The sequence below is a fragment of the bacterium genome, from assembly GCA_035559435.1.
Taxonomy (GTDB): domain Bacteria; phylum Zixibacteria; class MSB-5A5; order WJJR01; family WJJR01; genus JACQFV01.
In genome coordinates this window covers 1-57,671 of the sequence record DATMBC010000029.1, presented here as the reverse complement: position 1 = coordinate 57,671, position 57,671 = coordinate 1, and the positions used below count along the sequence as shown (strand labels likewise).

The following is a 57,671-nucleotide window of genomic DNA, read 5'->3' as shown; positions in this document are numbered from 1 at the left end:
CGATCAAACTCCTCGATGCCGTCGAGGAGGTCGCGCCCGGTCTGAAACGCTTCATTTATATATCCTCGCAGGCGGCCGGCGGTCCCAGCCCATCCGACCGGGCCAGGACCGAGGAGGATCCGCCCGCTCCCCATACGCCGTATGGTGAAAGCAAACTCGCCGGCGAAAACGCCGTCATGGCCCGCGCCGACCATCTGCCGGTCACCGCCATCCGCCCACCGTCGGTCTATGGCCCCGAAGACACCGCCATTCTCGCCATTTTCCAAACGGTCGGCTGGCACATCAAGCCGGTCTTCGGTCCGCAGCCGCAACGAATCGCGATTGTGCATGTACAAGACCTCGTGCACGGCGCCCTGCTGGCGCTTGACAACGACCGGGCCAATGGGCAGGTGTTTTACATTGCAGAAGATCGTTCGTATGAACTGGCCGAACTGATGGAACTGATCCGTCAGGCGCTCGGCACCTGGGCCATCCCCATCAAGATTCCCAAGCCCATTCTGATGACCATCGCCGGCGCCGCCGACTACATTGGCAAGGCGTTCGGGTTTGTGCCGCGGCTCAACCGCGCCAAGGCGCGCGATTTTCTCATCCGCAATTGGACCTGTTCGACCGAAAAAGCCCGGCGCCTGCTCGGCTATCATTCGCAAATCCCCTTCGCCGACGGCGCGAAGCAGACCGCGCAATGGTACCGGGAGAGAGGATGGCTGTGAGCGGAATCTGGATTGTCATTCCATCCTGGTTGTATGCGGTCGCCGTCTCGCTGCTGGGACGCCTGGGGCAGGGGCGATGGCTGTCTCACCGCACCGTCGATGAGGCGCCGCACCCGCACTGGTGGCCCGGCGACTGGGGCAATCTGCTGATCACCAATCTGGTCTTTTTGTCCATCATCCCGATTTCACTGCTTTCGGTCATCGATGTGATCCTGCCCTTCACCGGCGCGCGGGCCGGGCTGGCGCTGGGGCTCCTCGCGTTTGTCTTCGGCGCGACACCCCTGCGGCTGCTCGATGCGTCCGAGCAGGGCTGGGATCGCACGTTGTGGAGCCTGCTCATCGACCTGTTACGCATCGGCGGCGCGATGACAATTGTCGGCGCCCTGGTATCCCGCGTATGACAGCGCCCAAAGTCGCCGATCCCCTGCGCGCGCTGCGGCGCGAGTTTCCAATCGCGCGCGGCACCACCTTCCTCAACCATGCGTCGTTCGGCCCGGTGCCGGTCCGTGGCCGCCGGCTGGTCGACGCATTGCTGAAAAAGCAGAGCATCATCCGCGAAGATCCCGATGTGGACGGGGAGACGTTCTCGCTGCTGGAAAAGTCGCGACGGCTTTTTGCGCGGCTGGCCGGCGCGCCGGCCAGTCGCGTCGCGTTTTGCCCCAATGCCTCCTATGGCCTCAATGCCATCCTCGGCGGGCTTTTGCTGAAGCCGGGTGAGCGGGTGCTGGTGCCTGTCAACGAGTTCCCCGCCGCCGTCTACGCTGTGCGCACGCTGGCTGAACGCGGCGGTTTGACGGTCGTGCCGATCCTCTGTCCCGATGGCGCGCCCGATCTCTCGGTGCTGGAAGCCGAATTGAAACGCGGCGCCGCCGTCCTGGTCACGTCCTGGGTGCAGTACTTCAACGGCTACCGCAACGACCTCGCACAGCTTGCCCGTCTCTGCCACGCGCATGGCTGCTTCTTGCTGGTGGATGTGACGCAGGGGGCCGGAGTGACGCCGCTGCGCATGACCGCCGATGGCGTCGATGCCATCGCCTGCGGAACGCAAAAATGGCTCCTGGGACAGACCGGCGGAGGGTTCTTTGCGATAGCCTCCGCGCCGATCCGTTCCGTGCGTCCGCCCTATGGCGGCTGGCTCGGTTACGATTGGGGATACACCTGGGGCGATCTGCAACGCTGGGACCGTCCCGCCTTCAACGATGGACGCTTCTGGGAAGTCGGGACCTATCCATTCTATTCCGTGCGTCTGGCCTACGCCGGGCTGTCGATCCTGGCCGAATGCGGCGTCGGACGGATCCACCGGCACATTCAGTCGCTGCACCGCCGGCTGGGCGAGCGGCTCGTGGGGACGCCCTGGCGGCCGCTGGTCTTTCCCCGCGCCGCGAACCGCTCGGCGATTGTATCAATTGCAGGTCCTCAGACGAAGGACTTGCATCGCCGTCTAACGGCGCAGCGTATTTATGTGTCGCTGCGCGAGGGGAACATTCGTGTGTCGCCGCACTTTTACAACACTGCCGCCGATGTGGACCGACTGGCCACGGCCATGATCCGTTTCGCGGCACACCGCGGGCGCAAGCAGTCGTGATGAGGGTACGCTGCCACATTGCCACGATGGCGCTGAGTGCCGCCGCGCTGCTTGTCGGGAGCGCGATCGCGCTGGCAGATCCCAATCCCCGCTACAAGCCGGGAGATTGGCGGGCGTTCACGTCGCTGCGCTTTGTGACTTCGGCCGCCGAGGCGCCGGACTATGTCTACTTCGGCACCCGCGGCGGCGTGGCCCGTTTCGATCGCTACGCCCGGCGCTGGGCCACACCGCTTACCACCGCCGAAGGGCTGCCCTCCAACGACATCCAGCGGCTCGCCTACAACCCCGACACCGATGAACTCTTCGCGCAGACCCCGGCGGGTTACTCCGTCTTCCGCCGCGTGTGGGACGAATGGCGCTACTCGCCCTCCTTCCCCGATTCGCTGGTGCGCCCCTGGGCCGAGCCGCGCATCGAGGGATGGTATCTGCCCCGGGGTTATGATGTGCTGACCGAGGGGTACTTCACCGACCCGCATCTGCGTTCCTACCGTATCGCCGGCGCCATCGAGGACTCCTACGGCAACGTGTGGATCGGCACCTGGGGGGACTTCGTCTGGCGCCAGCCCTACGCCGGCTTCGATCTCGAGCCGCAGGAGTGGGGACTTTTCCACGACAACGTCGCGGCGATCTTCCTCGACAGCGGCAAGGTCTTCTTTGGCGGGCCGACCTACTACACCACCGAGGGCGCGCTCAGCATTTACGACACCGTCAACTCCACCTGGCAATACATCGAAGCGCGCTATGTCGATGGGTTCGCCACCGATGCCATCTATCAGTTCGCCGGGACACCCGACGGAAAGACGCTCTGGATGGCCACCGATCTGGGCGTGGTACGCTACGACCGCGCCAGCGGACGCTTCCGCACTTATGGCCGCTCGCGCGGTCTGACCGATGACCGGGTCAACACGATCTGCCTCGACGGCGACTTCCTCTGGGTCGGCACGGAAAGCGGCGTCGATGCGATCTATCTACCCAACGATTCCGCGTTCTCGGCAACTTCTTCCGAGGTCGGCAACGCCCGCGTCCGCGCCATCGCCGCCGCCCGCGATGTGGTGTGGCTCGGCACCGACCGCGGACTTTTTCGTCTGGTCAAGCCCGCGGCAGAGTGGACGCGGTATGACCGGGCCGATGGCGCATTTGCGCGCAGTGTGCGCTCGCTGGTGGTCCATGACGGCCATCTCTATGTCGGGATGGAACGCGGCATCGGTGTTATTGATTTGAATCTCCGCGATCCGGCCCGGGTTTACGAATCGGTCGATGGCCTTCCCGATGACAATGTCTTCTCGTTGGCAGTGACCGACAGCATCCTCTGGGCCGCCACCCGCAGCGGTCTGGTCCGCTTTGTCCCCGCCACGCGGGAACGGCGGGTGTTTACCGTCGACGATGGCATGCTCTCCAACCTGGTGCAGGTCATCCAGGTCGATGGCGACTATCTCTGGCTGGGCACCGAGAAGGGCGCCAACCGCTTCCGCTGGCGCAACCCCGAGCGCATCGATTGAGCGCTGTTTTATCCGGCTGAAACTTTCAGGGCGCTTGCGGGTTTCATGCCGTATATTCGCCCCTTGACGCGAAACGACAGGAGGAAGTGGAAATGTTCAAACGCATGTCGATTGTTGCCGCGCTGACTGTCATGGCCTTGGCCGGATGGCTGCTGGGCCGGCAGACCGCGGTCAGCCAGACCACCGCCGGTCAGGCAAACGCCCTGCCCACCTACGATCTCGGCCTCATTGATGCCTACAGCGCGGTTGGGGATTCAGGTTACCAGTATCTCGACGATGGCAATCTCGAGATGGCCGTCGCCGCCTTCGAACGTCAGGCCCAATTGATCCCGGAAGGGAAGTGGGGCTACTACAATCTGGCCTGCGCCTATGGCCGCAACAAGCAGATCGATGCGGCTTTCCAGTGGCTGGCCAAGGCGGTCGAGAACGGCTGGGACGACCCGGATCACCTGAGCAACGACGGCGATCTGGAAGCCCTGCGCGCCGATGTCCGGTTTGCGCCGCTGGTCGAAAAGGCCGCGGCCAACCTGGACGCGGTGGCTCCGTTGTTTGCCAACGGTCTGCCCAAGTACGATACACCGCCCGCGTCGATTCCCGACAAGGATTCGCTCGAACGCTGGGTGGTGGCGCAGGAGGCGATCTGGCGCAAGCATCGCGCGGTGCGCTTTGCCTGGCAAAGCGATCTGGCCCGCATGGAATTTGAAGCCCGCCGGATCGCCGCGCAGGCCGCACTGGAGAAGGACAATCCCGAATTCGATGCCGGGCTGGAACGGGTCCGAGCTATCACGCGCATTCGCGCCATCTATGGCCCTTGGGGAGCGGTCGCCAAGGCGGCGATCAAGGAAATTGAAAACTATCTGGCTTCCGGTCCCTCGGCCGATGGCCGCAACGAGGCCAACTACCGGGCCGGTGTCGCCGCAACCTGCGAACTTTTGCCCAAGGGCCCGGCCGATCCGAACTGGGTGACCAGCACCGGCTCCGCCCGCGCCTACTTTGCCAAAGTCGAGCCGGGCACCAAGTACGCCGGCGCCGCCGAGGCCTGGCAACTGGCTTTCGCGCTTGAGGAAGCCGGCGACAACCGCGGATCGCTGAAGGGGAAGATCAAGGCGTTCACAGACCGCTACCGCGACGATGAGCCCGCCATGGACATCGCCGGCGCCTTCTTCCGCGAGGATGTCGTCGCCGCGCTCTGGCCGATTCCGACCGAAGGCGTCGATGTCGATGGCAAGCCGGTTTCTCTGGCCGACTACAAGGGCAAGGTTGTCCTCCTCGACTTCTGGGCGACCTGGTGTGGGCCCTGCCGCGCCGAACTGCCGCACATCCTGGCCGCCTACGAGAAGTACAAGGCGCAGGGGTTTGATATCCTCTCCGTCTCGCTGGACTACGCCGACAGGACCACGGTGGATGCCTACAAGAAGTGGATCGCCGAGAAAGGAATGAACTGGCGCCACATCTACGATCAGCAGGACTGGAACGGTCCGCTGGTGAAGGCCTATCTGGTCGATGGCTCCGGCATTCCCAGCCCGTTCTTGATCGGCCGCGATGGATCGTTGGCCGCTTCCGGCGATCAATGCCGCGGCGAAGAGCTGGCCAAGTCGATCGAGGCGGCGCTGAAGAAGGGCGCGTAGCGCGAATTCACGACAACTGAACGACGGCCCTGTCACGATGTGGCAGGGCCGTTTCTTGTTGGTGGGGCCAATTCGCTGGAGTTTGCGACGGACTGACGCATTGATGGACTGTCGTCGGCGGAGTCCGTCATCCCAAGACCCGGCGCTCTTGGCCGGGTCTTGGGATCCTTGTTGCTCTTTCAGTGGAACAGGTTTTCTACCTGTTCCACGCAGGCTGAGAACCCGTACCACCGAGGGTGGCATCAGCACGACACAGCAAAGGGCTGAAAGCCCGTGCCCCGTCGCGATTGCGGCTTACGTCACATTCCACCATGCGCGCGGCTGACTTTGGAGCATGATGGCAGATTGATGGGTTTAATGATTTCTTGGGGGCAGAAGTTATCAGACCCGAGCGAGTCCTGTTGCGCAACGCGTTTCTTGGCTGTCTTGCACGGGTGAGACCAATGCGATACTCCTACGATCTGCCGGCGCGTCCTGACAGCGCCAATCCAACCCCGCCGAGGATTAGCGCCGCGGCGATTATCAGACGTATCGTCAAGGGCTCCTCCAGCAGCACGACTCCGCCCCAGGCCGCCAGCGCCGGCACCGCCAGTTGCGCGGCAGCCGCGCTGCCGGTCGTGATGTGCCGCAGCGCCAGGTACCACACCGCATACCCCAGCCCGGATGCAATCGCCCCGGACGTTGCCGCCAACACGATTCCTTCGGTGCTTGTCTGCTGTCCGGACCATGTCAGTGCGCTGACCAGGAGCGCCAGCGGGAGCGCGCGGATAAAATTGGAAGCGGTCGCGCCCAATGGATCCGGCGCGTCACGTCCTGCCAGCGAGTACCATCCCCAAGCCGCGCCGGCCGCCGCCATCAGCATGGCGCTCGTCAGAGGCGGCGCCGCGACGCCAGGCAAGAGCAGATAGACGAGTCCGCCGATGGCAATCGCCAGTCCCGCCCACTGCCGCCCGACGAGACGCTCCCCCGTCGCGATCGCCCATCCCAGCATGGCGGCCTGCACCGCCGCAAACAGAATGAGCGCCCCGGTCGCAGCGCTCAGCCGTAAGTAGGCAAAGGAGAAGGGCGCCGCATACGCCGCCAACGCGACAGCCGGCCCCCATCCGCCGGCGCGTAGCCACGCCCAATTGCCCCGGAAACCGGCCAGCAGACCCAAAGTCAGCGCCCCGGCGAGCAGGCGGATGGAAGTAAAGCTGGCCGGATCGATCGTGTTTCCGCCCAGCGCCAGACGGCATAGCAGGGAATTGGCGGCAAACGCCGCCAGGGCGGCCACGAGAAGTGCCAGAGGTTTGAATCGCACGCGGGCAGGGAGAGCGGCATCGCCGGTTAGGGATGCCGCCCTCCCGGTCGATAATGATAGATAAGGATCGGGAGCCGCCAAGTCCGATTTCTGGATTGACAACCAGGATGGTCCCCGTTTCTTGAGGACAGGCTGTCTGGCACGGTTTCTTGACCTACAACTGAAGCGAGACGACGATGCGAAGCCGACTGCTTTATGCCGTGGCTGTTCTGACGCTGTGGGCCGTCACGCCCGTCCGGGCCGCCGACACACTCTCCACGCCGACCGTCTTCTACCAGGATGTTGCCTGGGCGCCCGATGGCAACGCGGTCGCCTTCACGGCGATGATCAATCAGAAGCCCTCCGAAGTTTACACGATGGTGCTGCGGGGCAAGCTGGTGACGCGCTTGACCAAAAACGACGCCGTTGATGCCGGGGTTTGCTGGTCGAAGGACGGGGCGAAGTTGTTTTTCACCTCCAACCGCGACGGCAACGATGAGATCTATGTCATGAACGCCGACGGCGGCGGAATGCGCCGGCTGACCAACCATCCCGGACGCGACGCCGCCCCCTGCCTCTCGCCCGACGGCAATGACATCGTCTTTGTCTCCGACCGCGACGGCAACCCGGACCTCTACATCATGAGTCTCAATGGCGCGACCGTCGAGCGGCTGACCAACACACCCGGCGCAGAACACAATCCGCGCTGGTCGCCCGATGGCCGGAAGGTGGCCTGCTATCTGTCGGCCGAAGGCGCCAAGGATCAGGTGGTCGTCATCGATGCCAACACCGGCGACTCGCGCATCCTCGGCGACGCCGCCTCCGGCAATTCCAACCCGAACTGGTCGATCGATGGCGCCTCTGTGATCTACTGCAGCGCGCCCGCCGAAGGCGAGCGCTGGATATTCGCCGCCGCGGCCGACGGCTCCAAAAACGACAAGCTTCTGCCATTGCCGGCCTTCTACGCCGCCTATTCCCCTGATGGCAAACGCATCGCCTACATCGGGGGCTCCTGGCCCTCCAGCAACCTCTATGTCATCGATTACTCCGATGGCACCATGCGTTGTCTGACCTGCGACATCACGTTGGACCCCGAATTGGTGGCCGAGACCAAGCCCGCCAAGTCCAAGAAGAAGTGAGATTCCCGCCGGCCAGCGGCATTCGGGTCAAACAGTTGCGGTTTTCCGCCGATAAGTACTATAGGACAGGGAAACTCGTGAAGTGGAGGCGGCTCGCCTGAAGATCAACTCCACATTCCTCGTGTCATCGAATTGTGACACAACGGGTTTGCTCTTGTCAGGGTTGCGGGGTTGGATATATTGCCTGTGGGGCCTTGGAAGCGCCCCTGATGTCGATAACCGCGTGTGATCGACTCACATCGGAAATGGAATCGATCCACCGGGAGGATGTAACCGCGTGAAACTCGAACTTCGTCTGGGTCTGCGTCAGGTCATGGCGCCGCAGCTGATTCAGTCCTTGAAGATGCTGCAGATGCCGGTCCTCAAACTGGAGCAGACACTTCGTCAGGAACTGGCCACCAATCCGCTGTTGGAAGAGGTCGAAGCGCTCGAAACCGAACAGGAAGAGATCAAGGAAGAGCAACTGATCGCCGAGCCGGCGCAGACCGAAGTCAAGCCAACGGAAGCGGGGCCCGAAGCCGACTTCGACTGGTCCACTTACCTCGACGAAGGGTCTGAATTCGTCCCGCGCCGCGTCTCCGAGCAATCCGAGGAGATGCTCGAGCACACGCCGGTGGCCGAGATCACGCTCTACGACCATTTGATCGAGCAACTGCAATTGGCCAAGACCTCCGACGAGGACCTCGAGATCGGCGAGTACATCATCGGCAATCTCGACGATGACGGGCTCTTGCACATGACCGTCGAGGAACTGGCCGCCGACCTGAAGGTCGAGCCGGCCAAAGTGGAGAAGGTGCTGCGGCTGGTCCAGACCTTTGATCCGCCCGGCGTGGGTGCCCGCGACCTGCGCGAAGCGTTGCTGCTGCAGCTGGCGCAAAAGAACTTGTCCGACTCGCTGGCGGCGCGCATCGTCGCCGAGCACTTCCACGAACTGGATCGCAAGACCCACATGCAGCTGGCGCAGTCGCTCGGCGTCTCGGTCGAGAAGGTCCAGCAGGCGATGGAGGAGCTGCGGCATCTCTCGCCGCGCCCGGCCCAAGGCCGTTTCACCGTCGCCGCCCGGCCCGTCGTGCCCGACCTCATCGTCGAGCGCATCGAGGAGCAGTATGTGGTCTATCACAACGACCGCAACGTGCCCCGCCTGCGCATCAACGGCGCCTACCGCGATCTGCTCAAGCGCGGCCAGAATGTCCCCACAGAGACCAAGCAGTACGTGCGCGAGAAGCTCGAACAGGCCCGCTGGCTGCTCAACGCCATCAACCAGCGGCGCTCGACCATGGTGCGCGTGATGGAGGCGATCGTCGAAGAGCAGCGCGAATTCTTCGAGAAGGGCCCGTCGTTTCTCAAGCCCCTCATCATGGAGGACATCGCCCGCAAAGTCGGCGTGAATGTGGCCACCATCTCCCGCGTCGCCAACGACAAGTATGTCCAGACCCCGCAGGGGGTCTACGAGATCAAGTACTTCTTCAATTCCGGCGTTGAGAAGTCCGACGGCGAATCGGTCACCAAGACCTCGGTCAAGCAACGGATCGCCGCGATTGTGGCCGCCGAGGACCCCTCCAATCCGCTGTCCGATCAGGAGATTTACCAGAGACTCCAGTCCGAGGGGGTCAAGATGGCCCGGCGCACCGTGACCAAGTACCGCGAGGAGCTGCACATCCCTGCGGCGCGGTTCCGCCGCAAGGTCTTCGACCGTCCGGCCAAGCCGGCGGAGGACGTTTCCGCGCCGCCCTCGGTCTCCGCCGCCAAGTCCGCGGCCTCAACCCTGTGGGAGTAAGGTTGCCTTGACGCCGATCCGCTCCTGCTCAACCGTGATTGCGTGCTTTCCGGGACAGGTGTATCATTGGCCTGTCCCGTTTTCATGGGCTGGACGGAACCGATTTCGGACAACCGACGACATTTTCCAACCACATCATCGGGAGCGCGATGGATCGCCACTTAGGACTTGAGATGGTCCGTGTCACCGAGGCGGCGGCGTTGGCCTCGGCGCAATGGCTGGGAAAGGGAGACAAGAACGCCGCTGACCAGGCCGCGGTCAAAGCGATGCGGTCGGTGTTCAACGAGATCGACTTCGATGGCACCGTGGTGATCGGGGAAGGGGAGCGCGACGAGGCGCCGATGCTCTACATCGGCGAGCGTGTCGGCACCGGCAAGGGGCCGCAGGTGGATATCGCCCTCGACCCGCTGGAGTGCACCAATTCGGTGGCCTATGCCCGTCCCAATGCGCTGGCCGTGGTTGCCATGGCCGCCAAGGGGCACTTCCTGCACGCGCCCGATACCTACATGGAGAAGATCGCCGTCGGCGAGGAGGCCCGCGAGGCCATCGATCTGCGCAAGTCGACCGCCGAGAACCTGCACGATGTCGCCGACGCCCTGGGCATGCCCGTGGAGAACCTGACGGTGGTCATCCTCGACCGCGACCGGCACGCCGATCTGATCACCGACGTGCGCAAGACCGGCTGCCGCATCCAGCTCATTCCCGATGGCGACGTGTCCGCCGCCATCGCCACGGCGTTGCCCGACACCGGCGTCAACGTGCTCATGGGCACCGGCGGCGCGCCGGAGGGCGTTCTGGCCGCCGCGGCGCTGCGTTGCGTTGGCGGCGCCCTACAGGGGCGGCTGCGGCCCCGCAATCAGACCGAAATCGAGCGCGCCCGCGCCATGGGCGTCACCGACATCAATCGCATCTACACCGAAAGCGAGCTGGCGCGCGGCGACAACATCATGTTCGCCGCCACCGGCGTCACCAATGGCGATATGCTGCGCGGCGTTCAGTTCACCGCGCAGGGCGCCACCACGCATTCCATCGTGATGCGCTCGCTGACCCGCAGCATACGCATCATTGAAACCCGGCACTCCGCGCTGCGCGGCACCGCGTTCGCGCACTACCACTACAAGGAGGCGTAGCGGCGCGCATGCGCCGCCCTTGGATTGATCTGGCGTTGTCTGGCACGGCCCACACGAATCCCGCGTGCTGTTTTACAGCATGCGGCGGGAAAGGAGACGGAGATGTCCGTACGAGTGACCGCGCGTCATTTTGAGCTCACCAGCGAAGTCAAAGACCACGTTGAGCACCGCTCCCGTCAATTCGAACGTTTCTTTTCCAATATCGTCGATCTGCACTGGATTCTCGAAGTTGATAAGCACCGTCATCTGGCCGAGACCTCGGCGCAGGTGCACGGCACCCTGCTGACCGGCAGCGCCGAGGCCGGCGACATGCGCACCGCCATCGATGAGGCCGCCGGCAAGATGGAAGCCCAACTCAAAAAGTATAAGGACCGGCTCAAGGAGAAAGATCCGAAGGCGATCATCGAGGCCAAGACGGCCTCCCTGCGCAACGGCGAAACCCTGGCCCAGTGACGCGCATCGGGAATGAGGGGGCGGCATGGACGCGGTGACCATTGAACGTCTGCTCGAGGACCGGCGGGAGCAATTCGACCTGACCGTGCTCGCCGGACGCTTGGGACTCAAAAAGCAGATCATCAACGCCGAGATTCACCGGCCCGGCCTGGCCCTGACCGGCTACGTCGACCGCTTCCCGCGCACCCGCACGCAGGTGCTCGGGGAGACCGAGATCACCTTCCTGGAATCTCTGTCCCCCGAGCGCCGGCGCGACATTCTCGACATGCTCTATCAGACCGGCGTGCCGCTGGTGATCGTCACCAAGAACCAGGCGGTGCCGCCCGAGATGATCGAACTGGCGGACAAATACCAGATCCCGCTTTTGGGCACCCGGCTGTCCACCACCGACTTCATCAACCGGCTCTCGGTGTACCTCGATGTCCGTTTCGCCCCCACCACCCAGATCCATGGCACCTTTGTCGACGTGTACGGCATCGGACTGCTCTACACTGGACGGTCGGGGATCGGCAAATCGGAAATCGCGCTCGACCTGATCGAACGCGGCCACCGTCTGGTCGCCGACGATGTCGTGCGCATCACTCGCCGCGCGCCGCAGGTGATTATTGGCACGGCCGGCGAGCACTTGGGCCACCACATGGAGATCCGCGGCGTCGGCATCATCAATGTCGAGAAGCTCTTCGGCATCCGTGCCGTCCGGCTCCAGAAGCGCATCGAAGTCGAGGTCCGTCTGGAACTGTGGCGGGAGGATGTCGAGTACGAACGTCTCGGCCTCGAGGACAAATACACCACGATCCTCGGCGCCGAGATCCCGCTGGTCACCCTGCCGCTGTCGCCGGGCAAGAACATCACGGTGATCTCCGAGGTCATCGCGATGAACCACATGCTGAAGGTCTATGGCGTCCACACTCCGCGCGAATTCTCGCGCGCCCTCACCGAGGAGATGATGCGCCGGCACGCCACCGCGCAGTACCTCGAGTCCGACACCGAGTGACGCGGGGCTGGAACGCGGGGCGAATTTTCCGATACAAGTAAGAAATGGCCGGGGAGCGTGTCCGGCTTCGTCAACCGGGCCGGCCGCGGGAGGGGAAGGGCGTTTGGACGGGTCATCCAAAGCCGAATTGAAAGTGGGCGCGACGGTTCTCATCGCGCTATTGATCCTCATTTCCGGTCTGCTCTGGCTGAAGGGCTTTCGCCTCGAACGCAGCCGCTACGTTCAGTACGTCTGGTTTCCCAACATCGGCACGCTCTCGACCGGTGATCCGGTCTCGATCTCCGGCGTGAACAAGGGCAAGGTCGCCTCGATCGATCTGGACGAGGGCGGGGTCAAAGTCGGGATGTACTTTGCCAACGACGTCCAACTGCGCGCCGACGCTGAATTCACCATCAAGAATGTCGGCCTGATGGGCGAACGGTTTGTCGACGTGCGCACCGGGACAGCGGCCGAGCCGCTGCCGCGCGACTCGGTTGCGCGCGGCGAGTACGACACCGGCATTCCGGAGGTCATGGGCCTGATGGGCCGCATGACCGAGGATGTCCGCGATCTGGTGGTCGCCGTGCGCGCCACCATCGGCTCCGACACGACCCTGCAGCGCATTGCCGCCATCACCGCCGGGCTGGAGCGCGTGGCGCGTCAGACATCGGACCTGATCGATCGCAATCAAACCGGCATCGACCGCGCCGTGGCCGACTTCGGCGAGGCGGCGCGACGGTTGCGGCTCACGATGGAAACCAACGAGCACGCGATCAACCGCTCCGTCGCTCGTCTCGACACCACCACGGCCCATCTCGCGCTCTTTGCCGATCGCCTCGATTCGCTGGCCGGCGCGGCCCATCAATTGGTCGCCGACCTGCAGAACGGCGAAGGCACGCTGCCGCGCCTTTTGCACGACGACCAACTGCTGCGGCGCTGGGAAGCCACCGCCGCGGACATCGACGCGCTGGTGCGCGATATCCGCGAGCATCCGCGCAAGTATCTCAAAGTCGACGTCCGGCTCTTCTGAGCACACTCGCCGCTTTTTCGCCCGGCACGGAGAAAAAGGCCAACATCGGCCCCGGCCAGCCGTTAGATTGTGACCGGCCCGGCGGATGATTCTGGCCGCCGCTCCGACCCACGTATGCTGCAGCGTCTGCGTCTCATCTTCCCATACGTCAAGCGGTACCGTCGCTACTTCTGGTGGGGGCTGGTGGCGATCATTGTCACCAACGCGCTGGAGTTGCTCTCGCCGTTGGTGCTGCGGCGCGCGATCAACCGCATCGAGCATGGCGGTGACGCCTCCCTCCTGATCTGGGATGCGGCGTTGATCGTGCTCTTGATGCTGGTTTCCGGCCTTTTCCGCTTCATGGTGCGTCGGACGGTGATCTGGGCGTCGCGCAAGATCGAGTATGATCTGCGCGGCGATCTCTTCGAGCATATTCTCAAGCTTGACGGCACCTTCTTTGACCGCACACCCACCGGCGATATCATCACCCGCGCCTCTTCGGACATCGAGCAGGTCCGCATGATGATCGGCCCCGGCATCATGCAGGGGGTCAACACGCTGGTGGTGGCGCTGGTGGCGATGCCGTTGATGTTCCATCTTGACTGGCAACTGGCGCTTTGGGTGCTCACGCCGCTGCCGATCCTGGCGGTCGTCACCAACCTGCTGGGCGGCGTCGCGCACAAACGCTTGATGGCGATTCAGGAGATGTTCTCGGCGCTGTCGGCGTCGGTGCAGGAGTCCTTCGCCGGGATCCGTGTTCTGCGCGCCTTCTCCCGCGAGGAGGACCGCAGCCGCCGCTTTGTCCGCGACAGCAAGGAATTGTTCCGGTTGAACATGCGTTTGGTCGCCATGTATGGCGCGTACATGCCGCTCATGACCCTGCTGTCCAGCGCCGCCATCGTGCTGGTTCTGATCGTCGGCGGACGCGGGGTGATCGACGGGCGCATCGACCTCGGCACGCTCGTTGCCTTCTCCGTCTATCTGGGCATGCTCATCTGGCCGATGATCGCGCTGGGATGGGTGGTGTCGCTCTATCAGCGCGGAGTGGTTTCTCTGCAACGCCTCGGCGCGATTCTGCAGACCAAGTCCGCTATCATCGAGCCGGCGGTGCCCGCGGTGTCACGAATCGAACGCGGGCCGTTGGAATTCCGCCATCTCTCGTTCGCCTATGGCGCCGCCCCGGCCGCCGACGGCGCCCCCGAGGCCCGCGGCCGTGAGTGGGCGCTTTATGACATCTCCTTTGTCATCCATCCCGGCGAGACGGTGGCCATCGCCGGCCCGACCGGGTCGGGCAAATCGACGATCGCCCACCTGCTCTGGCGACGGTATCCGGTGCCCGATCACACGCTGTTTCTGGCGGGCGTCGATGCCAACGCCGTGCCGCGCGCGTTGTGGCGGTCGCGCATCGCCGTGGTGCCGCAGGAGGCATTTCTGTTCTCCGAAACACTGCGGGCCAATATCAACCTGACCGGACGCGTGGCCGGCGACGATGACACCCGGCGGCTGGCCGAGAGCGCCGCCTTCGCCAAGGATGTCGCCGAGTTCCCGCAGGGGTATGAGACCGTCGTCGGCGAGCGCGGCATTACGCTCTCCGGCGGGCAGAAGCAACGGGTCACGCTGGCCCGCGCGTTGGCCGCCGACGCCGATGTGCTGGTGCTCGACGATGCCTTCAGCGCCGTTGACGCCCAGACCGAACGCGAAATTACCGACCGCCTGGCCGCGCAGTTCGGCACGCGCATCATCATCCTGATCACGCATCGCATCGCCACGCTGGCGCGGGTCGACCGCATCCTCTTTCTCGAAGAGGGACGACTGGTCGATGCCGGATCACACGATGAATTGGTCGCCCGCGGCGGCGCCTACGCCCGCTGGGTGGCGCGCGAGGCGATCATCGAAGAACTGGAGCGCATGTAGACCCATGTCCGAGCCGTTCTTTGAAGATGAGGCCCTCGGCAAGGCCTACGATCACCGCCTGATGCGGCGGTTGGTCGGCTATCTGCGTCCCTATCGCTGGGCGGTCTTTGCCTCGCTGTTGCTTCTCATCGCCGCCTCGGGCCTGGCCATCGCCGGACCGTGGGTGATCGCGCGCATCATCGACGGCCCCATCGCCGAAAAGGACATGGCCGGGCTGTTGAACTGGGCGTTGGTCTATCTGGGCATCCTCGCCGCGCAGTTTGTGATTCAATTCCTGCACATGATCACCACGCAGTGGATCGGGCAGCGGGCGATGCTCGATATGCGGACGCAGTTGTTCGATCACCTGCTCACGCTCGACATGAAGTTCTTCGATCGCAATCCGGTCGGGCGGCTGTTGACCCGCGTGACCGGCGATGTCAATCAACTCAATGAACTGTTCGCTTCCGGCGTGGTGACGATCTTCGGCGACGTCCTGACGCTGATCGCCATCGTGGCGGCCATGGTCTATCTCAATCCGAAGATGGCGCTGGTTACCTTCGCGGTGTTGCCGCTTTTGGCGCTGGCCACCTGGATCTTCAAAATCCGCGTCCGCGAGGACTACCGCGAGGTGCGCCGGCTGGTGGCCAAGGTCAATTCCTTCTGGCAGGAGCATGTCACGGGCGTGGCGGTGGTGCAGGGGTTCAATCGCGAAGCCGAGACCCTCGCGCAGCACCAGCAGCGTAACGCCGAACTGCGCGACGCGCACTTCCGTTCGGTCCTGCATTACGCCGTTTTCTATCCGGTGGTCGAGCTGATCGGCGCGATTTCGCTGGCGCTGATCATCTGGTATGGCGGCGGGCAGGTGGTCGCCGGGGCGATGACCTTCGGCGCCCTGGCCGCGTTCATCCAATACGCCGAGCGATTCTACGCGCCGATTCGCGACCTGTCCGAAAAGTACAATGTGCTGCAGGGCGCGATGGCTTCCTCCGAGCGCATCTTCAAACTGCTCGACACGCGGCCCGCCGTCGTCGCCGATCCGGCGCTAGCCACGCCGTCTACGCCCCCGGTGCCCGGCCATGTGCGCTTTGAAAACGTCTGGTTTGCCTATCAGGGCGAAGACTGGGTGCTGGAAGACATCAGTTTCGACGTGCATCCAGGCGAGACCGTCGCGATTGTCGGCGCCACCGGTTCCGGCAAGACCTCGATCGCCAACCTGATCACCCGGCTCTATGAATTCCAGAAGGGACGCATCAGCGTGGATGGCATCGACATCCGCGCCTGGGACCCGCGACGACTCCGCCGCCGCGTCGGCATGATCTCGCAGGATGTCTTCCTCTTTTCCGGCCAGGTCCTCGACAATCTCCGTCTCGACGATGACTCCCTGACACCGGAAGCACTGGCCCGTGCGGCCGAGCGCGTCGGGCTGGCGCGTCTGAGCGAGGGCAACGGCGATGCTCTGACGCGCCGCCTCGGCGAGCGCGGCTCGGGACTGTCGGTGGGGGAGAAGCAACTGGTCGCCTTCGCGCGCGCCGTGGCCTTCGATCCCGGCATCCTCATCCTGGACGAGGCGACCTCGTCGGTTGATCATCGCACCGAGTTGCAGATTCAGGCGGCCCTCGCCGAAGTGTTCGCGGGCCGCACCAACATCGTCATCGCCCACCGCCTCTCGACCATCCGTTCCGCTGATCGCATCCTCGTCCTGCACAAGGGACGGGTTCGCGAGATGGGACGGCACAGCGAACTGATGGCCCAGGACGGCATCTATGCGCGGCTCTACCGTCTGCAGGAAGAATCCGACCGTGACACCGCCGATGCCGAGCGGCTGACCGCCTGAATCCAGGGAGCATCCCATGACACCGCGCGCCGAACACGCCGCCCCGACCGACCCGCTCGGGCGTGAGTATCTGGAATCGGCCATTCCCATCGCCCGTGCCGCCGGCGACCTGCTGGCCGCTCACCTCGGCGGCACACACACCGTTGAGCTGAAAGGCGCCATTAATCTCGTCACCGAGATGGACCGCCGCGCCGAGGAGCTGATCGTCGCGTCACTGCAGAAGACCTTTCCCGACTTTGCGATCATCGCTGAGGAGGGCTCCGAGCGGCGGGCCGAAAGCGGGTACGCCTGGTATGTGGACCCGCTGGATGGCACGACCAACTACGCGCATGGTTTGCCGATCTTCTGCGTGTCGATGGGGCTGTGGCGTGGGGAGCAGCCGATCTGCGGCATCGTCTATCACCCGATGGGGCGTGAACTGTTCACCGCCACCAGCGGCGGCGGGGCGTATCTCAATGGGCATCGGCTATCCGTCTCACAGACCGCCGATCTGGGAAACGCGATTTTGGCCACCGGATTTCCCTATGACATTCGCGACAGCGAATTCGACAATCTGGACCACTTCGCCCGCTTCGCCAAGACCGCCCGCGCCATCCGCCGCATGGGCGCCGCCGCGTTGGACCTGGCCTGGACCGCCGCCGGACGCTTCGATGGCTTCTGGGAGATGAAACTCTCCCCTTGGGACTTTGCCGCCGCCACCATACTCTGTCGGGAGGCGGGCGCGCAGGTGACCGACTTCGACGGCAACCCGTTCACGCTGGCCCGGGGCCAGGCGGTCGCCGCCAACCCCGTGTTGCACCGGCAGATGCTGGCCACTATCAAACTCGGACGGTATCCGCGGTAGCGGCTGACGATGCACGACCTGTCAATACTCCGCGATCTGGCCATCATCCTCGCCACGGCCGTGGTGGTGGTGGGATTCCTGCGCCGGTTTGGCATCCCGCCCATCGCCGGCTACATTATTGCCGGCACCATCGTCGGTCCCAAATCGATCGCCCTCATCAGTGACCCGCGGCAAGTCGCATTGCTTTCCGAGATCGGCGTCGCACTCCTGCTGTTCGGCATCGGAATGGAACTTTCGTTGGAGCGACTGCGCCGCCTCTGGCGGTCGATCCTGGTCGGTGGCGCGCTCCAAGTCGGGATCACCGGGGGCATCTTCGCGCTCTTGGGCTTGGCGCTGGGGCTGACAGTTTCACAGACAATCTTTCTGGGGTTTCTGATCGCGGTTTCCAGCACCGCGATCGTGCTGCGCGCGTTGGAGAGCCGCGGCGATCTTCACTCTCCGCACGGCCGCCTGACGCTCGGCATACTGGTCTTTCAGGACCTTTGCGTCGTGCCGATGATGCTCGCCATTCCGCTCCTGGCCGGCGGTTCCACGGTGGGCGGCTGGATCTGGATTGCCGCGCTGGTGACTATCGCCGCGCTGATTGTCGTGCTGCTGGCGGCGTTCTTCCTGGTGCCGCGGGTGTTGCATTGGGTGGCGCAGACACGGCAACGCGATCTGTTCATTCTCACCGCCCTTCTGGTGTGCATCGGCACCGCCTGGGTCGCCACCCAGGCGGGTGTCTCCCTGGCGCTGGGAGCGTTTCTCGCCGGTCTGGTCATTTCCGGCAGTGAGTATCGGCATCAGGCGATGGCGGACCTCATCCCGTTCCGGGAACTGCTCACCAGCTTCTTCTTTGTGTCGATCGGGATGCTGCTTGATCCCGGCATCATCTTGCGGACGTTCCTGCCCATCCTCGCCTGGCTGGCGCTCATCCTGGCGGCCAAGAGTCTTATCGTGATGCTGGTGGTTTGGTTGATGCGTCTGCCGTTGCGGGTGGCCATCCTCGCCGGCCTGTCGCTGGCGCAGGTTGGCGAGTTCTCATTTGTGTTGATCTCAGCGGCGAACGGCACCCCGCTGATGGCGTACTCCTTCGGGGACACGCTGCTGGTGGCCATCATCCTGAGCATGGTGATCGCTCCGCTGCTGATGGCGCAGGGACCGCGTCTGGCCGAAGCCGCCGGCCGACGGACCTGGCTGATTCGGCTTTTCCGCGCTGCGCCCGCGCCGGATGAGGAAGGGCCGATCAGCCGCCTTCATGATCACGTCATCATCGCCGGCTGGGGTGTGGCCGGACGCGAGTTGGGGCATGCCCTGCGCGCCGCCGGCATACCCTATCTGGTGGTTGACCTGAATCCGCAGACTGTGCGCGAGGCCGCCGCCGAACATGAACCAATTGTCTACGGCGATGTGACCAACGCCGATGTGCTCGAGCATCTCGGTTTGCGGCGCGCGCGCATGCTGGTGCTGGTGGTCAATGATCCGCAGGCGGCCGAGCAGAGCGTCCGCGCCGCGCGGCGCATTTCGCCGGTGGTCCCGGTGCTGGTCCGCGCGCGGTTCGTCTCGTCGGTGGAGCCGCTGCTGAAAGCGGGCGCGACCGATGTCGTGCCGGCGGAATTGGAAGCGGCGGTGGAGGTCACCGCCCGTGTGCTTTTGGCCTGCGGGGCGAGTGTGGAAACCGTGGTCGATGAACGCGTGCGGATTCGGGATCGGCGCGGCATCGACGATGAGCCGCCCGCGGTGTCGGCCTAACGCTCCGTCGCTTCCAGCGAACGGAGCACGTCGCCGATCCGGTCAATCCGAAAGGGCTTCATGAGGAACGCGTCGGCCGCGCCGTCGGCGTATTCGCGCCCCGACAGCGACGGCGCATACCCGGAGATCATGATGACCGGCAGTTCCGGGTGCAGGCCCTTGATCGTCTTCACCAGCGTCTCGCCGCTCATTCCCGGCAGACGGTAGTCGACGATGATGGCATCGGGGCAATGATGCTCAATGTGGGTCAGCGCCTCCTCGGCGCTGCCGGCGCTTTCGACGTTGTAGCGCATCGCTTCGAGCACTTCCAGAAGCAGGATCCGGAACTCGGGATCGTCGTCCACCACCAACACCGCGCGGATCGGCCGCTTGGCATGGCCGTTGCTGTTGGCGTGCCCCAGCACCCGCTCCAGCACGTCCTCGATCTTGGAGAGACGGAACGGTTTCATCAGGAAGCCATCGGCGCCCGACTCGACCGCCTCGGCCTTGTGCTGCGGGACGGCAAACGCGGTGATCATCACCACCGGCAGCTCCGGCTTCTGCGCCTTGAGGGCCTGCAACAGGGTCAACCCGTCGATCTCCGGCATGCGGATGTCGGTGATCACGCAGTCGTAATCGTGGTGATAGACCATCTCCAACGCCTCACGGCCGTTGCCGGCCTGCGAAGTCGCATAGCCGAGCGCGCCCAGCGCTTCGGAGAGCAAACCACGGATGCGCGGATCGTCGTCGACGATCAACAGATGCTTGGGTGAGGCAGTGGTCACGGGCGACATCCCTCCTGGATTGGCGCGCCGCCCGCGTGACGTCAGGCCTTGGCCTTGGCCTTGCCTTTGGCCTTGGGTTTCGTCGTGTTGGGGGCGGTGCGCTTTCGGCCCCGAATGAGACGGAGAACCTCTTCCGTCTTCTCTTTTAATAGATCGGCCGATTTCGCCTCGACGTTAAGCCGCAGCAGGGGTTCGGTGTTGGAGGGCCGGACATTGAACCACCAGTCTTCCGCTTGGATCGTGATCCCATCCAACCGGTCAATCAAACGGTCCGGGAAGGCCGCCTCAATCTTCTGCAGCGTCTTGGGGATGCTGGTCACCTTACTGTTTATCTCGCCCGAGCGGAAGTACGGATCCAGCGAATGGACCAACTGGGACAACGACTTATCCGACTCGGATATGGCCTCCATCGCCACCAGAAGCGCGATCAGCCCCGAGTCGGCATACCAGTTCTTCTGGAAGTAAAAGTGGCCGGAGTGCTCCCCGCCAAAGATGGCGTTTTCCTTCTTCATGATCGGCTTGATCAGTGCGTGCCCTACCGGTGTGCGCACCGCGCGGCCACCGGCGGCCATGATCCCTTCCGAGACCGCCCGTGAGCAGATGATGTTGTAGAGGATGGTTGCGCCCGGATTCTTCGCCAGCAGACTCCTGGCCACCAGCAGGGTCACGATGTCACCCCCGATGGGTTTGGCGTTCTCATCGATCAGAAACATGCGGTCGGCGTCGCCGTCGAAGGCCACGCCGAAATCGGCGCGCTCGGCCAACACGCGCTCCTGCAAATCCTTCAGGTTCTCCGGCTCGATCGGATTGGCGAGATGGTTGGGGAAACGCCCGTCCAACTCCATGAACAGCGGAATGACCTGGCAGGGGAGATGTTCGAAGACCCGCGGCACGGTGACCCCCGCCATGCCGTTGCCGGCGTCGATGACGATCTTGAACGGTCGGATCTTCGCGCGATCGATAAACGAGAGGACATGTTCGGTGAAAGCCGGCAGGATATCCCGTTCCTCGATGCGTCCCTCGGCGGTCGGTTCGTCGACATCGCCCAGCGAGATCATTTCGGCGATGCGGTTGATGCCGTCCTTGCCCGACAGCGGTTCGGCGCCGCGACGGCACATCTTGAACCCGTTGTACTCCGGCGGATTGTGCGAGGCGGTGACCATGATTCCGCCGTCGGTCTGCAAGTGCCCCACCGCGAAGTAGAGCGCGTCGGTCGAGACCCGTCCGACATCGAGGACCGTGCACCCACCGGCGACCAACCCTTCGCAGAGCGCATCGGTCAGCTCGTCGGAATGAATCCGCATGTCGCGGCCCACCGCCACCACCGGCCCGGGCAGTTCGGACCGGAACACCCGCCCTACCAGCCGGGCCACTTCGGTATTCAGTTGGTCGGGAACGATGCCGCGAATGTCGTAGCTTTTGAAGATGCTGGTATCAATCGTCGGACCCGTCGGGATCCGTCTGGCCACACTGCGCATGCGCTTACTCTCCCACGGAAGGTATTTCCCCCGCGCCAAAGACGGGACTTTCCCGGCCGGAGTCAACCCACATCACGAACGGTCTTTGCTGCGGCTTGACGGCGGGCGCGCCGCGTCGCACATTGGCGCGTGCATCGACTTGAGGATCATCGTTTTGTCGCGCGTGGAATTTGACAGCATCCGCAAGGCCTATGGCCCCACGGTCGCGCTGGCCGGGGTTTCGTTTACCGTCAGCGATGGGGAGTTCCTGGTCATTGTCGGTCCTTCGGGGTGCGGCAAGTCGACGTTGTTGCGCGTGGTCGCCGGACTGGAGTCGCCGGACGCCGGACGTGTTCTGATCGATGGCGCCGATGTCACCCCGCGGCCGCCGAAGGACCGTGGCGTCGCCATGGTGTTCCAATCCTATGCCCTGTATCCGCATTGGACGGTTCACGATAACATTGCCTTCCCGCTGAAAATTCGCCGCGTGGCCAAAGACGACATCGCCCGACGCGTGCGGCAGATTGCCGACGCGCTGCAACTGACCGCGCAACTGACACGCCGTCCGCGTGAATTGTCCGGCGGTCAGCGGCAGCGGGTCGCGCTCGGGCGCGCCATGGCGGCCGATCCCCGCATCTTTTTGTTCGATGAGCCGCTGTCAAATCTCGATGCGCCGTTGCGCGCCGGCATGCGCCGTGAGATCGTCGCCCGCCAGAAAGAGCTGGGAAAGACCTCGCTGTATGTCACCCATGATCAGACCGAAGCCCTGACCATGGCCGACCGGATTGTCGTTTTGGAGTCCGGGACTCTGATGGGCATCGGCACACCACAGGCGCTCTATGATGACCCGCCGAATCGTTTCGTCGCGCAGTTCCTCGGCCGTCCGACGATCAACATGCTGGATGCGGTGGTGCGACAATCCGACGGCGCATTGGTGGTCGATCCGTATGGTTGGAGAACGTCATCCCGGCCCGCCGGCGCCTGGCCGGCCGCGGTCGAAGTCGGGGTGCGTCCCGAGCATGTGCAATTGCGGGCCGACGATGACGGCCGCTGGCGGATCGCTTCGCAGGAATTCCTTGGCGACAAGGTGCAGTGTGTCGTCACCGACGGCCCACGGCAACTGACCGTATTGGCCGAAGCCCATGCCGCTTTGCCGATCGGCGCCCCGGTCGCGCCGGAGCCGCGGCCCGACCGGCTGTTGTTCTTCGATCCCCCAAGCGGGCAACGTCTGCGCGCGACCGTTTGATCCCATGCCCGAATTGCCCGAAGTCGAAACGGTGGTGCGCGCCCTGCGTCCGGCGATTGTCGGCGCGCGTATCGAGCGTGTGGACTTTGCCTCGGCGCGCATCTCCAAGGGCAATCCCCGTGGCTGGAAAGACGCCCTGACCGGCCGCACGGTCGAACGCGTCACCCGTCGCGGCAAATACATCGTCATCTCTTTTGCCGGCGGCGGCCATTTCGTCGCGCACCTGCGCATGACCGGACGGTTCCGTCTCTATCCGCCCGATGCGCGCCGCGAACGCTACGACCGTTTGATCCTGACAGTGGCGGGCGGCCCATTGCCCGATGCGCGGCGCCTCGTGTTGGTCGACACGCGCCAGTTTGCCCGTGCAGACTTCGTCCCCGATGGTCATGCCCACCGTCATCCCGGCATCGCCAAGCTGGGTCCGGAGGCCGACACGATCACCGAGATCGACCTGCGTCGCCGCCTGGCACGCACTCATCGTCCAATCAAGTCGCTGCTTTTGGATCAGACGGCGATCGCGGGTTTGGGCAACATCTACGCCGATGAGGCGCTGCATGCCGCCGGAGTGCACCCGCTCTCGCCCGGCGACCTCATCGATCGGGCCCATATCCGCCGTTTACGCGCCGCCATCCAGCGCATCCTCACAGCGGCCATTGAGGCCTGCGGCACCACGTTTGACACGTTCTCCGACCTGACCGGCGAAGCCGGCGGATTCGCTCCGCAATTGCATGTCTATGGGCGCGATGGGCTACCGTGCCTATCGTGTAGCGCCATCATCGAACGACTGGTGCTCTCCGGACGCAGCGCTCACTTCTGCCCGCGCTGCCAGCCGCCGCCCGTCTAACCCAGTATGGGATTCTTCCCATAGGATGGGCAACTTTTCTCTCTCCGCGCCGCCCATCCCTCCCCTTAATCATTCCACCGAAGTGCCGATCTTACAACGGGAGAGAGAGGACTATTCACGCGATGACCACACCCCGCTCCACGTCCATCACCGTCACCCGTCCGCTCAATGTGTTGGTAGTTGACGACGATCCCCTGATCCTGACCGTGGTGGACCTGATGGTCCGTCATGCCGGCCACACCGTGCGCACCGCCTCCGATGGCGTGGCCGCGCTGGATGTGCTGGCCGATGCCCCCTCCGACGTGATCGTCTCCGACATCCGCATGCCCGGGATGGACGGGCTCTCGCTGGCGCGGCTGGTTCGCAAGGATTACCCCGCGATCCCGATCATCCTCATGACCGGCTATCTGTCCGAGTTCTCCAGCGGCAGCGCCAACGAGATCGGCGTCGACTGCATCTTGAAGAAGCCGTTCAAATCCACCGACCTGATCGAGGCGATCGCCCGGCTGGTCCCGCGCTGAGAGGATGACAGGCTCAACAAGAAAAGGCCGGCGCCAAGGCGCCGGCCTCTTGTGTCTGGAGATGCGGAAAGTTTTCAGCCCGCGGAGAAGGTAATCAGGAAACGCACGTAATCCTCGTCGCCCGCGCCGCGCACCGTGATGTCGAAAGGCGCTTCGGCGGCGATGCCATAAAAGTAGAACTGGCCGCCCTCGAGCAGGTCGAGCACCGTCTCCAGGTTCTCAACGTAGTCGGCCGACTCGGAAAACGACACCGAGCGGACCTCCAACGGTTCCAGCGCCAGCCCGCCGAAGACTTTGGTCGCGTTGGTACGGACCTGCTCCGCGGTGGTGTACAACTCGGTGGAGATGTAAAGCTCGCCGTCGGCGGCGGAATTCAGGTTGTTGACGAACTCGCATTCGAATTTCACATCGATGATCGCCTGGATGTCATCCTTGTGGTCCTGCCAGGTCTCGTTGTCCGTCAAGTCCACGGCCAGATAGTCGAGCGTCTCGTCGCTGGATGTGATTGTGCGTGTGCCGGAGATGACGACGACAAACTGGCCGGACACGATACAGCCCGCGGCCAGCAGCAACAGCGTCAGCGCGGCCGCCAGGTATCCTTTGTGCAGTCTGGTTTTTGTCATGGTCGGTTCGCCTCGTTTCATCTCACGCCAAAGTAATAGTTGAGTCCCGCGCGCAGGTGCGCCCACTTGCGCGATCCACCATTGTCCAGCGGCAGGATTTCGCCCGAGGCGCGCGCCTCGATGCCCAGGGGGCCCGAGCCAATCTCGAATCCCATGCCGCCACAGAACCCCAGCTGCCCGTCGCTGAAGTCGCGGAAGTCGTTCTCTTCATTGTAATACTTGATCCCGCCGAAGGGGAAGAAGCGAAACCCGACCGCCGGACCCGCGCCGCCGAGGATGACGTTGATTCCCACCGAGGTGAGCTTGGACCCCTCGAACGTCTCGCCGGGCACTTCATCGATTTCCCAGTCGCCGTTCTTGAAATACGTGAAATTCGGCTCGATGCCGAGCATGCCCCCCAGCGACAACCGCAGATGTCCGCCGAAGACCATTCCGTTGGCCGCATCGTCCTGCGCGATCGGAATGCTGACCCCGCCGAAGCCGCCGATGCCCCAACCGGTCGCGTGCGCGACCGCGGTCGGCAGACTGAGCGCCACCGCCGCCGCCGCAATCATGATCCGTTTTACCATTGACCCTCCTCGTCTGCGGAGGCGCAGACACCTGTGATGGGCTAATCTCCGCCCGGCCATGACGGCCGTCAACGGAAAACCGCGCGTGAAGCAATTCAGGCCGTGGGCGTGGTGGCAAAAACGTCGAACTCGCGTTCCTGCAGTGCGCCGAGAATGCGTACGTAAGTGTCGATCAGGATGGTCAGCGCCCGGCCGTTGGACGGCTCCGCCTCGGCCAGAATCTCCGGCAGACGGGCACGGCCGCGCGCCAGATGCTCCCAGGCCCGTTGCGCCTCATAGCGCGCCAACAGGCGATAAGCGCCGTCGGCGACCCCGGCGTCGCGCAGCCGATGCAGATCGTCGCGCTCCATCCCAAATCGCGACAGATCTTCCTCCGGCAGGTAGACCAGCCCGGATTCACCGAGCGTCAGGTCAACGGCGACATCGCGCAGGATGTGCACGCAATAGCAGAAGACCGCCAGATCCTCGGTGGCGGCCAACACGCGCTCGTAGCTCCAGCCGGTCCGAAAGATGCCGTCCGCGCCCGGCTTCATCAGCACCAGATACATGAAGACCACGGCCGGCGCCACCGAGGCGCCATGCATGTAACGACGCAGCTCATCCCAGGTGCGGAAGGAGGGAGTGACCACATCGGCCGACATCGCTTCCGCCAGGTTCCGCCAGGGGTCGAGCGGGAAGTCAAAGCGCGCCAGCGTGTCCGCCAGTGCGGTCCAGAGCGGACCCGGTGACGGTGTGCCCCGACGGGCGGCATGCACTGCCTCCAGCCACCGCGCCACCCGTCCCAATTCGCTGCGTCGCCGGTCGGCGGTCAGCGAAGCGCGGTTGGGAATTCCGTCAATCGCATCGTCGATGACCCGCATGGAGGCGTAGGTGGCCACAAACGCGCGTCGCACCGCCGGGCGCTCGAACAACTGCGCCGCGGCATACAGGTGCGGCTTGTCCCGTCCGGCCAGCGTTTCGCAGGCCGCATAGGCGGCGTCCAAATCAAGCGGGGCGCTCATGCGCGCATCGGTCCTATTTCAACGCCGCGATGATCTCGGACGGCTCCGGGAATCGTCCCGCCACTTTCTTCGAAAAGACCAGCAGACCATCGGCCTTGACCTCGAAGACGCCGCCGCTGCCGGCGATCAACTCCGCGTCGATACCCAATGTCTTCTTCAATTCGTCCGCCAGACTGGCGGCGCGGGGAAGATAGTTTCACTCATTGCAGTATTTGATCGTGACACGTTTGGCCATGGCCCGTCCTTTCGGCGTCAGGGTTATGAGTCGTTGCGATGCACTATCGTCGCGGATCGTTGCGCGGTCGGATAGATCACCATTTCGGAAACGTTGACATGGGCCGGACGCGACGCCGCCCAGAGGATCGCGTCGGCGATGTCCTCACCCGAGAGCGCCCGCAATCCCTGATACGGCGCCGCCGCGCGCTTCGCGTCGCCGCGATACCGCACCAGACTGAATTCGGTCTCGGTCAGCGCCGGATCGATGGTGGTGACCCGGATCGGCGTGCCGACCAGATCGATCGCCATGCCGCGGTTGATCGCGCGCACGGCGAACTTCGACGCGCAGTACACGTTGCCCCCCGGATAGACCTCGCGTCCGGCGATCGAGCCGATGTTGATGACATGCCCTTTGCCGCGCGCCACCATCCACGGAATCACCGTCCGGCTGACCGCCAATAGCCCCTTCACGTTGACCTCGATCATCTCTTCCCAGTCGTCGTAACGGCCCTCGTGCAGTTTATCCAGTCCGCGCGACAACCCGGCGTTATTGACGAGTATGTCGACCGTCTTCCAATCCGGCGGCAGCGCTTCCAGCCGCGCCATCGCCTCACGCTGTTTCAGCAAATCGAGCTCCAACACGAAGACTTCGGTGCCGTGCGCCGACCGCATCTCCGCGGCCATTTGTTCGAGGCGGTCGACGCGGCGCGCGGCGATGATCAGCCGCGCCCCTTCGGCGGCGAAGGCGCGCGCGGTCGCCGCCCCGATCCCCGACGAGGCCCCGGTCACCAGCGCCAACTGATTGGCAAAACGCTTCTCACTCACGGATGCTCCTCATGGTGTGGCCACAGAGTAGGCCCCCGACCGATACTCTGTCAAGTCCGGGGGCCCAATTCGTTGGTCGGTTCCTTCGTATAATTGAACAGGAGCAATCGATGCGAAGTTGGCCGACCACGATCCGGGCGCCGGTGCTCGTGGGGATGCTGGCCATCGTGGCCCTGCCATCCTGCGACGCCGATTCTCCGACCGCATCCGGCGGTTCCGGCCGCCCGGTCGATACCACCCAGGTTCGCTTCGCCCGATTCGATTACCACGGATACGTCGCCGATGGCACGGTCGAGACCGGGATCGAGTTGCAATGGCGCATCGCTTTTCAATCCACCGCACGACGCTGGATGCGCGTCACCGGCTACCGCCTTGACCGCGATGGCGCGGTCGTTCTGGAACGCTCACTCTTCTCTCCCGCCGTCCATCCCAGCGGCGACACGATCAGCGGCAAGGAGACCTGGATCCCTATCAATGCCCCGACCCCCGAGTGCGGCTACCGTTTCCGCGTCCAGTATCAGACCGGCCGGCGATCGATCAATGCGGTCGGCGACACGCTGTGGACGGGTCTTGGCTCCGGCTCTCTCGACACGACCTTTCAGCTCACCCTATAGGGCTATTCCAACGCTCCGACCGTGGCCAGAATGTAACTGTCGGCGTGGAAGTGGGCCTTCGCCACACGCTGGACATCGGCGGCGGTCACGGCACGCACCTGCTCGATCATCCGATCGCTGAAATCGTAGCCGAGGCCGAGGAACTCATCGACACCCATGAAGAAGGCCTGGTTGACGCGTGACAGGCGCGAGGTCAATGAGGACCCCCAAAGCGTGTTCTGCGCGGTCTCCAGCTCCTCCGCCGACACCGGCTCATCGTGCAGTCGGCGGATCTGCTCGACAATCCCTTCCTTGGCCTTGGCGAAGTTGGCTTTACCCGTTCCCATCTTGCAGGTGAACCAGCCGAAGTCGCGGTCGAACTGCACCGATGATCCCACCGAATAGGCCAGCCCCTGCTTTTCGCGCAGTTCATTGGCCAGTCGCGCCGAGAGGATGTTGTTGGCCACTAGGAGCGCCGGCATGTCGGGCGAAGTCGCGCCCGCGGTCGCGTTGCCGAGATAGATGTAGATCTGCTCCTTCTGCATTGTTTTGTGCTCGGCCTGCACCGTGCTCGGCGCCGCCGGGAGCGGGATCGTCACCGCGCTGCCCGCGCCGCTCATTCCGCCGAATGCCGAGACGATGAGGGCCAGCGCCGAGTCGGCCGGCAATCCCGTCACGCAGGTCAGAATCACATTTCCCGGCGCATACAGCCGCGCCCGATGCGCCTGCAGCGACTCGCTGCTGAATTGCGACACCGAGGTCATCGAGCCCATGATCGGCCGGGCATACGGCCCGTCGCCGAAGAGCGCCCGACTGAACACATCGCGGCAGACCTGGTTGGTCGATGCCGCCGCCATCCCCAAAAGCCCCATCACCTCGCGCCGCTTGTTCTCGACTTCGTCGGCGGGGAAGGAGGCGTTGGCAACCAAGTCGGCCAACAGCGATGCCCCGGCGGCGGCATATTCATCAATGGTGGCAAACTTGACGAATGTGTACTGCGGCGTGGTGTAATGATCGTCGTAGGGAATGTAGGGATTGTCGTTGGTGGTCAGCTCCGCGCCGATGGCCGCCAGATCGCGGCTGATCTGCTCGGAGGTCCGTGTCGTGGTGCCCGAAATCAGCATCCGGTTGACGAAATCGGAAATGCCCTCCAGGCCCTCCGGTTCTATGGCCGAACGGTTCTTGCCCAACACATTGAGCGCGAACACCCGCGAATCGGGGTTGCTTTTGATGACCACCTGCAGCCCGTTGGGCAGCGTCTCCTTGCGATAGACCGTGCGCGACACGTCGGAGGGCGCCGCCGCGATCGCGGCGGTGTCGGGCGGCGTCACGATCGTGGCCACATAGGCGGTCCCCTGCAGGTGCTGCGCGGCCGCCTTCTGCAACTGCGACGTCGTCACCTGCGCCAGACGGTCCGGCAACTGATCGACGAAGTCATAGCCGGTGACCACCAGCATCGGCGCCTTCATGATCGCGTAGTAATGAAGCCGCTCGCGGAGGAAGATGTCCTCGACCCGCAGACGGGTCCCGATGAGGCGGATATCGTCCTGCCCGATCGGCGTGGCCGACAGGCCCCTCAACGTGGACAGGATGCCGGCCAGGATCTCGTCGGCGCGCTCCGCCTTGTCGCTGGCCGCGGAGATGCGGTAGGCGCTGAATTCGGCCTGCGTCTCCAGCGAGACGCTCACCCGCGTCGCCGGCGGGTTGTCGCCCTTGGTCAGGTTCTTGATCAGCGGGGAGAGGGCCTCGTCGTTGAGGATTTCCGACCAGAGCGCCAGCGGCAGGTACGCCGGGTCGCGGAACAACGGCAGCCGGATATGCACATCGACCCGCGTCTCGCCGATGTCGGCCTCGGTCTTCTGCACCACCGCGCCGGAGAGCGCGGGCACGGTGATCGCCGGACGCTCCGGCAGCGGCCGCGCCGGGTGCTGGCCAAAGGTCCGCTCGATCTCCTTTTTCATCGCCGCGGTCTCGAAGTCGCCGATCACCAGCAGTGTCATGTTGTTCGGCTGGTAATACATGTGGTAATAGTCGATGACTTCCTCGCGCGGGATCGTCGCGATCAGGTTTTCATAGCCGAGCACCGGACGGGCGTAAGGGCTGCCCTGATAGGCCCAGCGGTCATGGAAGAGCTCGGCGACATAGTCCGGCGAGTCGGAGTCCTTGCGGATCTCCTCGATCACGATTTTGCGTTCCTTGGGAAACCGATCCTCCGGGAAGATCGAGTTGAAGAGCATGTCCTGCTGGATGTCGAGCGCTTCGGCGATGTGCTCGCGCGGGACCAGCGACAGATAGGCGGTCACCTCTTTGCGCGTGAAGGCGTTGATGTACCCGCCCAGGTTCTTGATGCGGTCGGAAATCTGCTCCTGGGTCCGACTGGCGGTGCCGTTGAACAGCAGATGCTCAAGGAAGTGCGTCGTCCCATTATTAAAGTCGGTCTCGTACTTGGCGCCGGAGTTGACGAAGACGATCGACGCGATCATCGGGCTGGAATGATTCTCCTTGAGCAGGATCTCCATGCCGTTGGGCGCCTTATAGGCCGTGGTCTGCGACGCCGCCCGGAGCTGACTGTGAGCGGTTGTCGCGCCGAGGACGCAAAGGAGGAGCGCCACAATGACCGCTTCGGCCATCGCCCGATAACTTGTTGCCATGAAGAGCGTTGCACGTTGCATGGTCGTAATCCTTTCGACGGAGGGCTGCACACTGTTCATTGTGTGCGAAGGTCGCATTCGCCCACGTCAGTTTCAAGATGAAAGCGGACAGACAGGCCCGCTCCCTGCCTTGCGACCGCTTGGCACGGCCGACAATCAACTCCTTGCCCGGCAGATAGTTGAAAATCGCGGCCGCCGAGCAACTGTGACAGTTTCCCATCGGATAATCATTTGACATTGCGAAGGTTCGGGGTATATTGGCGGTCTATTTTTTTTCCGGCACTTTGAATTATTGGTGTCGGTGCGCCGTCAACCAACTGGGACTTCAGAGCATGCAGGGACAAGGCTGGAAAATCGGGCTCATCCTCTTTCTGCTGGCCGGATCGTTCTGGTTTCTCTACCCGACCATCGATCTGTACATGATGTCACCGGCCGAACGGGAAGAACTGGCCAAAACCGATCCGCAAAGCTGGATCAAGCTGCAACAAAAGGCGATGAAGCTCGGCCTCGATCTGCGAGGCGGGATGCGCCTGGTTCTTCAGGTCGACAAAACCAATCTCAACCCCGATGAGGCCTCCGACGCCGTCGAGCGCGCCAAGGAAATCCTGCGCAACCGCGTCGACCAGTTCGGCGTGGCTGAGCCGGTGATCGCCGTGCAGGGCAAGGACCGGATCGTGGTCGAATTGCCCGGCATCAGCGATCCCGAGCGCGCCCGTGAACTGATCGGCCGCACCGCGCTGCTGGAGTTCAAACTCCTCGAGTCGCCGGAGATGTCGTCTTTGCTCCTGGACCGTATCGACCGCGCCCTGGAAGCCGCCGCGGGATTGGACACGACCGCCACGCCGTCCGACACCGCCGGCGAACGCGGCGCGCTCGAATCCCTCTTCGGCGCCGACACCGCCAAGGCCGATACCACGGGCGCCGGCGCGTTGGCCAAGGGCGAATCGCCGGACCTGACGCAGGACACCGCCGAAGTGCTCCCGCCGCAGATCCCCAAGGAAGCTCCGCTCTCCTCGCTTTTGGATCCGTCAGGCGGATACGGCTGGATGGTGGCCAAGGATGAGGTCCCTCTGGTGGAAATGATCCTCGCCCGACCGGATGTGCAAAAACTCATTCCCCCGGACGTCGAATTCGCCTGGAGCACGCGCTCCGAGTTTGTCGGCGGGATGGAAGTCGAGCGGCTCTATCTGCTTAAAAAGCAGGTCGAATTGGAAGGCAAGTATCTCACCGATGCCAAGCCGTCGTTCGACCAGTTCCGCAAGCCGATCGTCAGCTTCCAGCTGACCCGTGAAGGCGGCCGCAAGTTTGCCCGGCTCACCGGCGCCAACATCAATAAGCCGCTGGCCATCGTGCTCGACAACCGTGTCGAGTCGGCCCCCGAAATCCAGTCGCGCATTCAGGACCGCGGCCAGATCACCATGGGCGGAAACGCCACCTACGAGGACGCCAACGATCTGGCCATCGTGCTGCGTGCCGGCGCGCTGCCGGCGCCAGTCAAAGTGATCGAAAACAACGTGATCGGTCCGTCGCTGGGCCAGGACTCGATCCGCCGCGGCATCAACGCCTCGCTTCTGGGTCTGTTGGCGGTCTTCCTGATCATGGCCTTCTACTACAAACTGTCCGGTTTGATCGCCAACGTGGGTCTGCTTTTCAACGGCATCTTCCTGTTGGGCGTGATGGCGGTGCTGCACGCCACCCTGACGATGCCCGGCATCGCCGGCTTCATCCTGTCGCTGGGCATGTCGGTGGACGCCAACGTGCTGATTTTCGAGCGCATCCGCGAGGAGATGCGCGCCGGCAAGTCGGTGCGCAACGCGATCGACGCGGGCTATGACCGCGCCATGTCGGCGATCATCGATTCGCATGTCACCACGCTGATCACCGCGCTGGCCCTCTTCATCTTTGGCACCGGTCCCATCAAGGGATTCGCCGTCACGCTCTTCTGGGGCGTGGCGATCAGTCTGTTCACCGCGGTGGTCGTGACCCGGGTGGTCTTTGACTTCCGCAAGTCGTATAAGACGCTCTCGATCTAACGGACCGCAGCGGAGAACGATATGCCGTTTCGCATCATTGGCGACACCAACATTGACTTCATCGGTAAGCGCACCCCGGCCTACATCCTCTCGGCCCTGCTGGTCCTGTTGGGAATCTTCGCCGCGGTGATGATCGCCTCCGGCAACGCCAACCTCGGGATCCAGTTCACCGGCGGGACCGTGGTCGAGGGATACTTCGATCAGCCGGTCGACATCGGCGACCTGCGCGCCGCCCTGGAACGCGGCGGCTTTGAGGACGCCGAAATCGTGCACGTGGCCGGGCGCCCGCAGCCCTACACCTTCTTCATTCGCGTGAAGGTCGCCGAAGGGGAGACCCAGAAGGCGCAATCGGTGGTCAACCTCATCAAGCAGTATTTCCCCGACAACAACTTTAACCTCGACACCGTGCACGAGGTCGGCGCCGCGGTGGGTAAGGACCTCAAGAAGGATACGCTCATCGCCGTGGCGCTCTCGCTTCTGGGCATCCTGATCTACATCGCCATCCGGTTCGACTTCCGTTTCGGGGTCTGCGCCACGATCGCCACCTTCCATGACGTGCTGGCGGTGCTGGGTATCTTCTACCTGATGGGCGTGGAGATCAACATTCTGCTGATCTCCGCCATCCTGACGCTCGCCGGGTACTCGCTCACCGACAAGGTGACCGTCTATGACCGTATCCGCGAGAACCTGAAGAAATTTCACCGCAAGGCGGATTTCGTCCCTTCGGTCAATCTCTCCATCAACGAGGTGCTCTCGCGCACGATCATGACCGGTACCACCGTGCTCGCCTGCCTGATCATTCTCGCGATCGTCGGCGGCCCGGTTCTGCGCGATTTTGCCCTCGCGCTTCTGGTCGGCATTCTGATCGGCACCTACTCATCGATTTTCGTCGCGTCCACTATGTACGTCGACTGGGAAACCCGCAGCCCGAAGCGCTTCCGCGCCTCGTAGGAGTTGCAGAATTGCTCTTGCCGCCACGCCCGTCGCGGGTATAACCTCCGACGGGCGTGGCTTTATGGGGCGCGCCGCAAGGGGAGGGTGCACATGAAACGATTCGCCGCCGTATTGGCCGTTGCCGTTTGGATCGCCGGGGCGGCCGCCGCGTGGGCGCAGAGCGGCGTCCCGGGGCCGGGGGTCTATGACATCGACTCGCTGCTCAACGAACATCAATTGGTCAAGGGGCAGGCCTTTCGCAGCGACGTCATCGCCTGGGATTCCACCTCCAGTGTGCATCTGACCCAGGTTGAAACGATGGTCGAGATGCACCACCATGCCGCCCACGACGAAAATGTCTGGATCGTTCGCGGCTCGGGACGGCTGACATTGGGGGACCGAAAGATCAAGGTGAAGGCCGGGCAGGTCGTGCATGTCCCGCGCGGCACCCCGCATGCCTTCCACAACATGGGCTCCAACCCCGCGGTGGTGATCTCGGTCTTCTCGCCGGGGTTCGACGGCAAGGATCGTATCTATGCCGATCCGACGGGGAAGAAGTAGGATCGATTGATGATTCGCCCAGGCATCCGATCACGCGTGCTCTTGCTGGCCGGCGCCGCGGCGTTGCTGGCCGCGGTCGGCGCGTTGGCGCAGACTGAATTTATCCCCATGCCGGCGCGTCGTCCTCCAGCGGCCCAGACCCAGGCGCCAGTCGACCCGTCGGTCTTCACCGTCGCCCGCCTGCAGTACTCCGGCGGCGGCGATTGGTACTGGGGCTCCTCGGCCATTCCCAATCTGCTGGATTTCATCGATGAAAATGTCGGCCTCGATGTCAACAAGGCCGAGGTGCGGATCAAGCCGTCCGATCCACGACTGTTCTCGTATCCGTTCATCTTCTCCACCGGCCACGGCAACATCCGCTTCACCGACGATGAAGTGGTCGCGATGCGTCGCTATCTGACCGGCGGCGGCTTCTGGCTGGCCAACGATTCCTATGGCATGGACGCCTCGATCCGACGCGAACTGAAACGCATTTTCCCCGATCGCGACTTGGTGGAACTGCCGTTCTCCCACGAGATCTACCAGTCGCCCTTCCAATTCCCCGGCGGGCTGCCGAAGATCCACCGTCACGATGACCAGGCGCCACGCGGCTACGCCATCCTCGATGGCGACCGGGTTGTGGTCTTCTATGTGCACGAATCCGACATCGGCGACGGCTGGGAAGACCCGCAAGTCCACAAGGACCCGCCTGCCAAGCGCTTGGAGGCCTTGCGGATGGGTGCGAACATCGCATACTACGCCCTGACGCATTGATCCAGCGGTATCGTATCGGACAATAGAAGTTCGAGACGAGTGGCGCTCGAATGATTCTGAACCGTCGGCACGATCGACCATCGCAAAAACTTAAACTGATTTTGTAGTGGTTTGGCAAAATGGGCGCGCCAATCGACGCGTTCCCGCGTAAAAGTATGTGTGACGGCGCCTTTCGTTCTCGCCGACAATACTGACAAATGACCTGAGGAGCCCGATTTCATGACCCCGATGCCCAACCTCGAGCAATTGCTCACCCGCCTCCGCCAGATGCGCTTGCGCGCCATCACCTTCGAGTGGCTGACCCATGCCGGCTGGATGGTCGCCCTCGCCTCGGTTGCCTTTGTCCTCTTGGCGCTGGTGGCCGCCATTGTGGTCCCGGCTTCGGCCATCCGGGTCATCGCCGTCGGCGCGGTGCTGGCGACGCTGGTTGGCATCCTGGTTCTGGCGATTGCCCGCTCGACCATCTGGTCGCCGGGCCCCGAACGGCTGGCGCTGGCGGTCGAGGCCAAGTACCCCGAACTGAAAAACCGGCTGATCGCCTCGCTGCAACTGGCCGACAAGGCCCGCACCAACCCGGAGCACTACTCGCTGGCGCTGGTCGATCTGACCATCCGTCAGGCGACCGAAATGAGCGACGCCATCGACTTCATGGAAGCGCTCGACCGTCGCCGTCTGCGCCGCGCCGCGCGTTGGGCCGGACTCGGCTTCGGGGCCGCCTTGCTTTTGACCGTGCTCTTTCCCGGCCTGGCCAAGAAATCCTGGGACGCCTACTCGCGCCCGTTGGCCGATTACGCCGAGCCGATCCCTTACACTTTGACCGTGCTGCCCGGTTCGGTCGAAGCGGTCAAGTTCGATGACTTCCGCATCACCGCCCGGGTGGAGGGGTCCGATCTGCCGAAGACCGTCGCCATCTTCCACCGTTCCGAAGGGGGCCAGTGGCGGTCGCTGGGCGATATCGAACCGGTGGTCGCCTCGAAGGCCCCGGGCGCCGTGTCGGGGCTGACCCGCGAGTTCCAGCATGTCCTGCCGCAGGTCAAACGCGATTTCGAGTACTACGTCGTCGCCGGTGAACGCACCTCCGACGTCTACACCGTCAGCGCGGTCGACCGGCCGCGGGTCGGCGCGCTGCGTCTGGATGTCTTCCCGCCGGCCTACACCAATCTGCCGCCGCTGGTGCTGGATGCCAACGATGGCACCGTGACCGCGCCGGTGGGCAGCCGTGTGGCGATGCGCGTCGAGTCCAATCGCGATCTCTCCGAGGCGGCGCTGGTCTTTGCCGACGGCACCCGCCACGCCATGACGGTCAAGGGGCAGAGCGCCACCACCGAGCTGGTCGTGCGCGACAACCGCACCTACCATCTGGCGCTCTTGGATGAGTCGGGACGCTCCAATCCCAATCCGATCGAATACACGATCACCGCGATTCCCGACCGGGAGCCGTCGGTCGATATCGTCCTGCCCGGCCACAACGTCGATCTGGGCGAGGACATGGCAGTCAACCTGAAGATCGTCGCGCGCGACGACTATGGCTTTTCCGGCCTGACTCTGAAGACCCGCTGGATGTCGGAGGGCCTCGAACGCGCCGCGCGCGAGTTCGCCATTCCCGAATCGCGCGTTGCCGGCGAGCGGCTCGAACCGGTGTATTTCTTCGACCTGGCCGACTGGGGCCTCATGCCCGAGGATGTGGTCTACTACTATGTCGAAGTCCGCGACAACGACGCGGTGAGCGGCCCGAAGACCGCGATCAGCAAGACCTATGCGGTCCGACTGCCGTCGCTGGATGAGATGATGGCCGAGTTCGAGGAAGAGCGCGCCACCGACATGACCGCGCTCGACCGTCTGCTCGGCGCCGAGCGCGAATTGTCCAAGCAGTTGGAAACGTTGCGCCGCGAACTGGCCCCGCAGCAGGAGCTCAATTGGGACGACCAGAAGAAGGTGACCGATGTCGCCCAGCGCGCCCAGGACCTCGAAAAGGAACTGGACCGTCTGGCCGAGAACATGCAAAAGCAGGTCGCCGAGGCCCAGGAGAAGAAACTCGCCTCGCTGGAGATGCTCCAGAAGATGATGGAGGCGCAGAAGCTCTTCGAGGAGGTCGCCACCCCCGAAATGCGCGAGGCGCAGAAACGCCTGCAGGAAGCGCTTGAGAAGATGAATCCCGAGGACATCAAGCGCGCCATGCAGGAGATGAACTTCTCGCAGGACGAGATGATCAAGCGCCTCGACCGCACCATCGCCTACCTCAAGCGTCTGCAGGCCGAGCAGAAGGTCGACGCGATGATCCGCCGTCTCGAGGAGATGGCCGCGCAGGAAGAGGCGCTCAACGAGCAGTCCAAGGAATCGCCGAAAGACGCCCAGCCGGCCCTGGCCCCGCCGCAGGAGCGTCTCAAGGAGCGGTTCGATGAGTTCGCCGAAGAGCTGGCCGCGGCCGAGGCGCAGTTGAACGAGGCCAAACTTGCCAGCCCCGAAAAGACCGCGGGCTTCTGCCAGTCGGCGAAAAACTCCCCCGCCTCCCAGCAGATGAAGCAGGCGGCGGAGAACATGCAGTCGCAGGACAAGAAGGGCGCCGAGCAGAAAACCGGCGAGGCGGCCGCGTCGATGCAACAGTTGCTGGCGCAGATGAAGCAGTTCCAGAAGGAAACCAACTCGCAGCAGCAGGAGCAGATGGCCAGGGAGCTGCGCGAGGCGCTCGACAAGACGATGTACCTTTCCGAGGAGCAGGAGAAAGTCATCAACGAGACCGCGCAACTGGATCCCACGTCGCTGTCATTGCGCGAGATGGCCGCCCGGCAGGAGGCGCTGCGCGCCGCCACCGAGAAGGTCGCCCAGCAACTGATGGAGATGGCCAAACAGTCGACCGCGATCTCGGCGGAAACCTCGCAGAAACTCGGCCAGGCCATGGAGCGCATGAGTCAGTCGTCGCAGTGTCTCAGCGACCGCCGCGGCCCCAACGCCGGCAACAACCAGAAAGAGGCGCTCTTCAGTCTCAATCAGGTCTCGCAGGACCTGACCCAGAGCATGGAGAAAAACAGCCAGTGCAACAACCCCAATCCCAGCGCCTGCGCCAAGCCCAACCCCAATTGCCAGAATCCCGGCGAGGCGGGGCAGAAGATGGGCGGGCTCTCGCAGAAGCAGGGACGACTCAACGCGCAGATGCCGCAGCAGGGGCAGGGGTCGGGCCAGATGTCCGAAGGCGAACGCGAACTGCTCAAGCGGCTCAAGGGCGAACAGCAGGCGATCAAGCAGGGTGTCGATGAACTCAACTCAGAAATCGGCAAGGATCAGCAACTGGGACGGCTCGATAAACTCGCCGAGGAAATGCAGAAGGTGATCGAAGACATGGAGCGCGGCCAGGTCACCGAGGAGACCCGCGAACGCCAGAAGCGCATCTACACGCGCATGCTCGATTTCCAGCATGCCCTGCAGAAGCAGGACTTCAAGGATGAACGTCAGGCGCAGCAGCCGGAGGGGACCTATGGCCGCACCTCGCCGGGCGCGCTGCCCGACGCCGCCGGCCTGACCGACGAGGAATACGACCGTCTCCTCACCCGCTATCAGGAAGAGGGCTACCCGAAGGAGTACGAGGAGACGATCAAGGCCTACTTCCGCGCCCTGGCCGAGTCACGCAACGCCGGCGCGACGCCGGAGAAGTGATCTCTTCCATACGGCAATCCCCAAGGGGCGGGTCTGCGACCCGCCCCTTCTTCTTGTGCCCTGGACGCCAGGCGGGTCTGCACGACCTGGGGTGATCCGCAGCCTCGCCGTTCAGTGACAAAACTCCGCCGCTGGGGTGTATATTCACGAGGGCAGGACGGGAGGGGAAATGCGGCAGACGCTTGTTCGCACGTGGGGCGCGCTCACGGTCGCCGCGGCGCTGGCCGCCTGCGCCGAGATCGAGGACCGACGGCCGCTGACCGACGGGCTGACGATTGCCGTGCCGACCGTGCACTACCACGACCGCTCCGCCTGGGGTTTCGATGCCTACCCGGTGATTGAATTGCAGGCGAAAGAGTGGTATCCGAATCCCTGCTATTACCTCGAGGCCTCCGTTGCGACCAAGGACAACAAGATCGTCATCAGCATCGGTGACGCGGTCTATCGTGATGGAATCTGCGCTGACGTATTGACAAGAGCCGCGGCCATCGTTGCCATTGACACCACACGCGGACGCTATCAACTCAGCGTCGTCCACGGTGACAGCGCCGATCATTACGGGCTGAACATCTATGCCGACCGTATTCAATTGACGCCGATCGCGACGCGATTCACCGAGCCGACCGACTCGGTCTGGTGGAAAGTGCCGCGCCACAGCTTCGCCGTCAGTTGTCAGTATTCCGAGCACCAATACGCGCCCCTCTGCGCCCTGATTCACGACAGCGTCTTCGGGCAACCGTGGCTGGCGCCCCGCGAGCGTCCGCAATATGGTGTCTGGCCGTACCCGCCCAACGCCGATGTCTACATCTACCGGGACGAGTCCGATTTTGCGACGATCACCCGACTCCTGGACGGCTTTCCTCGAGCGCCCATCGGCCAACCGGCGGCGGTTCGAATCGACATTCACAATTGGCGCGATCGCTGGTATACCGCGCGCTTGCAGGCGGAATAGTCGGTCGCACACGCACCCCGCCGTCAGGGATTCTGCGAACAAAACCAAAGCCGTAAAGTCAGGAGCCCAGAAAGCGGGCTCCTGACCTACAAATTGTACAGATTCGGGGACGGGTCTGAGACCCGCCCTTCTTCCTTTTACGATCAGTTGCATAGTCGGGCGAACACGAGGTTCGCCCCTACGTCGGTCGCTCTGCTCGCGCAGTGGTGAACCCTGCTTGCCCCTGACAGAGCGGTTCGATGCCGGCCATACTGCCCGGGGGCAACGCCGCCCGCCGCCCACTTGATCGCCCCGAGACAATCCGTTAGATTCCTGTATGGGACCAGACAACGTCATCCGTGGTGGGCAGGAGCGCACCATGCAGGAACCCCGCATCACTCCCGCGCTGGTCGAGGAACACGGCCTCTCCGCGGACGAGTACGACAAGATCAAGTCCATCCTCGGACGCGAGCCGACCTGGACCGAACTGGGCATCTTCTCGGTCATGTGGTCAGAGCACTGCAGCTACAAGAACTCGATTCTGCTGCTGAAGACCCTGCCGCGCGAGGGCGAGGCGATGCTCGCCAAGGCGGGGGAGGAGAACGCCGGCGTGGTCGACTGGGGCGACGGGCTCGCGGTGGTCTTCAAGATCGAATCGCACAATCACCCGTCGGCGGTCGAGCCCTATCAGGGCGCCGCCACCGGCGTCGGCGGCATCCTGCGCGATGTGTTCACTATGGGAGCGCGTCCGATCGCGGTGCTCGACTCGCTGCGTTTCGGCGATCCGGCCAACGCAAGAGTTCGCTACCTGGTCGACGGCGTGGTGCGCGGGGTTGGCGATTACGGCAATTGCTTTGGCGTGCCCAATATCGGCGGCGAGACCGTCTTCGAGGATTCGTACACCAGCAACCCGCTGGTCAATCCACTGGCCATCGGCATCGTCCGCACCGACAAGATCGCCAAGGCGCAGGCCTCGGTGGTCGGCGCGCCGGTGTTCGTCGTCGGCTCCAAAACCGGCCGCGATGGCATCCATGGCGCCACGTTTGCCTCCGAGGAGCTCTCGGAGAAATCCGAGGCCAAACGCCCGCAAGTGCAGATCGGTGATCCCTTCACCGAGAAGCTGCTCCTGGAAGCAACGCTGGAGATGATTGATCAGGATCTGCTGGTCGGTATTCAGGACATGGGCGCGGCCGGGATCACCTGCTCCTGCTCCGAGACCGCCTTCCGCGGCGGACAGGGGATCCACATCGACACCGCGCGCGTGCCGGTGCGCGAAGCGGGGATGACCCCGTATGAGATCCTGCTCTCCGAATCGCAGGAACGGATGCTGGTGATCGGCAAGATCGGCAGGGATGAGCAGATCAAACGGATCTGCGCCAAGTGGCAGCTCGACTGCGCCCAGATCGGCGAAGTGATTCCCGGCGGACGGTTCATCGTCGATCACTACGGCGAACGCAAGGCCGACATCCCCGCCGAGGCGCTGGCGCTCGGCGGCTCAACCCCGCAATACCGGCGCGAAGAGAAACGTCCCGGCTACCTCGATCAGCTGGCGGCGTTTGACACCGGCGCCCTCGCGCTGCCCAAAGACTTCAATGATGTTCTGCGCCGCATGGTCGCCGCGCCCAATCTCTGCGACAAGTCCTGGGTCTACCGGCAATATGACCAGAGCGTGCGCACCGGGACCGCCCTCGGCCCGGGCATGGACGCCGGCGTGATCCGCATCCGCAAGACCAACACCGCGCTGGCGGCCACCACCGACTGCAACGCCCGCTTCTGCTATCTGAACCCGCGCCTCGGCGCGCAGATCGCCGTCGCCGAAGCGGCGCGCAATCTTGTCTGCGTCGGCGCGCGTCCGCTGGCGATCACCAACTGCCTCAACTTCGGCAATCCCTACAAGCCGGAGATGTACTACCAGTTCGCCGAGTGCGTGCGCGGCATGGGCGAAGCCTGCCGGGCCTTCGGCACGCCGGTGACCGGCGGCAATGTGAGTTTCTACAACGAAGACCCGACCCGCGCGGTATATCCGACGCCCACCATCGGCATGATCGGCAAAATCGAGGACTTGGCGTTCATCACCACCGGTCACTTCAAGGAGCCGGAGGATGGCGTCGCCCTCATCGGCGCAACCTTCGAGGAGCTGGGTGGGAGTGAGTACCTGAAACTCTTCCATGGCCAGGTTGCCGGACAGGTGCCGGCGCTGGATTTCGCGCGTGAACTGAAAGTCCAGCGGTTCGTGATGCGCGCCATCCGCGAGGGGTGGATCTGCGCCGCGCACGACTGCGCCGATGGCGGGTTGGCGGTTGCGCTTTTCGAGATGTGTCTCGGTCCGGATGACCGCACACGCGGCTTCGAGGGGGACTTCGGCTTCTGGAACGGGCGTCCCGACGCCTTGCTTTTCGGCGAGAGCCAATCGCGCATCGTCATCTCGTTTGCGATGGAAGATCGCGCCGCCATCGAGGCCGCCGCGCGCGCCGACGGCGTGCCCTTCCAGTTCCTCGGGCATGTGACCGTCGCCGACCGTCTGGTCATGCGCCCGTATATCGACGATTCGGTCACGGCGCTGCGTGAATTGCACCGCAACGCGCTGCCCGCCTTGATGGAGGAAGTCACGGCCGCGGCGGTGGCGTAAGCGGGCAGATGACCGCCGGGGAGTCATGAAGAGGAGGGCGAGGACATATGACAACAGCCATAAACCAACCCGCGACACCCATGCCCGCCTACACGCCCGTGCGCGCGCCGCGCGGCAACTCCCGCACCTGCCAGGGATGGATTCAGGAAGCCGCCCTGCGCATGATCCACAACAACCTCGACCCCGAGGTGGCCGAGCATCCGCAGGAGTTGATCGTCTACGGCGGCTCCGGCAAGGCGGCGCGCAATTGGCAGTGTTTTCACCAGATTGTCGCCTCGTTGCGCTCGCTGGCCAACGACGAGACACTGCTGGTCCAATCCGGCAAGCCCGTGGGCATCTTCAAGACGCATCCACTCTCGCCGCGTGTGCTCATCGCCAACTCCAACCTCGTCGGGCGCTGGGCCAATTGGGAGGAATTCCGCCGTCTCGAGGCGCTCGGCCTCATGATGTACGGCCAGATGACCGCCGGATCATGGATCTACATCGGCACCCAGGGCATTCTGCAGGGGACCTATGAGACGTTTGCCGCGGTCGCCACGCAGCACTTCGGCGGCGATCTCACCGGACGCTGGGTGGTCACCGGCGGCATGGGGGGGATGGGCGGCGCCCAGCCGCTGGCGGTCACGCTCAATGGCGGTGTCGCGCTGGTGGTCGAGGTCGATGAATCGCGCATCGACCGCCGCCTCGAAAAGGAATACTGCGATCGAAAGACCCGTTCGCTTGATGAAGCGCTTCGCTGGGTGAAAGAATCGGTCGCGGCGAAGAAACCGGTGTCGATTGGTCTTGTCGGCAATTGCGCGGAGATTCTCCCTGAACTGGTGCGTCGTCACGAGATCCCCGACATCGTCACCGATCAGACCTCGGCCCACGATGAATTGTCCGGCTATGTCCCTGATGGGTTGTCGCTGGCCGATGCGATCGCGCTGCGGCAGAAGGACCCGCAGAGTTACATCCGGCGTTCGATGGCGGCGATGGCCCGGCACTGCGAGGCGATGGTGGCGATGCAGAAAGCCGGCGCGATCGCCTTCGACTATGGCAACAACCTGCGCGGCCAGGCGCAGAAGGCCGGATATGCCGACGCCTTCGCCTTCCCCGGCTTTGTCCCCGCCTACATCCGGCCCCTGTTCTGCGAAGGGAAGGGCCCCTTCCGCTGGGTCGCCCTCTCCGGCGATCCCGCCGACATCGCCGTCACCGATGAGGTGGTCCTGCGCGAGTTTTCCCATAACGAACCACTTTGCCGCTGGATCCGCATGGCGCGCGAAAAGGTCCGCTATCAGGGGCTGCCCGCGCGCATCTGCTGGCTTGGCTATGGCGAACGTGACAAATTCGGACTTATCATCAACGACTTGGTCGCCAAGGGCAGGATCAGCGCGCCGATTGTGATCGGCCGTGACCACTTGGATTGCGGCTCGGTGGCCTCGCCCTTCCGCGAGACCGAATCGATGGCCGACACTTCCGACGCGGTGGCCGATTGGCCGCTGCTCAATGGCCTGCTGAACGCCATCTCCGGCGCCGGCTGGGTCTCGATTCACCATGGCGGCGGTGTCGGCATGGGGTTGTCTCAGCACGCCGGTATGGTGATTGTGGCCGATGGTTCCGAGGATGCCAAGGGACGGCTCGAACGGGTCTTGACCAACGACCCCGGCACCGGGGTGATGCGGCATGCCGAGGCCGGGTACCAAAAGGCCGTCGATTTTGCCCGGGATAACCGTATCAAACTGCCCGGCTTAGGCCTCTGACAGACAAGATCGGGGACCCCGCTCGGTCCGATTTGCACCAAATACCTTTTGTTAGGTGGGGATCAATCGCCGTTTTTGTCCGTATCACAATAGGATGAGCCTGGTAAGGACCTCTGCCCGCCATGGAACGGCGCAACGATCACCGACGACCTGGAAAGCCCTCGCAGGCTCCGCGTCCCCCTGTTAATCCTTACGGCGCGGACAACCCGCGCGCGGTCGCCTATGACCTCGCCACCCGTTCGGTGCGCGGCAGCGAAGATTTCGACGAAATCTGGCACTCGGATGCGGCGCTCTCGCATCTGTCCCAGCGCGACCGCGCGTTGGCCATCCATCTGGCCGCCGGCGTCCTGCGCCGGATGCGCCGTCTCGATGCCCAGGCGCGTTATCTCACCGACGGCAAGTATCAGGACCTCAAAGAGCCGGTGAAGTGGATACTTCGCTTCGGTCTGTTTCAAGTCGTCGATTGCGATCGCATCCCGCCGCACGCGGCGGTCTCCACCGCCGTCGATGCCGCCAAGGCGGTCGCCCATCAAGGCATCGCCGGATTGGTCAACGCCGTCCTGCGGCGCGCCGCGCGCGAAAAGGAAGACCTGCGCGCCGCCGAACAGGCTCCGCCGCAGACGGACAATGAGTTGGTCTACTGGGGCGAACGCCTCTCCATGCCCGACTGGCTGGTCGAAATCCTCTTTACCCGGTTCGGCAACAACCGTCCGGAACGGATCGAACGTTGGGCCAACAGCCCGCCGTCCTATTTCTTCCGGCTGGCTCAGGGTGTCGATGCGGACGTGGTCTTGAAGATGATTGCCGAGCACGAGCTGGGTTCGGCGCGGGTGCATCCGGAGTTCCACGACTATGTTTCCGTCGCCACCTCGGCGCTGACTGTCGGTTCGCCGCTGTTTGCCGGACCGTATGGCTGGGTCCAGAATCCGGCGGCGGGGTTGGTCATCCAACTGCTCGATCCGCAACCGGGCGAAACCATCATCGATATGTTCTCCGCTCCCGGCGGCAAGACATTGGCCATCTCCGAGCGTGTCGGTGAGACCGGCCAGGTGCTCGCGGTGGACAAAAGCGAAAAGCGCCTGGAGCGTGTGACCGAAAACAAGCTGCGCCTGGGCTACAACAACATCCTGCCGATCGCCGCCGACGTCACCAGTCTCGGCGATCGCGCCGCCGCGCGGGTTCTGGCCGATGCGCCGTGTTCGGCGCTCGGCACGCTGCCGAAGAACCCCGAAGTGCGGTGGACCAAGTCGCCGGCCGACATCACCCGTCTGTCGCGCTCGCAGGGCATCTGGCTGACCGCGGCCTCCGCCCACGTCGCCCCCGGCGGCGTGCTTGTCTATTCCACCTGCACCCTCTCCCCACAGGAAAACGAGCAAGTGGTCGAAATCTTCCTGCGGGATCATCCCGAATTCACGCTCGAGCCCGCCGGGACCTGGGTGCCGCACAAATACGTCACTCCTGCCGGCTACCTCTCCACCCGCCCGCCGGAAGACGGTCTCGATGGCGTCTTCGCCGCGCGGATGCGACGCGCGCAACCGTGAGCGAACTGTCCCACTGGCAACGGGCCTGGCGCAAGGCGTGGTTCCGGCGGTTGTTCAAGATCGTCGGTATTCCGCTCCTCGTTGTGGCCGCCCTGATCCTGCTGGTCGACAAGGTCGTGATGCCGATCATCACCCGGCATGGCGAGGAAATTCCCGCGCCCATGCTGGTCGGGCATCAACTGGAAGAGGCGCAATCGATCCTGGCCGCGGTCGATGGTGACATGGAGATTGTCGAGCGCCGTTTCTCTCCCGAGTATCCCGATGGCGTCATCATCGAACAACGTCCCGGGCCCGGATCGCCGATCAAGCGCGGGCGCCTCTTCCGCATCGTGGTCTCGCGCGGGTCGCAACTGATCGATGTGCCGCGTGTTCGCGGCCAGACCATTCGTCAGGCCGAATTAATCCTGCAGGAGGCCGGGTTCATTGTCGGGGGACGCGCCCGCTCCGAGGACGCCTCCTTGCCAACCGGCACGGTGGTTGGCACCATCCCCGGCGCCGGCAGCCGTCTGCCGCGACGCGCTGTGGTCAATTTGCTCGTCAACGCCGAACTGCGCGAGGACTACACCTGGTGTCCCAATTTGGTCGGCATGAATATCGAAGAGGCGCGCATCCTCCTGCGTGAGCGTGGGCTCTTGGTCGGACGGGTTGACCGACGCTATGATCGCGACCGCGATGCCGGCACAATTCTCGAGCAGGTCCAAACGCCCGGTGAAGAACTGCCGTTGGGCAGCGAGATTGATCTGGTCATTTCGCGCAACCGCTGAAAATCAGGTAAGGTGTTGTCTGGGAATATGTTGACAAGTCTCCATGCCTCTTGTGTCTGTGTCGGGGCGATTACAGTGCTCCCTTGAAATTCCGCTAAAGCCCTCGTATATTTAAGGTTTGCGCCGGACCGCTTCTGTTCGGCCGCAACGGCTGCGGGCTCAAATCGCATCCGTGTTTTTGCGCCATCGGTGGATGGTGGATGGAATAGACTATGTTTGATCAACTCGGCGAACGTCTCGAACGTGTCTTCAAGACTCTGCGCGGTCACGGCAAGGTCTCGGAGAAGAACATCGAGGAAGCGCTCAAGCAGGTGCGGCGCGCCTTCCTCGAGGCGGACGTTCATTACAAGGTCGTCAAGGAGTTCCTCGAAGACGTCCAGCGCGAGTCGCTCGGCGCCGAGGTGCTCAATTCGGTCACGCCGGGTCAGCAGATCATCAAGATCATCCACGACCGTCTGGTGGCGCTTCTGGGCGGACAGTACCGTCCGGTCCAATTCGCCAAGCCGCCCCATCCCACAATCTGGATGCTGGTCGGGTTGCAGGGATCGGGCAAGACAACCACCTGCGCGAAACTCGCGGCGCGTTTTGCCAAGAGCGGGCGCAAGCCAATGCTGGTGGCCTGTGATCTGCAACGGCCCGCGGCGATCGAACAATTGCGCAAACTCGGGCAGCAGTTGAAGATTCCGGTGCACGCCGGCGCCGGCTCCCCGCTCGATGTGGCGGTCGCCGGTCTGGCCGCCGCCGCCCAGGCGCACTGCGATCTGGTCATCGTGGACACCGCCGGACGGCTTCATGTCAACGACGAGTTGATGGACGAAGTCAGAGGCATCAAAGAGCGGCTGCGCCCGACCGAAACCTTCTTCGTCGCCGATGCCATGACCGGGCAGGATGCGGTCAGCTCGGCCTCGGCCTTCGCCGACAAAGTCGGCATCGACGGCGTGATCTTCACCAAGATCGACGGCGATGCCCGCGGCGGCGCCGCGCTCTCGGTCGCCAAAGTCACCGGCGTCCCGATCCTCTTCACCGGCGTCGGCGAAAAGGTCGAGGACCTCGAGCCCTTCCACCCCGATCGGATGGCCTCGCGCATTCTCGGCATGGGCGATGTCGTTTCGCTGGTGGAAAAAGCGCAGCAGACCATCGACAGCCAGCGCGCCCGCGAGATGGAAGAGAAACTGCGGCGCGCGCAGTTCAACTTCGAGGACTTCCTCGAGCAGATGCAGCAATTGAAGAAGATGGGGCCGCTGGACTCCATCCTCGGCATGTTGCCGGGCGTGGGGCGGCAGTTGAAGGGGATGTCTCTTGATCCCAAGGCGCAGGGGCGGATGGAGGCGATGATCCTCTCGATGACCCCCGAAGAGCGTCGCCGCCCCGAAATCCTCAACGGGGCGCGTCGCGCGCGCATCGCCCGCGGCTCAGGCAACTCGATTCAGGACGTCAATCGCCTGATCAAGCAGTTCGGCATGATGCAGAAGATGATGAAGCAGTTCTCCAAGGCAGGGAAGAAGGGCCCCCTGCGCGTGCCGTTCGGCATGCCCATGGGTTGATCGCATGGAGTCTCGTTAACGATTCACCATATTCACCGGAGGTTTTGATTGGCAGCAACCATTCGTCTTCGCCGCGGCGGGCGCCGCAACGCCCCGCTGTACCGCGTGGTCGCGGCGGATTCGCGCATGCCGCGCGATGGCCGATTCATCGAGATCATCGGCTGGTACCGTCCCACCGAGAAGCCCGGCAAGGTCTCTTTCGACATCGAAAAGACCCTCAAGTGGCTCAAGATGGGCGCCGAGCCGTCGGACACGGTCCGTACGTTGTTCGTTCATACCGGACTGGACATGATCTGGGCCAAGGCGCAAAAGGGCGAGGACTACTCGAATCTCGTCCTGAAGGACACCGTGACCGAGAAGGCCGGCAAGGTCAAGGCGCGCAAGCGTGCCCGCATGGCCGAGGCCGCCGGCGCCAAGAAGGAGGAGTAGTCTCCCTTCTCTTGGCGGGAGAGGAAACGCTGTGGTGACCGACCGTGTCGCCCTCGGCAAAATTGGCAAGGCGCATGGCGTCCAGGGCGCGTTCCGTGTCTGGCCCTACGCCGATGATCTGGAGCGCTTCGCCGCGTTGAAGCGGGTAACGCTCTCCCGGGGTGCCAGGACCGCCGCCGCCAACGTCCTCTCCGTCCAGATCGCCGCCGGGTTTGTGATTCTGCGCACCGACGCGGTCCAGACGCCCGAGGATGTGCAGATCTGGCTGGGTGGCGATGTCGAAATCGAAGCGGCCGAGCGGGTCGCGCTGCCGGAGGGACGATACTTCCATGATCAGATCCTCGGCCTGACCGTGGTCACCCCCGATGGTCGTGCGGTGGGAGCGATCGTGGAGATTATCGACGGCACCGCCAACGACATCTATGTCTGCCGCGATGGCGACAGGGAGTTCATGATTCCGGCGGTCGATGTCTTCATCAAGTCGATCGACTTGAAGACCCGACGCATGGTGATCGATCCGATACCGGGATTGCTGGATTGACAGACACATGGGCACACAGGGGCTGACCATCGATGTGATCACCGCCTTCCCGGCGATGTTCTCCGGATTTCTCGGCGAATCGCTGATGGCCCGCGGCTTGGCCCAAGGCGTGCTGTCGGTGCGCGTTCATGATCTGCGCGATTGGTCCGATGATCCGGCGCATCACACCATCGACGACACACCGTTCGGCGGCGGCGGCGGCATGATCCTCAAGGCCGAGCCGATCGCGCGCGCCGTCGAATCACTCGGCGGCGGGCCCGGCGCCGTGGATTGCGTGACCATCATTCCCACGCCGCACGGCTCGCTGTTTGGCCAGGATGACGCCGACGAGTGGGCCGGACGGTCGCACCTGATCTTCGTCTGCGGTCACTACACGGGCATGGACGAGCGCGTGTTCGACTACCTGCGGCCGGTGCGTCGCTGCATCGGCGACTACGTGCTCTCGGGCGGCGAACTGCCGACCATGGTGATGATTGAGGCGACCGCCCGACGGGTCCCGGGTTTCCTGGGCAACGACGAGGCGGCGCGCAACGATTCGTTCGTGCGCGACGATGGCGGCCTTGGCGCGCCGCAGTACACCCGCCCCGCCGAGTGGCGCGGCCTGCAGGTGCCGCCGGTCTTGTTGTCGGGGCATCACGCCCAGGTGGCCGACTGGCGCGCGGAACAGGCGCGCGAATTGACCGAGTTGTACCGTCCCGACCTGGCCGCCCGCGGCCGGCGACGGATTCTCGAGAATGCGGACGCCGAGTTCGATGTCGGCGGTGAAGGATAGAAAACAATCATACTTGAAGGAGTATCGCGATGATCAACCTCAACACCATCGGACTCAAGGACCCGCAGGCCGAAGCCGCCCCGGTCAATCCCGGCGACATTGTCCGCGTCCACGTGAAGATCAAGGAAGGCGACAAGGAACGCATCCAGGTCTTCCAGGGCACTGTCATCCAGAAGCGCGGGGTCGGCGCCAATGCCACCTTCACCGTGCGCAAGCTCTCCGAGCATGGCGTGTTTGTCGAACGCATCTTCCCGACCCATTCGCCCAACGTGGCCAAGGTCGAACTGGTCAAGCAGGGCAAGGTCCGCCGCGCCAAGTTGTTCTACATGCGCGAGCTGACCGGACGCGCCGCGCGGGTCAAGGAGAAGAAGACCGACGTGGCCGCCGGGGGCGGCGAGTAACGTGACACGCCTCCTGCGCGTGGCCGCGGTCGCGGCGTTTCTGACGGCGTTGCCGTTTCGGGTAGGACAGGGTGCGGTCGCGCCGCTGGCGCCCACGGGATTTGTCGTCACGCACCAACTGACGCTGCCGGCATCGCCGGTGGCGGTCTTCGACGCGTTCACCGGCGACATCCGCGACTGGTGGGATCACTCCATCGCCGAGCATCCCAAGGCGCTCTACATCGAGCCCAAAGCCGGGGGCGGATTCTATGAGATCTTTGACGATTCCGGCAACGGCGCGTTGCATGCGACTGTAATCACCGCGTGGCGCGGACGGCTCCTGCGCTTTGAAGGGCCTCTGGGCCTGACCGGACGCGCCATCGTCATGGTGCATACGCTGGAGTTCACGGCGCGGGGCAGCGACAGCACGCTGCTCACGCTGACGGTGAACGCCACCGGACAGATCGAGCCGGAGATTCCCGACATCGTCGATCGTGTCTGGCATCACTTCCTGATCGAACGCTTCAAGCCGTACGTGGAATCGGGGGACTATCGCAGGAAAGTTTCATCGGCGCAGTAGCGAACGGCAACTCCCATGCGACGCGTGGCGCGCGGATCAAAAGCCAACGGCGATGCCCTCGACCGTTGGCTCCATGAACGGCGGTTCTGGGAGAGCGGATTGCGCCTGGTGGCCGGTGTCGATGAAGTCGGACGCGGCCCCCTGGCGGGTCCGGTCATCGCCGTCGCCGTGATTCTCAGCGAACGCTTCAACGATCCCGGTGTTCACGACTCCAAGACGCTCACACAGGCCGAACGTCTCACCCTCTTCCCGTCGATTGCCGCGCAGGCGTTGACTTGGGGCGTGGGGCTGGTCGCGCCGGCCGAAATCGACCGGATCAACATCCTCAACGCTACCTTTCTGGCCATGCGGCGCGCCATCGAACAACTGGCCATGCCGCCTGAGGCCGTGCTGGTCGACGGCAAGGCGCTCATCCCCGATCTGGCCTGTCCGCAACGCGCCATCGTCCGCGGCGACAGCGCCAGCATCACCATCGGCGCGGCGTCGATCCTCGCCAAGGAAATCCGCGACCGCATGATGGAGGAATACGACCAGACATACCCCGGCTACGGTTTCGCGCATCACAAGGGATATGCCACGCCGGAACACCAGGAGGCGCTGGAGCGTCTCGGTCCATCGCCCATCCACCGCCGCAGTTTCGCGCCGGTGCGCGAGTGGCGGCAAAACTCCCTCGAACTGTGATGGTCGGTCGCAAGACACCGCGCAAGATCCCCAAGCCCAGGCATCCCACCCCGCGTCAACGGTTGGCGCGGCGCGGTGAACAGCGCGCTGCCGACTATCTGGTCGCGCGCGGCTACCTTATCATCGCTCGCAACTGGCGCGCGCCCGGCGTTCGCAATGAGTTGGACATCATCGCCGAAGACGGCGACTGCCTCGTGTTCGTAGAGGTGAAGACCGCCCGGACCGCCCACTACGGCGACCCCATCACCTGGATCACGCCCCGCAAACAGGCCGCCATCGCCCGCGCGGCCGAGTGCTATCTCGCCGAACACAACTGCGCACACAAAAGCTTTCGCTTCGACACGATCTCCATCAGCGCCGCCGCCCCCGGCAAAGAACCACCGCTGGTTCATACCGTCGCCGCCTTCGTTTTGGAATGACTGCGATCCCGTCGCCCCATGGGGGAGAGTAGGCAGCGCAGCGCGCTTGCAGTGCGGTTGACTAATGTGTAGTCCCTCTCCCCTTTCAGGGGAAAGGGTTAGGGTAGGGGGCTGATGTGTGCGGCAGGATCGCCCCCTCACCCCAGCCCTCTCCCCCGCATGGGAAGTGAGGAATGCAGAGTCGATCTTGCGGGGATTACACAACCGCGACTTTAACACAGTGGATCGGCGGCAGCGAATCGAAGAGACATGTCCATTCCTCGCCGCCCTCGCGTCCCATCCACAATTGTCCGGTCGTCGTGCCCAGGTAGAGCGCCGGAGACTTCAGGTCATCGATGTCGAGCGCGTCACGCAGGACGGTGAAGTAGGAGTCCTTCCTGGGAAATCCCTTAGCCAGTCGCTTCCAGGAGTCGCCGCCGTTTTCGCTGCGCCAGACCGCGGGGGAGCCGTCGGGGCAGGTTCGCGTCATTGGAACCAGCGGCACGACATAGACGACCTCGGGATTGTGGGGATGCACGACGATGGGAAATCCGAAATCCGATGGCAGTCCCTTGCTGATCGACCGCCAGGTGTGGCCGTGGTCGTCGCTGCGCAGCACGCCAATCCCCGGGCGCTCGTCCCAGCCGCCGTGATTTTGCAGATAGAATCGCCCCGGCGCGTCCGGATGTCCCGCGATTTTGTGGACGCACTGCCCCCATTCCGGGAACGGATCGGGGACAAATCCGGCGCCGATGCCGTTGTTGGCCGGACGAAAGCTCTGGCCGCGGTCCTCGCTGAGGTAATGCCCGCCGGTCGAAATGCCGAGATGGATGCGCTCGCCATCCATCAGGATGGTGTGCATGCAAAGCCCGCCGCCGCCGGGTTGCCACTGGCGCGCGTGCTCATGGTTGCTGATCCCCGGCACCATCTCCCAGGAATCGCCGCCGTCGTCGCTGTGGAACAGCGCCGCCGGCTCAACGCCGCACCACAGGTCCTTCGTGTCATGCCCCGCTTCCAGCGACCAGATGTTGGCCAGCGCGCGCCCATCGTCCTTTGGAAAACTCGGCGCCGACTTGGTCTCCTTGAACGATTTGCCCAGATCGGTTGAGCGCAGGACCTTCATCCCGAAAAACGGATTGCAGCTTGAGGCATAAATACGCGGCTTGCCGCGGCGGTCGACCAACGCCGCATTGACCGAGACGCCCGGTCCGAACGGCCCCCGTAATTCGAAGCGGCGACGGGTCTTGGCCGCCTCGGCCACGAACAATCCCTTCTTGGTTCCCAGGCAGAGAATCACACGTTCCGGCATGCTCAACCTCCCGAAACCGCGGGCATGATCGTAATCACATCCCCCGGCGACAGTTGTGTTGTCAGCCCCTGCGGGCCACGCACCAGTGACTTGTTGATGAACAGGTTGATGTGACGACGCACCCGACCGGTCTCGTCGCAAACGCCGCGATACAACAACGGATGCTGCCGTTCGATTTCGTTGAGAGCCGCCGCGATGGTCGCAGCCGGCACCGGCACCTCGGACGCGCCGCCGCATGTCTCGCGCAATGGTCCGGGGATGCGGATAATAATTGTCATGTTTTCGTTCCCCCTCCGGGTGCTCGGAGAATCCGCGTGCCCAACGGGTCAGACTACTGGTTGCCAAGTAAGGAAGGGCGTCTTGTGGCTGTCAATCATCTCGCGAATTAATTCGTGACGATGGCAGTGGATCGGCCAAGATCAAACGCCGCCAGCGAATTCCGCCTGGCGGCGTCGGACAGCGGCTTGCCGTTCTCACCCGCCCGATGAACCGGAGGTCCCGGCTCGTTTTTGTAATTCGGTCTGGATCTTCTCCCAGATCGGATGCCACAGGTCGGGGCGATTGTTGTAGGAGGCCAATTGCTTTTCGACCGCCTCCGGGGTGACCCCCAGTCCCTCCAGCACGCGCGCCTTCTCGCGCTCGTACTCAGGCGTGCCGATCGCCATCGTCTCGGCCAGGGTGGCGAGTTCGACATAGGCCTTCACAAAAGTGGCCTCGTCGATCGGTTGTTCGACCTTGCGGTTTTGTGGATCGACAACGCCCAGCTGGCCGGACTGGTACATCCAGACCACGCCGACGGCGGCGAGGATGAGTACGGTCACAATGGCGAGTTTGATCTTCATGGGCAGGTTGGGTCGGACGGTCACGCCTCCTAATATACACTCAAAACCCGTTTTGGCGCCACACGGCCCGGCCCTAATCCGGGGTCTTCTTGTCGTGGTAACCCGGGGGCGGCAGGGGACGGACCATGATGGATTTTTCGCGTTCGACGCTCACCGTGCCCGCCGGGGCCTTGCGCGGCTTGCGCACATACCGGGCCTCGGTGTACACCACCGGGACCAGCCCCGCATGCTTTGACTTGCTGAAGTAGGCCGCCACCTGCGCGGCCAGAGTGATCGTGTCTTTGTCCACCGGCGTCTCCCGGTTCTCACGGCGCAGGATCACATGCGATCCCGGCGAGCCATGCACATGGAAGAACAGGTCCTGCGGGCGGGCATGGCGCAGCGTCAATTCATCGTTGTCGCGCGAGGAACGTCCCACCAACAGGCGGTCGCGCCCGATTATGAACTCACGATAAGGCAGACGCGGCGCCGGACGACGCCCCGTCGCCGGCACCTCCGGGTCGATACCAAAGGCCACGGCGATCTCACGCAGCGCGTCACCCTCCACCAGTCCGGCATCGATCCGCGCCAGCGCCGCGCGCAGCCGTTCCAGGTCACGCGCCAGATGCGGACGTTCATTGCGCGCCGCGGACACCGCGTCGGCCGCCTTGCGCGCCTTGCGGTAGTAGTCGTCGATGTTCTGTTGCGGCGAACGCGCCGCATTGAGCGGGATGGTGATCGTTGACCCACGCTGCCAGTCCGGCACGTCGATTCCCGCCATCCCCTTGCGCAGGTCGGCACGATGGGCCGACAGCAGGTCGGCCAGACGCTTGTATTCGTCGGCGCGCGCCCCCTCCGCCTCGGTCCGCGCCAGCGAGGCCAGACGGCGCTCGTTTTTGCGCAGCAGATCGCGCAGGGCGCCGGCGATGTGCGCCAGCGGCCCCGAATCCGTCGCCCCGGCGGCGCGCGCACGGTCACAGGCGACCAGAAGTTCGGCCAGCGACGCCGTTCCCGTGGCGGCAGGGCCCGCCAGTCGAATGTCCGATGGATCGTAACCGACGCCGGTCATCAAAAGCGGAGTGGCCGGATCAATCGCCGCTCCCGCGACTTCCCGCAATGCCTGGAACTCCTCCCAGTCACGCAACGCCGAATGTTCGCCGGCCGTCTCCGATGGTGATGTCGCACCGACGCGTTCCTCGATCTGTCGTGCCAAGCCGCTATCGATCCCCCAGAAACGCCGCCGCAGAAAGTCGCCGAGGTCAAGCGTCTGGTCGGACTGGCGCAGTCTCTTGTAGTCCGCCCGCGTCAGCGTCCGCCAATCGGCCAGATCGGGAGGCGCGGGAAGACTCAACGCGCGTCGCCGTCCGCGGTCCTCGGCATCGGCGTCGGGGTGCAGCGATTCCAGGATGGTCTCATCCGTCGGATCGATCAGCCACAAGTTGGCCGCGCTCCCTGTCCAGGCGGCGACCAACGAGTAACGACGGTCCTCCTCCGGCGCCTCGCCGGGTTTGTCGAACTCGAAGCGCAGGATCCGATCATTGGCGGCGATGCCCACGGCGGTCAGACGCGCGGAGCGCAGACGGTTGAATGCTTCGGTGCGTTCGTAGAGTTGCCAGTCGGCGATGCGCGATTTGGCTTGCGACCAATAGAGCGCCGCCGCTTCGCCGCGAACGCCGATGACGATGTGGAACTTTCCGCGCGACGACCCCGCGACCAGACCGATCCGCGCCCGATCCGGGCGTCGACGGATCTGCTCGATCTGGCACCCCACAACGTATTCTTGCGCCTCGCGGGCCAAGCGCACCAATTGCCAGCCGATAACTTTCATTGCCCCAATGCCTTGGCTCTCCCGCCCGCCGGATAATCCATTGACTTCCAGCCGGGAATAGCGGATTATAGGCGTTTCTATTATGGCGGGAAAGAGCGCTTACATCGAGAGCATGACCGGCTTTGGCCGCGGTGAGGTTGTCCGCGACGGCTACCGCGCGGTCTTTGAACTCTCCTCGGTCAACAGCCGCTTCCTGGAAATCTCCCTGCGCCTGCCGCGCTGGCTGATGGGGATGGAGTCCCCGTTGCGGGCGCTCATCGACAAGCGGCTCTCCCGTGGCAAGATCTTCGGCCAACTGACTTGGGAGCGTGTCGATTTCGCGCCGAATCAGGCGCCCAACGATGCTCTGGTCGATTGGTATGTCGACACACTGCAGCGTATCGGCGCGCGGCATAAATCGCTCGCCCCGCTTGGGCTCGGCGATTTGTTGCGCATTCCCGACCTGTGGGGAACACAGGCGGAGACGATCGACGCCACGGTGGAGTCGGTGCTCACCGAATCGTTGAACGCGGCCCTCGACCAACTGGTGGCGGCGCGTCGCCGCGAGGGTGAAGCGCTGGCGCGCGATTTGCGCGAACGGGTGGCGATCATCGAGTCCTGTGTCGGCCAGGTGAAGCAACTGGCCGCGGCAGTGCCGGCGGCGATCCGTGACCGGCTCAATGCCCGCATTCAGGAACTGCTCGGCCAGACCGGAATCGAGCCACAGCGTATCGCCCAGGAGGTCGCCTTCCTGGCCGATCGCGCCGATATCACCGAAGAGTGCGTGCGGCTGCTGGTGCACACCGAACATTTCGTCGAGACGCTCGAAGCCGGCGAGGCCGCCGGACGGCGTCTCAATTTTCTCCTGCAGGAGATGAACCGCGAGGCGAACACGATCGCCTCCAAGTCGGTCTCGGCGGAGATTTCGACTCTCGCGGTGCAGTTGAAGGAAGAGCTGGAGCGCATCCGCGAGCAGGTGCAGAACATCGAGTAAGGGCCGGACGCGGGGAGCGAGGAGCATGGGGCGCTGGACGGGCACCGCAATGATGGTGGTGATTTCCTCCCCGTCGGGCGGCGGCAAGACCACCGTCATCAACGCCCTGCGCCGCAAGCACCCCGAGTTTCTCTACTCGGTGTCGGTCACAACCCGCGCCAAACGCGCCGGCGAGCGCAACGGCACACACTATTTTTTTGCGACGGAGGAGCAGTTTGCGCGTATGAGGGACGCGGGCCAACTGGTGGAGTGGGCGACGGTGCATGACAAGTCGTATGGCACGCCGCGCGCCAACGTCGAACGGGCCCAACGGCTGAAGCGGATCATGCTCTTCGACCTCGATGTCCAGGGGGCTGCTTCGCTGCGGCACGCTCTGCCCGGTGTGGTGAGCATCTTTCTGTTGCCCACTTCGATGAGCGCGCTTGTGCGTCGCTTGAAGGGCCGCCGATCCGAGTCGCCGGAGGCCATTGCCCGGCGGTTGGAGACCGCTCGGACCGAACTGAGCCGCGCCGGTGAATACGACTATCTGGTGACCAACGATGACCTGAAGGACTGTATTGCCGACTGCGAAGCGGTGATCCGCGCCGAAATGTTGCGACGTGAACGGCACCCGTCGCTGGCCGCCGCCACATCGCCGGCTTGAAATCACACACACGGAGGAAGGATTAATGGGAATGGCTATGGTCGACACCAATGATCGCAATGCGATGGATGACGGGCACGACGAGCAGACATTTGTCCCGGCGCAGCCGCGCGTCGAAAAAGGCCGGATGACCCTGCGCGGGGGCAAGCACGGTCGGCTCATCTCCCTGGAAGGGCTGCGCCAGCACGCCAAGAACCGCTACGAAGGCGTCCTGATCGCGGCGGCCCGCGCCCGTCAGCTCAACGCCAAGAAAGTCGCCATGGAAGAACGGGGCATGGAAGAGGCCGCCGAGCTGAAACGGCTGAAGATGACCTCGTATGCCCTCTCTGAGCTGATCGAGGGCAAGATCAAAGTCGAGCGACCGGGCGAATCCATTGAGCAGAAATAGTGTAATCTATTGATTTGCAGCGAGTTGGCGTGCGCAATCGACCGGCGGGATG

Annotated in this window: 52 protein-coding genes and 1 pseudogene (1 of these 53 running past the window's edge); 40 read left to right on the top strand and 13 right to left on the bottom strand. The window is 63.9% G+C overall.

Going from position 1 to position 57,671, the window contains the following annotated elements:
- The 5 genes from VNN55_03360 to VNN55_03340 form a co-directional block, all read left to right on the top strand.
- Positions 1-710, top strand: partial view of an NAD-dependent epimerase/dehydratase family protein gene (locus tag VNN55_03360; protein ID HWO56586.1) — the 3' portion only. It extends 289 nt beyond the left edge of the window; only the last 710 of its 999 coding nucleotides appear in the window; the start codon falls outside the window, past its left edge; the stop codon is at positions 708-710.
- On the top strand, positions 701-1,111 hold the full coding sequence (locus VNN55_03355) for a hypothetical protein (protein HWO56585.1): 411 nt from the start codon (positions 701-703) through the stop codon (positions 1,109-1,111). Before VNN55_03360 ends, VNN55_03355 begins: the two co-directional genes overlap by 10 nt.
- Positions 1,108-2,295 (top strand): aminotransferase class V-fold PLP-dependent enzyme, encoded by a 1,188-nt coding sequence (locus VNN55_03350; protein ID HWO56584.1) that lies wholly within the window; start codon positions 1,108-1,110, stop codon positions 2,293-2,295. Before VNN55_03355 ends, VNN55_03350 begins: the two co-directional genes overlap by 4 nt.
- Positions 2,295-3,794, top strand: coding sequence for a two-component regulator propeller domain-containing protein (locus VNN55_03345; protein HWO56583.1), 1,500 nt, complete (start codon positions 2,295-2,297; stop codon positions 3,792-3,794). Before VNN55_03350 ends, VNN55_03345 begins: the two co-directional genes overlap by 1 nt.
- Positions 3,795-3,886: 92 nt before the next feature.
- A complete protein-coding gene (locus VNN55_03340) occupies positions 3,887-5,422 on the top strand; it encodes a TlpA disulfide reductase family protein (protein HWO56582.1) in 1,536 nt (511 codons plus the stop codon).
- Positions 5,423-5,876: 454 nt separating this feature from the next.
- Here the strand turns inward: VNN55_03340 and VNN55_03335 are convergent, their stop codons facing one another.
- Positions 5,877-6,722: a DMT family transporter gene (locus VNN55_03335; protein ID HWO56581.1), complete on the bottom strand. Its 846-nt coding sequence runs from the start codon at positions 6,720-6,722 to the stop codon at positions 5,877-5,879.
- A gap of 176 nt (positions 6,723-6,898) precedes the next feature.
- Here VNN55_03335 and VNN55_03330 point away from each other — a divergent pair, with 176 nt between their 5' ends.
- The 10 genes from VNN55_03330 to VNN55_03285 all read left to right on the top strand — a co-directional run bounded on the left by VNN55_03330 (position 6,899) and on the right by VNN55_03285 (position 19,487).
- On the top strand, positions 6,899-7,840 hold the full coding sequence (locus VNN55_03330) for a hypothetical protein (GenBank protein ID HWO56580.1): 942 nt from the start codon (positions 6,899-6,901) through the stop codon (positions 7,838-7,840).
- A gap of 277 nt (positions 7,841-8,117) precedes the next feature.
- Positions 8,118-9,617, top strand: coding sequence for an RNA polymerase factor sigma-54 (rpoN, locus tag VNN55_03325; protein ID HWO56579.1), 1,500 nt, complete (start codon positions 8,118-8,120; stop codon positions 9,615-9,617).
- 149 nt (positions 9,618-9,766) lie between these two features.
- Positions 9,767-10,747 (top strand): class II fructose-bisphosphatase, encoded by a 981-nt coding sequence (gene glpX, locus VNN55_03320; GenBank protein ID HWO56578.1) that lies wholly within the window; start codon positions 9,767-9,769, stop codon positions 10,745-10,747.
- A 102-nt stretch (positions 10,748-10,849) separates the two neighbouring features.
- On the top strand, positions 10,850-11,200 hold the full coding sequence (raiA, locus tag VNN55_03315; protein HWO56577.1) for a ribosome-associated translation inhibitor RaiA: 351 nt from the start codon (positions 10,850-10,852) through the stop codon (positions 11,198-11,200).
- A 25-nt stretch (positions 11,201-11,225) separates the two neighbouring features.
- The gene (hprK, locus tag VNN55_03310) at positions 11,226-12,194 is read left to right on the top strand and encodes an HPr(Ser) kinase/phosphatase (GenBank protein HWO56576.1); all 969 of its coding nucleotides are present in this window, start codon (positions 11,226-11,228) and stop codon (positions 12,192-12,194) included.
- Between the two features lie 103 nt (positions 12,195-12,297).
- Complete coding sequence (locus VNN55_03305) at positions 12,298-13,203, top strand: MlaD family protein (protein HWO56575.1); 906 nt, start codon at positions 12,298-12,300, stop codon at positions 13,201-13,203.
- Positions 13,204-13,317: 114 nt separating this feature from the next.
- Complete coding sequence (locus VNN55_03300; protein ID HWO56574.1) at positions 13,318-15,096, top strand: ABC transporter ATP-binding protein; 1,779 nt, start codon at positions 13,318-13,320, stop codon at positions 15,094-15,096.
- A gap of 4 nt (positions 15,097-15,100) precedes the next feature.
- On the top strand, positions 15,101-16,912 hold the full coding sequence (locus VNN55_03295; protein HWO56573.1) for an ABC transporter ATP-binding protein: 1,812 nt from the start codon (positions 15,101-15,103) through the stop codon (positions 16,910-16,912).
- Positions 16,913-16,928: 16 nt separating this feature from the next.
- Complete coding sequence (locus tag VNN55_03290; protein ID HWO56572.1) at positions 16,929-17,756, top strand: inositol monophosphatase family protein; 828 nt, start codon at positions 16,929-16,931, stop codon at positions 17,754-17,756.
- A gap of 9 nt (positions 17,757-17,765) precedes the next feature.
- On the top strand, positions 17,766-19,487 hold the full coding sequence (locus tag VNN55_03285) for a cation:proton antiporter (protein HWO56571.1): 1,722 nt from the start codon (positions 17,766-17,768) through the stop codon (positions 19,485-19,487).
- Here the strand turns inward: VNN55_03285 and VNN55_03280 are convergent.
- Both VNN55_03280 and VNN55_03275 read right to left on the bottom strand, forming a co-directional pair.
- Entirely contained in the window at positions 19,484-20,251 is a 768-nt protein-coding gene (locus VNN55_03280) for a response regulator (protein HWO56570.1), read from the bottom strand. The two genes, VNN55_03285 and VNN55_03280, sit on opposite strands and share 4 nt — an antisense overlap.
- Positions 20,252-20,292: 41 nt before the next feature.
- Positions 20,293-21,729, bottom strand: coding sequence for a phosphomannomutase/phosphoglucomutase (locus VNN55_03275; protein ID HWO56569.1), 1,437 nt, complete (start codon positions 21,727-21,729; stop codon positions 20,293-20,295).
- Between the two features lie 163 nt (positions 21,730-21,892).
- On the opposite strand from VNN55_03275, the gene VNN55_03270 reads away from it, so the two are divergent.
- From VNN55_03270 to VNN55_03260, 3 genes are all read left to right on the top strand, one after another.
- On the top strand, positions 21,893-22,954 hold the full coding sequence (locus VNN55_03270; protein ID HWO56568.1) for an ABC transporter ATP-binding protein: 1,062 nt from the start codon (positions 21,893-21,895) through the stop codon (positions 22,952-22,954).
- A gap of 4 nt (positions 22,955-22,958) precedes the next feature.
- Positions 22,959-23,798 (top strand): bifunctional DNA-formamidopyrimidine glycosylase/DNA-(apurinic or apyrimidinic site) lyase, encoded by an 840-nt coding sequence (gene mutM / locus VNN55_03265; GenBank protein HWO56567.1) that lies wholly within the window; start codon positions 22,959-22,961, stop codon positions 23,796-23,798.
- Positions 23,799-23,920: 122 nt separating this feature from the next.
- Positions 23,921-24,319: a response regulator gene (locus tag VNN55_03260; GenBank protein ID HWO56566.1), complete on the top strand. Its 399-nt coding sequence runs from the start codon at positions 23,921-23,923 to the stop codon at positions 24,317-24,319.
- 74 nt (positions 24,320-24,393) lie between these two features.
- Here VNN55_03260 and VNN55_03255 read toward each other — a convergent pair whose 3' ends face one another.
- The 5 genes from VNN55_03255 to VNN55_03235 form a co-directional block, all read right to left on the bottom strand.
- On the bottom strand, positions 24,394-24,942 hold the full coding sequence (locus VNN55_03255; protein HWO56565.1) for a hypothetical protein: 549 nt from the start codon (positions 24,940-24,942) through the stop codon (positions 24,394-24,396).
- A gap of 17 nt (positions 24,943-24,959) precedes the next feature.
- Positions 24,960-25,511, bottom strand: a complete 552-nt coding sequence (locus VNN55_03250; protein ID HWO56564.1) for an outer membrane beta-barrel protein — start codon at positions 25,509-25,511, stop codon at positions 24,960-24,962.
- 95 nt (positions 25,512-25,606) lie between these two features.
- Complete coding sequence (locus tag VNN55_03245; GenBank protein HWO56563.1) at positions 25,607-26,512, bottom strand: squalene/phytoene synthase family protein; 906 nt, start codon at positions 26,510-26,512, stop codon at positions 25,607-25,609.
- A 13-nt stretch (positions 26,513-26,525) separates the two neighbouring features.
- Complete coding sequence (locus VNN55_03240) at positions 26,526-26,747, bottom strand: SelT/SelW/SelH family (seleno)protein (GenBank protein HWO56562.1); 222 nt, start codon at positions 26,745-26,747, stop codon at positions 26,526-26,528.
- 23 nt (positions 26,748-26,770) lie between these two features.
- Positions 26,771-27,553, bottom strand: coding sequence for an SDR family NAD(P)-dependent oxidoreductase (locus tag VNN55_03235; GenBank protein ID HWO56561.1), 783 nt, complete (start codon positions 27,551-27,553; stop codon positions 26,771-26,773).
- A 110-nt stretch (positions 27,554-27,663) separates the two neighbouring features.
- Here VNN55_03235 and VNN55_03230 point away from each other — a divergent pair, with 110 nt between their 5' ends.
- Entirely contained in the window at positions 27,664-28,167 is a 504-nt protein-coding gene (locus VNN55_03230; GenBank protein HWO56560.1) for a hypothetical protein, read from the top strand.
- 2 nt (positions 28,168-28,169) lie between these two features.
- On the opposite strand, the gene VNN55_03225 is transcribed toward VNN55_03230, so the two are convergent.
- A complete protein-coding gene (locus VNN55_03225; protein HWO56559.1) occupies positions 28,170-30,818 on the bottom strand; it encodes a pitrilysin family protein in 2,649 nt (882 codons plus the stop codon).
- Between the two features lie 311 nt (positions 30,819-31,129).
- Between VNN55_03225 and secD the strand changes: the two genes are divergently transcribed.
- The 18 genes and pseudogenes from secD (at position 31,130) to VNN55_03135 (ending at position 51,678) form a co-directional block, all read left to right on the top strand.
- On the top strand, positions 31,130-32,830 hold the full coding sequence (gene secD / locus VNN55_03220; GenBank protein HWO56558.1) for a protein translocase subunit SecD: 1,701 nt from the start codon (positions 31,130-31,132) through the stop codon (positions 32,828-32,830).
- Between the two features lie 21 nt (positions 32,831-32,851).
- Positions 32,852-33,781 (top strand): protein translocase subunit SecF, encoded by a 930-nt coding sequence (secF, locus tag VNN55_03215; protein HWO56557.1) that lies wholly within the window; start codon positions 32,852-32,854, stop codon positions 33,779-33,781.
- A gap of 93 nt (positions 33,782-33,874) precedes the next feature.
- On the top strand, positions 33,875-34,324 hold the full coding sequence (locus tag VNN55_03210) for a cupin domain-containing protein (protein ID HWO56556.1): 450 nt from the start codon (positions 33,875-33,877) through the stop codon (positions 34,322-34,324).
- A gap of 9 nt (positions 34,325-34,333) precedes the next feature.
- The gene (locus VNN55_03205) at positions 34,334-35,077 is read left to right on the top strand and encodes a DUF4159 domain-containing protein (GenBank protein ID HWO56555.1); all 744 of its coding nucleotides are present in this window, start codon (positions 34,334-34,336) and stop codon (positions 35,075-35,077) included.
- Between the two features lie 219 nt (positions 35,078-35,296).
- Positions 35,297-38,728 (top strand): DUF4175 family protein, encoded by a 3,432-nt coding sequence (locus VNN55_03200; GenBank protein HWO56554.1) that lies wholly within the window; start codon positions 35,297-35,299, stop codon positions 38,726-38,728.
- Between the two features lie 169 nt (positions 38,729-38,897).
- Positions 38,898-39,680 carry a hypothetical protein gene (locus tag VNN55_03195; GenBank protein ID HWO56553.1) on the top strand — a complete coding sequence of 261 codons (783 nt, stop codon included), beginning with the start codon at positions 38,898-38,900 and terminating at the stop codon, positions 39,678-39,680.
- Positions 39,681-40,038: 358 nt separating this feature from the next.
- Positions 40,039-42,288, top strand: coding sequence for a phosphoribosylformylglycinamidine synthase subunit PurL (purL, locus tag VNN55_03190; protein ID HWO56552.1), 2,250 nt, complete (start codon positions 40,039-40,041; stop codon positions 42,286-42,288).
- An 80-nt stretch (positions 42,289-42,368) separates the two neighbouring features.
- The gene (gene hutU, locus VNN55_03185; protein ID HWO56551.1) at positions 42,369-44,027 is read left to right on the top strand and encodes a urocanate hydratase; all 1,659 of its coding nucleotides are present in this window, start codon (positions 42,369-42,371) and stop codon (positions 44,025-44,027) included.
- A 122-nt stretch (positions 44,028-44,149) separates the two neighbouring features.
- Complete coding sequence (gene rsmB, locus VNN55_03180) at positions 44,150-45,568, top strand: 16S rRNA (cytosine(967)-C(5))-methyltransferase RsmB (GenBank protein HWO56550.1); 1,419 nt, start codon at positions 44,150-44,152, stop codon at positions 45,566-45,568.
- Positions 45,565-46,332, top strand: a complete 768-nt coding sequence (locus VNN55_03175) for a PASTA domain-containing protein (GenBank protein ID HWO56549.1) — start codon at positions 45,565-45,567, stop codon at positions 46,330-46,332. Before rsmB ends, VNN55_03175 begins: the two co-directional genes overlap by 4 nt.
- Before the next feature lie 212 nt (positions 46,333-46,544).
- Positions 46,545-47,876: a signal recognition particle protein gene (gene ffh / locus VNN55_03170; GenBank protein HWO56548.1), complete on the top strand. Its 1,332-nt coding sequence runs from the start codon at positions 46,545-46,547 to the stop codon at positions 47,874-47,876.
- A gap of 48 nt (positions 47,877-47,924) precedes the next feature.
- A pseudogene (gene rpsP, locus VNN55_03165) lies at positions 47,925-48,179 on the top strand (30S ribosomal protein S16).
- Positions 48,180-48,339: 160 nt separating this feature from the next.
- Positions 48,340-48,846: a ribosome maturation factor RimM gene (gene rimM / locus VNN55_03160; protein HWO56547.1), complete on the top strand. Its 507-nt coding sequence runs from the start codon at positions 48,340-48,342 to the stop codon at positions 48,844-48,846.
- Between the two features lie 7 nt (positions 48,847-48,853).
- Positions 48,854-49,618: a tRNA (guanosine(37)-N1)-methyltransferase TrmD gene (gene trmD, locus VNN55_03155; protein HWO56546.1), complete on the top strand. Its 765-nt coding sequence runs from the start codon at positions 48,854-48,856 to the stop codon at positions 49,616-49,618.
- 29 nt (positions 49,619-49,647) lie between these two features.
- Positions 49,648-50,019 carry a 50S ribosomal protein L19 gene (rplS, locus tag VNN55_03150; protein ID HWO56545.1) on the top strand — a complete coding sequence of 124 codons (372 nt, stop codon included), beginning with the start codon at positions 49,648-49,650 and terminating at the stop codon, positions 50,017-50,019.
- 1 nt (position 50,020) lies between these two features.
- Entirely contained in the window at positions 50,021-50,578 is a 558-nt protein-coding gene (locus VNN55_03145) for an SRPBCC domain-containing protein (GenBank protein HWO56544.1), read from the top strand.
- A 15-nt stretch (positions 50,579-50,593) separates the two neighbouring features.
- On the top strand, positions 50,594-51,259 hold the full coding sequence (locus VNN55_03140) for a ribonuclease HII (GenBank protein ID HWO56543.1): 666 nt from the start codon (positions 50,594-50,596) through the stop codon (positions 51,257-51,259).
- Entirely contained in the window at positions 51,259-51,678 is a 420-nt protein-coding gene (locus VNN55_03135; GenBank protein HWO56542.1) for a YraN family protein, read from the top strand. The genes VNN55_03140 and VNN55_03135 overlap by 1 nt, the downstream gene beginning before the upstream one ends.
- Before the next feature lie 196 nt (positions 51,679-51,874).
- Here VNN55_03135 and VNN55_03130 read toward each other — a convergent pair whose 3' ends face one another.
- The 4 genes from VNN55_03130 to VNN55_03115 form a co-directional block, all read right to left on the bottom strand.
- Positions 51,875-52,966, bottom strand: coding sequence for an exo-alpha-sialidase (locus VNN55_03130; GenBank protein ID HWO56541.1), 1,092 nt, complete (start codon positions 52,964-52,966; stop codon positions 51,875-51,877).
- 2 nt (positions 52,967-52,968) lie between these two features.
- Complete coding sequence (locus tag VNN55_03125; GenBank protein ID HWO56540.1) at positions 52,969-53,244, bottom strand: MoaD/ThiS family protein; 276 nt, start codon at positions 53,242-53,244, stop codon at positions 52,969-52,971.
- 195 nt (positions 53,245-53,439) lie between these two features.
- Positions 53,440-53,808: a hypothetical protein gene (locus tag VNN55_03120; protein HWO56539.1), complete on the bottom strand. Its 369-nt coding sequence runs from the start codon at positions 53,806-53,808 to the stop codon at positions 53,440-53,442.
- A gap of 73 nt (positions 53,809-53,881) precedes the next feature.
- On the bottom strand, positions 53,882-55,615 hold the full coding sequence (locus VNN55_03115) for an NFACT RNA binding domain-containing protein (protein ID HWO56538.1): 1,734 nt from the start codon (positions 55,613-55,615) through the stop codon (positions 53,882-53,884).
- A gap of 82 nt (positions 55,616-55,697) precedes the next feature.
- On the opposite strand from VNN55_03115, the gene VNN55_03110 reads away from it, so the two are divergent.
- From VNN55_03110 to rpoZ, 3 genes are read left to right on the top strand one after another with little or no spacing between them, the layout of a single operon-like run.
- Positions 55,698-56,588: a YicC/YloC family endoribonuclease gene (locus VNN55_03110; protein HWO56537.1), complete on the top strand. Its 891-nt coding sequence runs from the start codon at positions 55,698-55,700 to the stop codon at positions 56,586-56,588.
- A 25-nt stretch (positions 56,589-56,613) separates the two neighbouring features.
- Entirely contained in the window at positions 56,614-57,231 is a 618-nt protein-coding gene (gene gmk, locus VNN55_03105) for a guanylate kinase (GenBank protein ID HWO56536.1), read from the top strand.
- A gap of 31 nt (positions 57,232-57,262) precedes the next feature.
- Entirely contained in the window at positions 57,263-57,619 is a 357-nt protein-coding gene (gene rpoZ, locus VNN55_03100) for a DNA-directed RNA polymerase subunit omega (protein ID HWO56535.1), read from the top strand.
- Positions 57,620-57,671 lie beyond the last annotated feature (52 nt).

Bases quoted from the DNA above. Each gene is read 5' to 3' on its own strand.
- VNN55_03355 (HWO56585.1), top strand. From the start codon at position 701: ATGGCTGTGAGCGGAATCTGGATTGTCATTCCATCCTGGTTGTATGCG.
- VNN55_03350 (HWO56584.1), top strand. From the start codon at position 1,108: ATGACAGCGCCCAAAGTCGCCGATCCCCTGCGCGCGCTGCGGCGCGAG.
- VNN55_03345 (HWO56583.1), top strand. From the start codon at position 2,295: ATGAGGGTACGCTGCCACATTGCCACGATGGCGCTGAGTGCCGCCGCG.
- VNN55_03340 (HWO56582.1), top strand. From the start codon at position 3,887: ATGTTCAAACGCATGTCGATTGTTGCCGCGCTGACTGTCATGGCCTTG.
- VNN55_03330 (HWO56580.1), top strand. From the start codon at position 6,899: ATGCGAAGCCGACTGCTTTATGCCGTGGCTGTTCTGACGCTGTGGGCC.
- glpX (HWO56578.1), top strand. From the start codon at position 9,767: ATGGATCGCCACTTAGGACTTGAGATGGTCCGTGTCACCGAGGCGGCG.
- raiA (HWO56577.1), top strand. From the start codon at position 10,850: ATGTCCGTACGAGTGACCGCGCGTCATTTTGAGCTCACCAGCGAAGTC.
- hprK (HWO56576.1), top strand. From the start codon at position 11,226: ATGGACGCGGTGACCATTGAACGTCTGCTCGAGGACCGGCGGGAGCAA.
- VNN55_03300 (HWO56574.1), top strand. From the start codon at position 13,318: ATGCTGCAGCGTCTGCGTCTCATCTTCCCATACGTCAAGCGGTACCGT.
- VNN55_03295 (HWO56573.1), top strand. From the start codon at position 15,101: ATGTCCGAGCCGTTCTTTGAAGATGAGGCCCTCGGCAAGGCCTACGAT.
- VNN55_03290 (HWO56572.1), top strand. From the start codon at position 16,929: ATGACACCGCGCGCCGAACACGCCGCCCCGACCGACCCGCTCGGGCGT.
- VNN55_03285 (HWO56571.1), top strand. From the start codon at position 17,766: ATGCACGACCTGTCAATACTCCGCGATCTGGCCATCATCCTCGCCACG.
- VNN55_03275 (HWO56569.1), bottom strand. From the start codon at position 21,729: ATGCGCAGTGTGGCCAGACGGATCCCGACGGGTCCGACGATTGATACC.
- mutM (HWO56567.1), top strand. From the start codon at position 22,959: ATGCCCGAATTGCCCGAAGTCGAAACGGTGGTGCGCGCCCTGCGTCCG.
- VNN55_03260 (HWO56566.1), top strand. From the start codon at position 23,921: ATGACCACACCCCGCTCCACGTCCATCACCGTCACCCGTCCGCTCAAT.
- VNN55_03255 (HWO56565.1), bottom strand. From the start codon at position 24,942: ATGACAAAAACCAGACTGCACAAAGGATACCTGGCGGCCGCGCTGACG.
- VNN55_03250 (HWO56564.1), bottom strand. From the start codon at position 25,511: ATGGTAAAACGGATCATGATTGCGGCGGCGGCGGTGGCGCTCAGTCTG.
- VNN55_03245 (HWO56563.1), bottom strand. From the start codon at position 26,512: ATGAGCGCCCCGCTTGATTTGGACGCCGCCTATGCGGCCTGCGAAACG.
- VNN55_03230 (HWO56560.1), top strand. From the start codon at position 27,664: ATGCGAAGTTGGCCGACCACGATCCGGGCGCCGGTGCTCGTGGGGATG.
- VNN55_03225 (HWO56559.1), bottom strand. From the start codon at position 30,818: ATGCAACGTGCAACGCTCTTCATGGCAACAAGTTATCGGGCGATGGCC.
- secD (HWO56558.1), top strand. From the start codon at position 31,130: ATGCAGGGACAAGGCTGGAAAATCGGGCTCATCCTCTTTCTGCTGGCC.
- secF (HWO56557.1), top strand. From the start codon at position 32,852: ATGCCGTTTCGCATCATTGGCGACACCAACATTGACTTCATCGGTAAG.
- VNN55_03210 (HWO56556.1), top strand. From the start codon at position 33,875: ATGAAACGATTCGCCGCCGTATTGGCCGTTGCCGTTTGGATCGCCGGG.
- VNN55_03205 (HWO56555.1), top strand. From the start codon at position 34,334: ATGATTCGCCCAGGCATCCGATCACGCGTGCTCTTGCTGGCCGGCGCC.
- VNN55_03200 (HWO56554.1), top strand. From the start codon at position 35,297: ATGACCCCGATGCCCAACCTCGAGCAATTGCTCACCCGCCTCCGCCAG.
- VNN55_03195 (HWO56553.1), top strand. From the start codon at position 38,898: ATGCGGCAGACGCTTGTTCGCACGTGGGGCGCGCTCACGGTCGCCGCG.
- purL (HWO56552.1), top strand. From the start codon at position 40,039: ATGCAGGAACCCCGCATCACTCCCGCGCTGGTCGAGGAACACGGCCTC.
- hutU (HWO56551.1), top strand. From the start codon at position 42,369: ATGCCCGCCTACACGCCCGTGCGCGCGCCGCGCGGCAACTCCCGCACC.
- rsmB (HWO56550.1), top strand. From the start codon at position 44,150: ATGGAACGGCGCAACGATCACCGACGACCTGGAAAGCCCTCGCAGGCT.
- ffh (HWO56548.1), top strand. From the start codon at position 46,545: ATGTTTGATCAACTCGGCGAACGTCTCGAACGTGTCTTCAAGACTCTG.
- trmD (HWO56546.1), top strand. From the start codon at position 48,854: ATGGGCACACAGGGGCTGACCATCGATGTGATCACCGCCTTCCCGGCG.
- rplS (HWO56545.1), top strand. From the start codon at position 49,648: ATGATCAACCTCAACACCATCGGACTCAAGGACCCGCAGGCCGAAGCC.
- VNN55_03140 (HWO56543.1), top strand. From the start codon at position 50,594: ATGCGACGCGTGGCGCGCGGATCAAAAGCCAACGGCGATGCCCTCGAC.
- VNN55_03135 (HWO56542.1), top strand. From the start codon at position 51,259: ATGGTCGGTCGCAAGACACCGCGCAAGATCCCCAAGCCCAGGCATCCC.
- VNN55_03130 (HWO56541.1), bottom strand. From the start codon at position 52,966: ATGCCGGAACGTGTGATTCTCTGCCTGGGAACCAAGAAGGGATTGTTC.
- VNN55_03125 (HWO56540.1), bottom strand. From the start codon at position 53,244: ATGACAATTATTATCCGCATCCCCGGACCATTGCGCGAGACATGCGGC.
- VNN55_03120 (HWO56539.1), bottom strand. From the start codon at position 53,808: ATGAAGATCAAACTCGCCATTGTGACCGTACTCATCCTCGCCGCCGTC.
- VNN55_03115 (HWO56538.1), bottom strand. From the start codon at position 55,615: ATGAAAGTTATCGGCTGGCAATTGGTGCGCTTGGCCCGCGAGGCGCAA.
- VNN55_03110 (HWO56537.1), top strand. From the start codon at position 55,698: ATGGCGGGAAAGAGCGCTTACATCGAGAGCATGACCGGCTTTGGCCGC.
- gmk (HWO56536.1), top strand. From the start codon at position 56,614: ATGGGGCGCTGGACGGGCACCGCAATGATGGTGGTGATTTCCTCCCCG.
- rpoZ (HWO56535.1), top strand. From the start codon at position 57,263: ATGGCTATGGTCGACACCAATGATCGCAATGCGATGGATGACGGGCAC.